Raw genomic sequence first — 56,571 nt, 5'->3', positions numbered from 1 at the left:
AAGAGCGTCGTCGTGCGCTCGATCAGTGCGCGGCAGCGGACAGCATTGAGTTCAAGATTGTAGCCGTTGAACTCGGCAGTTCCGGCGATGCGCAGGCGTTGGCCAAGGCGCGAAAAGACGAGCTTGTGGCCGTCGTCGGTCAGGCTGACGGTCGGCGCGACGCTGTCTTCACCCAGCGGCACGGTCGCCGAGTAGCCCTTGGCCGGATAGACCGGCAGGTGCAGGCCGAGCGGTCGCAGGAGGAGCGGTGTGTAGCTGCCGAGTGCAGCGACATAGGCGTCAGCTTGCAGCAACTCGCCGCCGGCAAGCACGCCGCTCAGGCGGCCGCCGCTTGCCGTCAGGCGCTCGACCGACAGCCCGTAACGGAATTCGACGCCGTTTGCCGCACAGTGGCGGGCGAGTTCCTGCGTGAAACGGTGCGCATCACCCGATTCGTCTTCGTCGAGATAGTCACCGCCGACCAGCAACGGGCGGGCGCTGGCGAGCGCTGGCTCGATCGCGATGCACTCGTCGGCGCTCAGGCAGCGTCGGTTGCAGCCGAACTCGCGCATCACCGCCGCTGCTCTGAGGGCGGCGGCGAACTCTTGATGGTCCGTATAGAGGTGCAGGATGCCGCGCGCCAGGTGATCGTAGGCGAGGGCAAGTTCGGCGCGCAGGCGCTGCAACTGGCGGCGGCTGTAAAGCGCGAGCGCGACGATGCGGCGGATGTTGTCGCGCGTTCGCGCCGGCGTGCATTCGCGCAAGAAGCGCAGACTCCAGTCGAGCAGCGCAGCATCGCGACGAAAGCGGAAGAGGAGTGGCGCATCCTCGCGCGTCATCCAGGTCAGCGCGCGCAGCGGGGCGTGCGGGTTGGCCCAGGGCTCGGCGTGCGAGACCGAGATCTGACCGCCGTTGGCAAAGCTGGTTTCCATTCCGGCGGCCGGCTGGCGTTCGACGACGATCACCCGATGCCCCGCGCGGGCGAGATACCACGCACTGGTGACGCCGATGACGCCAGCGCCGAGAACCATCACCTTCAAGCAGTCAGCCCCTGATCACGCGTGATGCGGACGACCTCCGGGATTCGTCGCAGGCGGCGCATCAGGCGGGCAAGCGAACTGCGGCCAGCGACCTGGACGGTGAAATGGATCGTCGTGTACAGACCAGGATGCTTCTCGTCCATTTTCACGTGCTCGATGTTCGTCCCGGAACTCGATATCTCGGTTGCAATCTTGCCGAGCGCACCGATCGTGTTCTGTACCATGACGCGCAAACGCACGCTGAACAGCTTGCCGGGTTCGGGTTCCCACTCGACCTCGATCCAGTTCGTCGGCCGGCTGCTGCGCATGCGGCTGATCGCCGGACAGTCATGCGTGTGAATGACCACGCCCTTGCCTTTCCAGATCGAGCCGATGATCGGATCGCCCGGAATCGGCTGACAGCAGGGGGCGAACTGCACCGCCAATCCCTCACTGCCACGGATGACCAGCGAGGCCGGTGCCTTCTCATTTGCTGACCGGTTTTCGTCGCGCGCCAACAAGCGCCGGGCGACGACGCCGGCCATGCGGAAGCCCAGGCCGATGTCGGTGTAAACCTCCTTGATCAGCTTGTTGCCCGAGTCGCGCAAGACATTCTTCCAGCTCGACACGGGCACTTCCGAGGCAACGACGCCGAGGGCGCGCAGCTCTTGGTCGAGCATCTTCTCGCCGAGTGCGGTCGACTCGTCGTGCTGCGCCGTTTTCAGATAGTGGCGGATCTTGTTGCGCGCCCGCCCGGTCTTGACGTGACTGAGCCAGGACGCGCTGGGATGCGCCTCGGCTGCGGTGACGATCTCGACGCGGTCGCCGTTGGTCAGTTCGGTCGTCAGCGGTAGCTGAGTGAAGTTGATCTGGGCGGCGATCGAATGATTGCCGATGTCGGTGTGCACCGCGTAGGCGAGGTCGATCGCTGTCGCGCCGCGCGGCAACGGAATGATCTTGCCCTTCGGCGTAAAAACATAAATCTCATGTGGGAAAAGATCGACCTTCACATGTTCGAGGAACTCGGACGAAGTGCCTGCGCTGCTCTGCAGATCGAGCAGCGAATGGAACCACTTGCTGGTCTTCTGCTGAAGGTCGGCGCCGAGCGCCACGCTGTCCTTGTAGAGCCAGTGCGAGGCAATCCCTTCCTGGGCGATGTTGTCCATCGCCTCGGTACGAATCTGCAACTCGAAAGGTGTGCCGTGCGGACCGATCAGTGTCGTGTGCAGCGACTGGTAACCGTTCGGTTTCGGAATCGCGATGTAGTCCTTGAACTTGCCGGGCACTGGTTTATACAGCGCGTGCAGCGCGCCAAGTGCCAGATAGGCCGTCGCGATGTCCTGTACGACAACACGAAAACCATAGACATCAAGCACCTGCGAGAACGACAGGTGCTTGTCAAGCATCTTGCGGTAGATCGAGTAGAGACTCTTCTCACGTCCGAAGACCTGTGCTTCTATCCCCTGCGCGGTGAGCTTCTTCTTGATTCCGGCGAGGATGCGCGAGAGCAATTCACGTCGGTTGCCGCGCGCGGCCTTCAGCGCGCGCGCCAGGACGCGCGCGCGCATCGGGTAGATCAGGTGGAAGGAAAGATCCTGCAGTTCGCCGAACAACTTGTTGAGGCCGAGGCGGTTGGCGATCGGGGCGTAGATCTCGAGCGTCTCGCGAGCAATCCGGCGGCGCTTTTCAGCGCGCAATGCAGCCATCGTCTGCAGGTTGTGGCGCCGATCGGAGAGTTTGATCAGCACGACGCGCAGGTCGCGCGCCATGGCCATCAACATCTTGCGGAAGTTTTCCGCCTGTGCCTCTTCCTGCGACTGGAACTCGATCTTGTCAAGTTTCGACAGCCCGTCGACGAGGTCGGCGACCGGTCGCCCGAACTCCTGCGCGATCTCCGCTTTGCTGACCGCCGTGTCTTCCATCACATCGTGCAGCAGGGCAGCGACCAGGCCTTCGACATCCATCTGCCATTCGGCGAGCGCGCTGGCGACTGCCAGCGGATGGGTGATGTAGGGGTCGCCGGAAAGCCGCATCTGCCCGCGGTGCGCCCGCTCGCTGAAGCGATAGGCGCGGCGTACGGTCTCGATCTCCTCCGGGGGGAGGTAGGTCAGGCTGTCGATGAGCAGCCGGAAAGTGGGCTCGTCTTCCGGATCGCGCAGTTGCTCGGGTTCATCGACTGGCGGCGGCACGACTGCGCCGGCTGGCGTGACCGGGTCCATGCTGGAGCAACCGGGCTTGCCGGCGGTCAGGCGTGACCGCGATTCAGAATTTCGACCCCGACCTTGCCCTGGGCAATTTCGCGCAGGGCAATCACCGTCGGCTTGTCGCGCCCGGATTCGATCAACGGCGATGCGCCGGCGGTGATCTGCCGGGCGCGGTAGGTCGCTGCCAGGGTCATTTGAAAGCGGTTCTGAATGCGCTGCAGACAGTCATCGACAGTTACTCGTGCCATGCGGATCTCCAATAGAAATCAGAGCATTGTTGCGAAAAGGACGGAATGGCGCCGACTTTGCACGGTATAGCGCAGACGCGCGGCGCGGACGATCGCCAGAAGGTCCTGCAGCGCACGCTGCAAGTCGTCGTTGATGATAACATAGTCGAATTCCTCGGCATGTCGCATCTCGTCGCGCGCCGCGTCCAGGCGTCGGGCGATCGTCTGCGCGCTGTCGGTTGCCCGTTCGCGCAGACGCTGCTCGAGCGCGTGAAGCGAGGGCGGCAGGATGAACACGCCGATCGCCGCTGGAAAAACCTTGCGCACCTGACGTGCTCCCTGCCAGTCGATCTCGAGCAGGACGTCCTGGCCGGCGCACAGGGCTGCTTCGATACCGGTACGTGAGGTTCCATAGAAGTTGCCGTGGACTTCCGCCCATTCGAGAAAGTCATCCCGCCGGATTTTTTCACGGAACTCGTCGAGCGCGATGAAGTAATACTCGATGCCTTCGCGTTCCCCGGTGCGTGGCCGGCGTGTTGTATGCGATACCGACACACGCATTGCCGGATCGTTCTCCAGCAGATGGCGCACGAGGGTTGTCTTTCCCGCGCCTGAGGGCGCCGTCAGGATATAGAGGTGGCCGAACATGAGACTGGCTGGGACGATGGTGGAGCACCATTGTACCCGCCGCTGGCCGGATTCCGCCGCCCATGGCGTACAGTGGGGCGGGGGTGGACGGCGCGCGCGGCGACAACGACAATTGCACCATCACTCTGTCACACTGTCGCCCAGCCTTTCTCGAGGAGCACGCTGATGTCCGGCCTCATCAAGTTGATGCACTGCGCTGTTTTGATGTCCACTGCCCTGGCGGCGAACCTGGTTTGTGCTGCAGTGCCGACGAAGATTCTGGGTTTCGAGGACATGTCGTGCCGGGCCTGGGTTGCGAGCCGCAGCGATGCCGAACAGCGTGCGCTCTACGTGGCCTGGCTGCGCGGCGTGCTGACCGGCCACAACTACGCCAACCCGAGCCAACAAGTGGCGACGATTTCGCCAGCAACGGTCGAGCAATACGTCAACCGCTATTGCAGCGAAAAGCCGGCGACTCAATTCAGCGACGCCGCGTTTCGTTTGAGCGACCAGTTTTCCGGACGTAACGCACCAATCACGAAGTGAAACGGCCTCTGGTCTGCACCGCCTCAGTTGGCCCTCAGCGTGGCTTCTCGAGTAGGTCAACGCGCTGCGGGCTGAGCAGCGTAACCCCATTTGGCGTCAGGTGCGCCGAGAATCTCTCCTCCACTTCACGGTACAGTTCGGGTGATAGCGCGTGCTGGCTATGGGTCACGCGGATCATGCGCGCGTCGAACTGCGCAAAATCGGCAAAATGGCTGCGTGTGCTGAAGAAGAGTTCCTCGCGAAGACGCAGGCGCCCACTCTCGACGGCCCGACACACGGCGGCAAATGCTGCTTGGCGCACGAGCTTCTCGTCGTGGAAGAGGCGCATGATCTCGTTCAACTCGCCGGCATACACGGGTTCGGAGATCCACGCCAGTCCGCCCGGTCTCAGCACCCGTGCGATCTCGCCGAGTGCCGCGTCCAGCGCGTCCGGGCGAACGTGGTGCAGCGACTTGAGCATGATGACAATGTCGAAGGATTCGTCCTCGGCCGGAATCGCTTCGGCGCCGCCCTGCGCGAAGCGGACGCTCGGCAGGTCGTCGATCTGCAGGTTCTTCGCGTGCTGGATCTGATCGACCTCGAGCGCCAGAATGTGCTGTGCGCCGCCGGTTTCGGCGAGCGTCCGCGTCTTCTCGGCTCGTCCGCAGCCAAGTTCGAGTATGCGGGCGCCCGCCACGGGCAGCATCGCCAACATCAGCTTGACCTCGTTAACCGGTGGTTTCGGCGCTGCGGGGTCGGCGATCTTCATCGGTGGAGTCAGTTGAACGTTCATGTTCGGTTGTCAACGCGGATTCAACGCGGATTCAAGGCGAATCATGCCTCGGGTTGTTCTTCGGTGGCGCGTCTCGGGTGGCCAGCGGTGGAGCGGCGGTCAGCCGGCTCGGACGCCGCGGGAAGGGACCGTGTGCCCCGCGCGCCTGGCCCGCGCCGGTCGGGCTGTCGTCAGGAGCCTGCTCACCTGACCGGGAAGGTGCGCGCCAGCCAGTAGTCGTAGACGATCTGGGCCGCCTCGATGCAGCGCGCGTTTCCGGTCGCCAGCAGGTCGGCATAGACGAGGGCAGGCGGCACGCAGTCCAGGCGTCCCCAGAGGTTGAGGCTCTCGCCCCAAAAAGGCTTGCGCAGCTCGATCAGTTTCTCGTACGCGAGCGGCCCGGCCGGGGCAAGATGCTCGTGGGCAATGAGGCGAGCCGGCAGTTTGTCGCTGTAGAGCGTCAACACTCCAGGATCGATGTCGCAGCCGAGGAGTGCGGCTGCCGGTTCGCCGCTCCAGCGTAGGTGAGCCGGATTCAGCGCCCAATCTCGCCAGCTATCGAAACTCGCGGTACTGTAGCGCCCGATCAGCGTCTTGCCGCGCAACTCACGGGCGTACGCGTCGGCCCAGTCGTCGAGCAGCCGGCGGCTCCGGTTGAGGCGACGCTGCTTGCCGTTCACCTGCAGCCACCCCTGCTCCTGCAGGTCGGCGACGACCGCGCGCATCGTACCGAGGGCGACATCGGCCGCCGCGGCAATCGTCGGGTAGGGTGCTCCGGCCAACTCACCATCACAGATCAGACGGAAGAGAACCTTCAATCGGCTGCTCGCGAAACTCTGGCTGGCGCGCAGGGCAATCTGCTTTTCACGCAGCTTGCGCCCGGTCACGTAGATGAACACACCGCGGCCTTCAAGATAGGCGTTACCCGCGGCATCGACGAACTGCTGGTCATTGGCGCGCAGCCGGTCAGCCAGCGGCGAGGTCACGTGGTCAGTGATCAACAGGGGAAGAGGGCAGCCGACATCGAGCGGATGATCATGCCGCGCGAGGACGCTGCCGACGGTGCCCGGCGTCAGGCGCCGGGCAACTCTGGCCGAGTAGTCGATGCGGCTATTGTCCTTGCTCACCGACAGCCATGTACCCGCCGTATTGCGGCCGCCGCCGAGTGTCGTTTCGCTCTCCATCGTAACGCTCAGGCCGTGACCGCGTAGAGCCTGTGCAGCCCTTTCAAGCAGGGCTATTTCCCTTTCAGCGCTCATTCCGCTACCGCCATTGGTTTTGTCGACACGAATTGATTATGAACGCTCATCGGGCAATGTACAAGCCCGATTGCTGTCCATTTTCGGCCATCCAGTGGCGTCATGAACCCTTTCTGCCGGTGTTCCGACAGGTCGGTCGGGTCGCGCTGTTCAGTCGGCTGCGGCGCGTTGGAGAGAGGCGAACGAGGTCCGTACGGCATTGTTGCTCGCCAGCCAGCCAACAGCCAGTCGCCGCCAGCGCTCACTCAGCCAGGCTTGCACGCGCGCTGCCGGGGACAATCGGATCCGTTCAACACGTGCCCGTCCGTGGCCGATGGCCTCGACGAGCGCCAGTCCGTCGGCACGGATAAGGTGGCTGTTGCCCGCTCTGAGCAGAACGTCGCCGCTCTCGCCCTCGACGGTTAACCAGAGCACGCCGGCGGTGCAGGTTACCCGCACACCGCGTGGCGCAGGGATGCGCAGCGGCGTATTGTGGGCCAGGCAGAGATCATCGTCATGACGTGGTGGTTTCATTGCGGCCTCCTCGGCTTGTTTTTGCGAGATGCCAGTCTACGGCGCTGCGGGCGTGTGGTACAGTCACAGAAACTTCAAATTGTGATCGATACAGTGCTATTGTTTCCGATCTGTGCTGCTAATCTGAACGGTCATCTGTGCTGCTGGGGGCGAAATGGAAAGTGAATTGTTGCGCTATGAACGGCTGGCCGAGGACCTCAGCGGAATCATCAGCAGCGGCAACCTGCGCCCGGGTGAGCGGCTGCCGTCGATCCGGCGCCTGTCGCGTGATCGTCGGCTTTCTGTGTCGACCGTGGTCCAGGCGTTGCGCCACCTCGAGCAACGCGGCTTGATCGAAGCTCGCCCGCAAGCCGGCTATTTCGTGCGTCATGTGACGCCGCGGCGAGCCTCGCCAGCGGCTCGACCGACGCCGGTGGAACCGGTGCCGGTCGATGTCAGCCAGCGCCTGATACGCGTCCTGCTCGGCGGCGTACAGCCGGGGGTAGCGCCGCTCTCCGCCGCGATGCCGGCGTCCAGCCTGCTGCCGGTTGCCGCCCTGCAGCGTCTCTACAGCAGTGTCGTGCGGCGGCATGCGCGCTTGCTCGAGGGACACAGCCACATCCACATGGACGACCCGCGGCTCGTTCGTCAACTGGTGCTACGCTCGATGGGCTGGGCTGGGCCGCTCGCCGCCAATGAATTCGTCATCACCAATTCGTGTACGGAAGCACTGGGATTGTGTCTGCGTGCGGTCACCCGCCCCGGCGACACGGTTGCTGTCGAGTCGCCCGGCTACTATCTGATGTTGCAGTTACTCGAGGTGCTTGGCCTGCGGGCGCTCGAGATTCCGACCGATCCGCATACCGGCATGTCAGTCGAGGCACTCGATCTCGCCACTCGGCAGGGCAAGGTTGCCGCGTGTCTCCTCGTCCCCAACGCGAGCAATCCGCTCGGCAGCATCATGCCCGACGAGAACAAGCGGCGGCTCGCCCGGCTGACTGCCGAACGCGGCGTCGCAGTGATCGAGGACGACGTCTATGGCGATCTGTATTTCGGCAACGAGCGACCGTGGCCGGTCAAGGCCTTCGACCAGACGGGCAACGTGATGCTCTGTTCGTCGTTCTCGAAGTGCCTCTCGCCAGCGCTGCGCGTCGGCTTCGTCGCGGGCGGCCGCTACCGTGCGCAGCTTGCGTTGCACAAGACGATCACCAGTGGGGCGACTAATCCGATCAGCCAGTTGGTGCTCGCCGAGTATCTCGAGTCGAGCGCCTGTGAGCGGCACTTGCGTGCTCTGCGGCGGACCTACGAACGCCAGGTCGACGCCATGCGTGCGGCGATCGCGCGCCATTTTCCGGCCGCCACGCGTCTGACCGAGCCGCAGGGTGGTTTCGTCCTTTGGATCGAACTGCCCGAGGAGATCGACGCCACCGCACTGTATGAACGAGCGCTCGCAGCGGGCGTCGCCTACGTTCCGGGCGAACTCTTTTCGGCCAGCGGCATGTACCGCAACTGCCTGCGGCTGAATTGTGGCAATCCGCACACGCCGGAGATCGAGGATGCCGTGCGTCGGCTCGGTCGACTGATCGGTGGCTGACGGTCCAGGCTTTGCCGCGCGCTCAGCGATCGCGGTGCGAGATCTCGAGTACGCGTGCCCTTTGTGCGAGCTGGTCGACGAGTTCGCTCGCTGCCAGGCGATTCGCCGCATCGAGATTGGCGTCCCACTCGTCGAGCAGATAGACCCGGTAGTTGGTCTTGGCGACAATTTCGCGCAAGACGCGCAACTGCCGCTCGCCGGATGAGTAGCCTCGCCTCTCTTCGCTTTCCTCCTGCTGGCTGAGCTCGGCTGCATCTTCGGCTTCCTCGCTGCTCTCGCCTTCCAGTTCGGACGAGAACAGCGCGTCCTCTCGGCCATTGCTCGAGTTGAAGGCAAACGACAAGCGGTCGTGAGTCGGCCAGTAGAACGCCGCACCGCGCAGATGGCACTTGAGCGCCGAGAGCAGCGTTGATTTGCCCGTACCATTGCCGCCGCGCACGGCAACCAGGCCGGTGGGGCGCGCCAGCACCTGTTCAACCGCTTGCGCCAGCGACGAGCACGAGCGTTCGTGCGCGCCTTCCTTGAGAGTCAGGCGCTCGAAACCGATGCGATCGACGAACCCTTCGTCGGCTAGCGGGTAAATATGTTCGCAGACGCCCTGAATGCGCGACCACACGGCAACCAGGTCGGTCAGGCCGGAAGTCAATTGGTGCATGTCGAGCGTCATCTCGACCTGCCGCGGCAGCGTTGCGGCGAGTGCGATCAGCAAGGGCAGGTTGCCAGCATCCTGGACGGCGACCCAGGCGGTGGTTGACAGGACAGCAACCAGGGCAATCATGCCGCTGATCGCACTCCATCCCTCGCGCGCCAGGATGGCCCGGATCTGTGCCGCCAGCGCATCGCCCAGGCGTTGCCGAAAGTCGCGGTGCCAGATGGCGAAGTTGTAGCGATTGCCGCTGAAGATGTTGTCCCAGGCGTTGTAGGTGCGCGCCCGCATACGATTGGTCATCCGCTGGTTCTTCAGGTAGGCGGCGGCAAGCGGCCGGCGCAGCAGCCACTGCAGCGTAATGAGGACGACGAAGACGACGGCAAAGGAAAGCGGCAGGCCGGCATCGATCTCGAAACCGAGGACCAGCGAGTTGAACAGGAGCTGGAAAAACAGACGCAGGTAGTACTGCAGGTTGTAGACCAGATCAAAACAGATGTCGAAGGTTTCGCTGGTGAGGAATGGCTCGACCTGCTCGCGCTGCTGGCTGTCGGCGAGGAGCGCCGTCTGGAAGCGGTTGCGCCGCGCGAAGTGCAGCATGTAGCGTCCAAAGCTGCCGAATCCTGCTCGTTCGGCAAAAATCCAGCTCACTGCGCCGGCGAGGTAGGAGACCGTCTGCGCCACGATGATGGCGATGAACCCTGCAGCCGAAACGTGCTCTTCGGTAATGTCGCGGGCAATCTGGATGACCAGCCAGAGGGTTGTTGCCCCGCACGCCTCCTGCGCGATGATCAAGGCAAGCATGCCGAAGGCGGCTGGCCCGAGAAAGAAGCGCAGGAAATCAGGAGGTGTGAAGGACGAAGGAGGCGAAGCGACAGACATCGACCGGTGAGGGGAAAAGTGGAGCGATCGTAGCCGCTGAACAAGCGCGGCCGGCCGCGCGACGGTAAGACCAGACGTTCAACCCGGCGTGTCGAGTCAAGGCCCAAAGCATAAGGCCCAAAGCACGGAAAGCAGACTTGCGCCTGCTTCCCGTGATCTCCGTGCAACAGGTCGAGCCTGTTGGGCGTGCTTACTTCTTCTTACGGTGCTTTCTGGCGGCCATGGTGAAATCCTCTGGTTAGGTTGATCGGATTTTGAAAGGCTCCAGAAGTCCGCGTCTGCGCCGCACGGCCCGTGCCCAGCGCCTGAAAAGCGGGTATGGTTTTCAGGCGGCATATGACGGTTGCTTGTCGCGTCTACCTCTGGAAGCGCGACGAGTATGCTGTACGCAACTTAAGACTTGCTTAACTCGGATCTGTCAAAGTGACACGGTTTTTCCGTCCTGCCAGCCGCCGGCGAGCAGCGGGCAGCCCCCGCGAATCACCCGCCAATCCCCCGCTCTGGACGCCGACCCATCGTATTGCCATCATTTGCCTTGTCACTCGCGATCTTGTCCACAGTTGATCGTCCTCCTGGATCAGTCGATCGGCCGCCGCAGCCGCGTGCGTGCGCTCGGCGGGTCCCCGGGCGGACACTTGCACCCTTGCGGGGACAGCGATGAGCTTGCCCGGCACACCGCAGGCGCTGGCGCCGTCGAGGCAACGCCGATGCGCGTCCGAACTCCGGCCACGCATCAGTTGCGTCATCCCGGCACTCAACGAGCGGGAGAATCTCTGCGTGCTGCTGCCCTGTCTGGAAACCGTTCTGGTTTCCGTCGCTTCGGCCTGGGAGGTCGTCGTCGTCGACGACGGGAGTAGCGATCTGACCTGCGAGCTGATGGAGGCGTGGGCTTGCCGGCAAGGTTTTCGCTATCTTCAACTGTCGCGCAACTTTGGCAAAGAGGCGGCGCTGAGCGCGGGGCTGGCCGCCGCTGCCGGTGACGTCGTCGTTTGTCTGGACGCCGACCTGCAGCATCCGCCGGCGCTGATCCCGCAGATGCTCGACCTCTGGCGGGAGGGGGCCGACATGGTCTGCGCAGTGCGCCGCAACCGTGCCGACGAATCCCCGGTCAAGCGTTGCGGTGCCTGGCTGTTGTACTACATACTGGGCTCGGGACACCGCGTGCGCATCCCGGCCGACGCGGGCGATTTTCGTCTACTTGATCGGGCTGTCGTCACCGCACTTCTTCGTCTGCCCGAGCGAACGCGCTTCATGAAAGGCCTGTTCGCCTGGGTTGGTTTCGTTGTCAGATCGGTCGAGTATGAGCCCGCCGAACGGCTGCAGGGCAGGACTCACTTCAGTTTCTTCCGCCTTGTCGAGTTCGCGCTCGACGGGATCACCGCGTTTTCGACCTGGCCGCTGCGATTTCTGACTCTGTCCGGTTTCAGTATCGCCGCTCTCGCCTTTGCCTACGGTCTTTACCTGGTCGCCGAGTACCTGCTCGTGGGTAATCAGGTGTCCGGGTGGACGACGATCGTGACCGCAATGCTTTTTTTGTCGGGAGTGCACCTCGTTGGCCTGGGCGTGATCGGTGCCTATCTCGCCCAGGTATTCAACGAAGTCAAGCAGCGTCCGGTCTACCTGTTGCGTCGCGACATTGGCAGCGGTCTCCCGCGCCACGACAGCGACACGTCGCCGCCATGAAGCGCGGGCGAGTGTTCGGCACCGGTGCGTCTCTTTTGGCCCGCGCGCCGTGTTCGCTTACCGTCTTCGTTGTGTGCGCCGCCTGGCTCGCGTTGTCGCTCGCCTGGCGGCCGCTGATGCTGCCCGACGAAGGTCGCTACGTCGGCGTCGCGTGGGAAATGCTGGGTAGCGGCAACTGGTTGGTACCGACGCTTGACGGCTTGCCGTTCTTCCACAAGCCACCCCTGTTTTACTGGCTGACCGCAGCTTCGCTCGGCTTGTTCGGCGCAAACGAGTGGAGCGCACGCGTCGCGTCGCTGTTGGCGGCGACCGCTGCCGTCGTCGGGCTCCACCTTTTTCTGCGCCGCCATTCGCCGGACGAGCGTCTGCCCGGGGTGGCTGCCGCGGTGTTGTTGACGCTACCGCTCTTCTTCGGTGGTGCGCAGTTCGCCAATCTTGACATGCTGGTCGCCGCGATGATCTCGCTGACCATTTTGTTTGGCGCGTACGCTGTGCTCAGCCTCGAACGTGCCGTGCCGCATCGTGTGCCGCTCACCTTTGCCTATGTCTTCGCTGCCCTGGGCGTGCTCGCCAAGGGTCTGATCGGCGTCGTTCTACCCGCCGCCGTCGTCCTGGCCTGGCTCATTGTCGGCAAGCGATGGCGCCATTTGCCGGCTCTGCTGCCCTTGCACCTGGTGCTCATGCTGCTGCTCATCGTCGTGCCCTGGTTCTGGGCCATGCAGCAGGCGTACAGCGATTTCCTCGACTACTTTTTCGTTCATCACCATTTTCAGCGCTTCGCCCAGACGGGTTTCAACAACCCTAAACCCTTCTGGTTCTACCTGCCGGTACTACTCGTCGGCGCGTTCCCGTGGTCGCCCTGGATGGTGCGCGCGCTGACTCCGCGCTATCTGCAGGATCCCGCCCGCTTTGACCTGCGGTCGCTGATGGTCGTCTGGTTACTCGTCGTTCTGCTGTTCTTTTCGCTGCCGAGTTCGAAGCTGGTGGGCTATATCCTGCCCGCCCTGCCGCCGCTGGCCTGTCTGCTCGCCGACGTCTTCCTCGCCTGGCTCGGGCAGCGCAGCCCGGCGCGCCAGCGCGTCTATGCGCGAGGCGGGGTGCTCGTCGCAGGCGGCCTGTGTCTCGCGCTCGTTCTGATCGCTGCGCAGCGCTCCGACCCGGTGGCCCGCGAGCAAATTGTCGGCGCCGCGCCGCTGTTCCGCACAGACGATCAGATCGTGATGCTGGATGATTACCGCTACGACCTGCCGGTCTACCTGAAAGCGAGAAAGAGTCCCTGGGTGGTCAGCGACTGGGCGCGCCCCGACCTGCTGGCCAAGGACAACTGGCGCCGCGAACTCTACGAGGCTGGCCGCTTCGACCCGGCCGCGGCACGCGAACGCCTGTTGTTTCCCGCTGACCTGCGCTTGCGCGCCTGCGGTGAGCCACCCTACGCGTTGTGGATCTGGGGCAAGAAGGCAATGGCGTCCGATTACCCTTTCCTGCGCGACGAGTGGCGGGTTCTCACCACGGCTGACGACGACGCGCTCTGGCGGATTGCTCCCGAGGCGTCGCGAGCGCTCAGGGGCTGCGACGAAACGCCCAAAAACGGCTGAGCACGAAGGTCAGACCGGCCACCGCAACGAGGATTGCCGCCAGCAGATGCTGGTAAGGCAGGCTGGTGGCATTGAGCAGCACGACGAAGGCCAGTTCATTGACCGCGAAGCCTCCGGCCGAGAGGAGAAAGAAGCGACCAAGCGCCGGCCACAGCGACTTCGCATGGTGGCGGAAAGTGAGCAGGTAATGCCCGGAAAACGAAACGAGCAGTGCGACCAACCAGCCAAGCAGATTGGCGACGGCAGGTGCCAGCTGCAGTCGGCCGATTCCGGCAACCGCGACCGCCCAGTGCGTCGCCGCTGCCGCGCAGCCGACGCCGACAAACCAACCGATCTGGCGCAGGACCTGCTTCATGCCGAATGCTCAGCCGATGACTAGTCCGCCCGTGGTGGTCGCGCACCAGCAGATCATCCTGTGCGCCGACGACTTCGGATTGTCACGCGAGGTCAACGACGGAATCATCCGTCTCGCCGAGTCCGGGCGGCTTTCTGCCGTCAGTTGCCTGACCACGGCGGAATTCTTCGAGCAGCAGGCGGGCAAGCTGGCAGACCTTCCAATTGATCGGGGGCTGCATCTTAACCTGACCGAGCCGCTGGCGGGCAACGCGTTTTGTCAGCCGCTGACCCGCCTGATCCGCAACGCGTGGACCCGCCGGTTGGCCGTCGGGCTGCTTGCCCGCGAGGTCGATCGCCAGCTCGATGCTTTCGAGGTGGCCTGCGGCGCACCGCCCGACTACATCGATGGCCACCAGCACGTGCACCAGTTTCCGACGATACGCGAGTGCCTGATCGAGCGGCTGCAGCGGCGCTATCCTGGATACCGTCCGTGGCTCAGGTGCACGTGGCCGGCCAGGCTTCACCCGGAGATCGATTGGCCGAGCCAGTTGAAGGCGCACGTCATCGGAAAGCTCGGAGCACGCCGTCTCAAGGTGCTGGCGGATGCTGCTGGATACGCCACGAACACCCGCTTGCTCGGCGTTTATGGTCTGGCCGGCGGCGAGCAACGCTATGCCCGACTACTCGCTGGCTGGCTGGCGTGCGCGGCTGGCGGTGATCTGTTGATGTGCCATCCGGCGGCGGCGGCGACGCCCGGCGATCCGCTCGGTGAGCAGCGCTGGGCGGAGTACCGCGCACTGGCCGATGACCGTCTGCCGAGCATGCTGGCTCGCCATCGTCTCGCCATCGGGCGTCCATTGTGCCCGCGTCAGGTCTGAGCGCTGGCCCGGAACCGTCACCACGAAGCGGCCAGCAAGTCTCGGTTCAGCGCGTTGCCTTGGCCTGGCGCGTGATCTCCAGGATGCGACCGCGACCCTGCTCGGCGAGCAGAAAGCGGCCGGGTTCGAGCGCCAGCAGCGTCTGCGCCGAACGCAGATGACTGAGAACCGTGTGCAGTACGCCGTCTTTGTCAAGCAACAGCAGGCGTGCCCGGTGTGTCGCGTCCTCGGCCACCCACAGTCCGTCCTCGGTGCAGGCAATGAATCCGGGTGCGTTCAGGCCGTCGAGGACGATCTGGTCGTCACCTTGCGGTCGCCAGCGCTTTATCCAGCGGTGCCCTTTTTCGGCGTAGTAAAGCTCGCCGTTCGGGCATAGCGCGACTCCTTCGCCTTCCAGCAAGCCCTCGCGCAAGACCGTCACTTGCTTCGTCAGGGCGTCGTAGCGCAACAAGCGGCCGTCGCCGGGACGGTCTTCGATGGCGTAGAGCGCCTGCCGGTCGCTCGCCAGGCCTTCGACGCTACGGCCGGTAAACAGCGTTTCCGTGTGGCCGTCGCGTAGCCAGAGAACGGGCTGCTCGCCTTCTTCCTGACTGATCGCAACTCCTTCGCGCCAGGCGGCGAGACCGTCCGGTTTGGACAGTTTGCCCACGACCTGTTGCCGTGTTCCGTCGCTTCCCAGTCGGAAAAGCAGTCCGTTGCCGGCCTTCATTTCCTGCGTCACGTACAGGTCTCCGCGCGTATCCCTGGCCAACGCGCTGACCAGCCTGACCTCGTCGAGATAGACGCGGTAAGACCATCCTTGACCGGCGCTGACCGGATACAGATGCTGCCAGGCGAGGAAGGCCAGGCCGCTGACGAGCAGCCCGATCAGGGTCGCCAGCAGAAGCGCTGGCGGTCGCCGTGCGCGGAATGTCATGCCGTCAGTCGGCTGGCCGACGCGTCATTGGACCCGCTCGAACAGCGCGACGTGCAGTGTATGGAGCAGCGGGCTGCGCGCAAAGTCGGCGACCAGTCTGAAACCATGGAACGTGAAGTAAGCGCAGACTTCACTGCACGGCGTGGCGTATTTTTGCGATGGCCGGCCGCCGAGCGCGGCGCGCAGGCGCCTTTTCACCGACGTGGGCGACCACGGGCTGAAGTAGGAGAGCGCGACGTAACGTCGGGCAACGCGCGCCAGCTCGGCAACCGCGCGCTGGCGAATCTCGGGAGTCGGGAAGTGATGGAACAAGCGGAAACAGAGGATCGCATCAAACTGCCGGTCATTATAGGTCAGAGCCTCGATGTCCTGCGGATCGACGGCGCAATCCAGCCCGTTCTGCTCGAGCACGCGGCGGGTGAGCTCGAGCATCGAAGCAGAGTTGTCGGCACAGGTGACGGCGTAGCCGCGCTGTGCCAAGTGCAAGCTTACCCGGCCCGCGCCGCAGGGGAGATCGAGCATCGTCCGGCAAGTCGGCATTGCGCGCAATACGCGGTCGATCAGTGCAATCTCCGCGGCGTGCTGGCGCGGCGGCCGCTCCTGATACGCTTTGGCGGTAGCTTCGTCATACTTGATCTTGCCGCGATAGGCAATTTGCGTGTGCATGGCGTGCTCTCAGAGGGAGTTCAAAGCAAGGTGGCGACCGTCGATCGCGCCGAACGCTGTAGTCTGCTGTTCCTTTCTGAACGGAGCCTTAAGTCGACGGCGACGCTTCCTCGGGCGATGCGCCGTGCACAGCTCGCGGTCGTCGGCAAGGGCTTGCCGCCGGGTGATGCCTCAGCTCGCGAACTGCAGCGCGGCGAGGCGGGCGTACAGCCCCCCTGCGGCGATCAGCTCGGCGTGCGTTCCGACCTCGGCCAGGTGGCCGTGGTCAAGGACAAGGATCAGGTCGGCGCTCTGCACGGTCGCCAGTCGATGTGCGATGACGATCGTCGTCCGGCCGCTCATCGCGGCGGACAGCGCCGCTTGCACGATACGCTCACCCGCGGCATCGAGGTTGCTCGTCGCTTCGTCGAGCAGCAGCAGGGGCGCGTCCTTGAGGATCGCCCGGGCGATTGCGATGCGCTGCCGCTGGCCGCCGGACAGGCGCAAACCGCGTTCGCCGACGAAAGTCTGGTAGCCGTCGGGCAGCCGCTCGACGAACTCGTCGACGAAAGCCGCCGCGGCCGCCGCGCGCAGCTCGCGCTCGCTGGCCGCCGGTTTGCCGTAGCGGATGTTGTCGGCGATGCTGCCGGAAAAGATTACCGCATCCTGCGGCACGACTGCGATGCGCGAGCGCAAGTCGGCCAGAGGAACGCGGCGCAGGTCGATGCCGTCGATCAGGATGGCGCCCCGGTCGACGTCGTAGAAGCGTTGCAGTAACTGAAAGACGGTCGTCTTGCCGGCTCCCGAGGGTCCAACCAGGGCGACGTTGCGGCCGCTCTCGAGTGTGCACGCGAGACCGCGTAACACCGCTTGCTGCGGACGTGACGGGTAGGCGAAATCAACCCCCGCGAAGACGATCTGCAAGCCTCCCGAGCGCTGTGGCAGGGCGAGCGGCTGCGCCGGATCGGCGATCGGCGAGCGTGTGGCAAGCAGCTCCATCAGGCGCTCGGTGGCTCCGGCAGCGCGCAACAGTTCGCCCCAGACCTCGGCCAGCACGGCTACGCTGCCCGCCACGACGAGCACGTAGAGCACCGTCTGGCTGAGTTGGCCAGCGCTCATCCGGCCGGCGAACACTGCCAGCACGCCGCCGTAGAGGCCGTAGAGAAGAGCGCCGAAGACGCCGACGATGAGAAACGCGGTCAGCGCCGAACGCATTTGCGTGCGCCGCAGCGAGGTGGCGAAGGCGCGTTCGTTGGCCGTCGAGAAGCGTGCTGCCTCGGCGGCTTCCTGCAGGTAGCTCTGGATCACCGGAATCGCGTTGAGCATTTCACCGGCGATCCCGCTCGTATCGGCGACGCGGTCCTGGCTCGCGCGCGACAGCCGGCGCACTCGCCGGCCGATGGCCACGGCCGGCAGAACGACGAGAAGAATCATTCCGGCAACCGTCAGCATCAGCCCCGGGGCCGTTGCCATCAGCATGCCCATGCCGCCGATCAGCAGAACGGCGTTACGCACGCCCATGCTGATGCTCGAGCCGACTGCGCTGTGGATCACCGCCGTGTCGGCGGCCAAGCGTGAGAGTACCTCGCCGGTCTTCAGCGTTTCGAAGAAGTGCGGGCTCTGTTTCAGCACGTGCGCATAGACCGCCTGGCGCAGGTCGGTCGTCACCCGTTCGCCGATCCAGCTTACCGTGTAGAAACGGGCCGCGGTGCTCACGCCAAGCAACACTGCGACGGCGAACAACTGTATGAAGTGGCGGCGAACATCGTGCAACCGATGCTCATTGTCAACGCCCGGTGGCAGGGCCAGACCGCCGTCGACGAGCAGGTGAACGGCATAGGGCAGGGCGAGCAGCGCTCCGGCCGCGATTGCCAGAAAGAGCAGCGCAAGCGCAATCTGCCTGCGGTACGGCGCAAGGTAAGGCAGCAGTGCGCGCAGCGGTCGCAGTTTGCCGCTCGCCGCGCCGGTATCGGGAGTCGGCGGAGTGGTCTCTGGCTGCTGGTCGATCAGGGGAATAACCCGCGCCAGAGGCCCCAGGCGCTGCCCAGGGCGAGCGCTCCGAAGCTCAGCATGGCGAGCAGGAAGCCGGGGCCGCGCGTGCGCGGCTCGCGTGCGTAGGCGAGCGCGTACCAGACGCGCCCGGCCAGCCACGCACAGCCGAGCAGCGTCGCCCACCAGGGGGAGAGCGACAGGGCGAAAATCCACAGCACCGGAAGAACGAGGACGACATTCTCGAGCGTGTTCATCTGGATACGATAAGCAATCTCGAACTGTTGGTGGCCCGTCGTCGCCGGTGCCTGGATGCCGAACTTGACCCGGCAGCGGCCAACGTAAGCGGCGCAGAGGAAAAGCAGCAGCGAGGTGGCCAGGGTCACCAACGCAGGTCCGTGGTAGGCAGTCATCGCTTCACTCCAAAAGAACGAGTCGCATCTCCGGTTTTCGGCGCAGGCTGCGCCGAGGCAGCGCTCGGCGCGCGGCGATAGCGGGGCCAACGCTGCATACGGCGAACAGCCCGCGTCCGCGCGCAGGCCTGCCGATCAGCGTCCGCCGAGCAGCCCGCCGAGCATTCCGAGCAGATCGCCGGCGTTCCCCAGCCCACCCTGGGGCGCCTGTCCGCCTGGTGTGAGGTGGTCGATCAGTCCGGGCAGGATGCTGGCAAGCTGGCCGGCCGCGTCGCTTTCACTGACGCCGAGCTGCTGCGCCAGACCGGAAAGCGTATCCTGGCCGAGAACCTCGCCGATCTGTGCACCGGAAACGGGCTGATTCTCCCCGGTGCCGATCCACGACGCCATCACGTCACCCAGACCGGCCTGCTGGAACCGGCCGGCCAGGCCGCCCAGCCCGCCGTGCTGGCCATCGTTGCCCAGGAGGCTGGCGGCGACCTGCAGCAACTGCGGGTTGTTCAGCAGCATCGCGAGCAGGCCGCCCAAACCGCCGCTCTGGCCAGCCTGTGCAGTTTGTTGGCCGCCGAGGACGGAACCCAAGACCGAGTCGAGTAATCCCATTGCGTAAGTCTCCAGTCGATTGACGTTGAGGTGTGTTGCAGGTGAAAGAAGCCTGGCTGTTGAAGCGTAGCGTAGTATAGGTCACCTGCGGGCGGTGGTGAGCTCGCGAAGCTGTCGTTTCGTTCACAACTGGAAATTGAGGAGTAGAAAGATGGATTCAGCAGTCAACCCGGTCGGCTGGTTCGAAATCTACGTTGCCGACATGCCGCGTGCGCGCGCCTTCTACACTGCGGTATTCGGTCGCCCGTTGGTGCAACTGTCGGAAGTCGGCGAAGGCGGCGAAATGTTTGCTTTTCAGTGGGTCGAGGGCGGGCCTGGCGCGGCGGGCGCGCTCGTTCGCCATCCGATGGGCGGACCAGCGAAGGGCGGGACGATGGTCTACTTCTCCTGCCAGGATGTTACCAACGAAGCCAACCGCGCGGCTCAGGCAGGCGGCCGAATCATCCAGCCGAAGATGGCCATCGGCCAGTACGGGCATATCGCGCTGATCGAGGACAGCGAAGGCAACCTGATCGGCCTGCATTCGATGCAGTAGCCGGCTGGGCATCACTCGCCGCGGATCAAGGCGACGAGGTCCTCGGTCGAGGGCAGGGCAGTGGCCTCACCCTCGGCCAGGATGCTGTCGGCGAGGGCCCTTTTTTCGTGGTGCAGGTCGACGATGCGTTCTTCCACTGTGCCTTTGCTGACTAGGCGGTAGACGATCACCGGACGCAGTTGGCCGATACGGTGCGCGCGGCCCATGGCCTGGTCTTCTGCCGCCGGGTTCCACCACGGGTCGGTGATCACGACGTAATCGGCGGCGGTCAGATTGAGGCCGAAACCGCCGGCCTTCAGGCTGATCAGGAAGAGATCGCCCTGACCGGCCTGGAAGGCGGCGACGCGGCGACTGCGCTCGCCAGCCGGCGTGGCGCCGTCGAGGTACTGGTAGCTGATTCCGGCGGCGTCGAGCGGTTCGCGCAGCAGATTCAGGAAGTCGACGAACTGGCTGAAGACCAGGGTCTTGTGACCATTGGCGATCAGTTCGGCGGCGAGTTCGCCGAAAGCCTGTACCTTGGCGCCGGCAGTCGCTACCTCGGGGCTGACCAGGCGCGGGTCACAGGCGGCGCGGCGCAGGCGGGTGAGCTGCGCCAGGATGTTGAAGCGCCGTTGCGTCTCCGGGGCGCTGTCGGGCGTCTGCTCGATTTCCTGCGTCGCCAGTCGGCGCAGCGCTTCGTAGTGGCTGGCTTCAGCCGCTTCCGGGGTGACGGCAATGATCAGCTCGGTGCGCGCCGGCAATTCCTGCAGCACCTCGGCTTTCGTTCGGCGGAGGACGAAAGGCCCGACCAGTCGTTTGAGAACGTGTTGCGCCTCGCGGTCACGGTTGCGCTCGATCGGCCCGGCAAAGCGCTGGTTGAAACGATTGATGTTGCCGAGCAGGCCTGGGTTGGCGAAGCGCATGATCGACCAGAGGTCGGTCAGGCGATTCTCCACCGGCGTTCCGGTCAGCGCCAGGCGAAAATCAGCCGCCAGATCGAAGACGGCCTGCGAACGCTTGGCGGCGGCGTTCTTGATCGCTTGCGCTTCGTCACAGATCAGCGTATGCCAGGTGCGCTCGGCAAAGCGCTCCTGGGCAAGCAGCAACAGGGTGTAGGAGACGATCACGACATCCTGCGCTGCCGCTTGCTGGAGCACCTGCTCGCGCTCGGCTTCGCTTGCCTCGCCGTAGATGCGCGCATTCAGACTGGGCGCAAAACGCGCGATCTCGGCTTGCCAGTTGCCGCATACCGACGTTGGCGCAACGACCAGAGCGGGGCCGCCAGCGGCGCGCTCGATAAGCACGGCAAGCGCCTGTAACGTCTTGCCGAGGCCCATGTCGTCAGCCAGGCAGGCGCCCATGCCGGCGCTCGCCAGGCGCATCGCCCACTGGTAGCCGTCTTCCTGGTAGGGGCGCAGTGTCGCCTGCAAGAGACGCGGAACTTGTGGCTGACTGGCTTGCGCCTGGCGCAGCCTTTCGAGCGCCTGGTGGAACTCGTCGCTGGCTTGCGTCTGACTGCCGTCGAGCACCTCGTCGAGCCAGGCGGCGGCGATCAATGGGATCTTGCCGCCCGCCTTGTCGCTTTCGAGGACTGCCGCAAGGTCGCTCAGTTTCTGTTTCAGCGAGCGGGTTAACGCCGCATAGACGCCATCACCGATGGGGACGAAGCGGCTTTTCTGCTGCGCTGCCTCGAGCAGCGCGGTAAGCTGAATGACCAGTCCTTCGTCAAGCGTCGCCTGCCCGTCGAGGCGAAACCAGTCACGCTCGCGGCTGACGCGTACGCCGAGACGCTGTGCGTCTACCGTTACGACGCGTACGCTCTTGCCTTTCGGCCAGTCGATGGCTGCCACTGCCGGCAAGGTGGGCAGCGTTTCGACGGCGCTCAGCGCCAGTTCAGCGTCCTCGATGACCCAGCCCTCGGCGGCGTCGCCGTCTTCGAGAAAGGGCAGCGCGTCGATGACCGCTTCCAGATTCTGCTGTTCGGCGGCGAAATCGCGTTCAGTCCCGACCGTCTCGCCGTCGAGCACCGCCATCAGCCGTCGGCGCCCGGCGCCCGGCGCCATGCGCGGCCCGGCGCTGCCCAGCGGCACGACGACGAGGCGCAAGCCGAGATGTTCGCCGAGCGGCGAGAGCTCCGCATGCAGCCGCGAATCGCTGTCAACCCGGCGAGCCGCCTGCTCGGCGTCAGCGTGGACCTGGAAATGTCCGGCCAAGGCCCGCAGGGCCTTGTCGAGTTCGCTTTGCGCGGCTGGCTCGTTGACCGGCACGGCGAAGCGGCCGGAAATGAGTTGTGCCGCCTGCTGTTGCGCCTCGGTAAAGCGGACCAGGCGCAAGCGCTGTGCGCCATCGCGGACGAGTGTGATCAGGCGCAGCGCTTCCTGCTCGCGCCTTTCCTCAGGCGCCAACGGGTAGCCGTAGAACATCTCCTCGCCGCCTGGACGCAAGGGTGGCTCGATGCGCATCGCGTAGTGGTCGCCCTGGCGGAGCAGCTCAAGTTCGGGCACGCCCTCGGTGAGCTCGACGAGTTGTTGCGGCGATTCCGCCAGCGCCAGGTAGGGATGGCCGACGAGCGCTACGATGGCGGCTGCGAGGTCGAGACGGTAGCGTCCGCTGTAACCGCGTAGCGGACGAATGGCCTGGGCGACACGCGCATCGCGCGGCGCCAGCGATGGCGCATCGCCGACGAGCCTGGCCAGACTGATGTCGCGTCCCTTGCTCCAGCCGCGAACGCCGCTTTTCTGTTCCTGCGGTCTGATTGCGGTAAGACGGCCGCTCGCGTCGACCTCGATCAACCACCACAGGCGCGTCCCTTCGCGACCCGTTTCGGAGGGCTCCGTTGCGTCGGCGGCAAGCGCTTGCAGGCTGGTGAGAACCTGTCGCCATTGCTGGCGGGGTGCGGCGATAAAGTAGTTTTCCGGTGGATCGCGGCCATCGAGGACGGCTTCTGCGCCGTCAAGCATGCGCAGCAGCGTCTGCAGGTGGCAGGCAGTCAGGCGTTGCCGCAGACTGTCGAAAGTCGCCCGCCAACTTCTGGTCGGCTCTTGTTCGCCGCCTTGCGCCAGCTTGTCGCTACCCAGCCAGGCAGCGGCCAGCACGGCCCAGAGGTCGTCGACCGTCGCCGGGCGCGGTGGGGTGTGGCTTGGCGCGAAGGAACTGCGGCTGGCCGCGCCAGCGCCGAGACGGACGTCGATCGCTTGCATCCAACGGGTCCAGCTTGTGCTGTATGGCCCACGTTGCGGGTAGCTTTCGCCGCGACAGAACTTGCGGGCGAGCTGCAGATGCTTCGGCGTCGCCTGCGCGAGCAGGGCGATGACATAGAACCAGGAGTAGGTTTCCGGCAGGAGGCGCCGGGTTCCGCCAACGTCGCTGCGGCGTAGCTTGAAGGCGGCTTCAAAGGCCGCCTGGCCGGCCGCCCATTGGCCATCCGCGACAAGCTGCGCGGCGCGCACGCCCGCCGCAAGACCGCCGTCGATGCCGGCGAGGGCCAGATCGAACAGACTGCGCTCGCCGCGCAGCAGGGCGAGGTCGGCGAGCAGCAGGCGCAGCTCGACCGGCAGCGGCTCAGCCTGACGCGACACCTGGTCGAACGCCCATTCGACCACCGGCGCGAACTCGGTCCACCAGAAGAGGCTGGTGCTGGCCACCGCGTCGGCCGTCAGATGCGCGCGCCAGGTCGGGTCGATGCGGCTGAAGCTCAGGCCATCGAAGCCTTCGTAGATCGCCGCCTGAACTATCCCGCTCCAGTCGGACGAACGTGTGACGGCCTGACGCAGTTCGATCATCTCGTTGTGCGACGCGCCGGTCATGAACTTCGCCCGAATGTACGCGATGGTCGTCGATCCTGCCCCGGTTGGCCAGAGCTGGCCTTGCCCGGGCAGCCATTCCGGCAGCCTGTTGTGCTCGGTGATCAGGCGCGGCAGTATGTCGCCCGGATTGGTCTCCAGCAAGTCGCGGTAGAGTGGGATGCGTAGCGCGTCGACCAGGCGAAAGGCGGCGATCCGGCTCGGATCGACGACCAACAGTTCGCGACGACGTAGTTCGGCGATGGCCTCACGCGCAGCGGCGTGGTCGAACACCCGTCCGTCGACCGTGCGCAGGTCAAGGTCACGCAACATCGCCAACAGCTCGGTCTGCGAGTAATACGTCCACAACAGCGCGCTGATCAGCGCGACTCGGCGTGCATCGGGCGCCAGATCGTACTTGTTCAGGCGGTTCAGGACATTGGTGTTCAGGCGCAGTTGGGTCATGGCAGGCAGGGTCGAGCGGATCGGATTGGCGTGGTGGTGGACTCAGGCGCGGCTGAGCAGCATGGCGTCGCCGTAGCTGAAGAAACGATAGTTGCGGCGGACGGCATGGTGATAGGCCCGGCGAATCGTCGCCGTTCCGGCAAAGGCCGAAACGAGCATGAGCAGCGTCGAGCGTGGCAGGTGGAAGTTGGTGATCAGCCGGTCGACGACCCGGAAGGTGTAGCCGGGGGTGATGAACAGCGCGGTCTCGCCCGTCCCCGCCTGCAGCGCACCGCTCTGTCCGGCCGCTTCGAGCGCGCGCAGGCTGGTCGTGCCGACGGCAATCACCTTTCCCTGGCGCGCGCGCGCGGCGTCGACCGCGGCGACCGTCGCCGGCGGGATCGCGTAGCGCTCGGCGTGCATCCGGTGTTCGCTCAGGTTGTGTACGCGGACTGGCTGAAAAGTGCCGGCGCCGACATGCAGCGTCAGCCACGTCAGTTCGACGCCCATCCTCCGCAACTCGTCGAGCAGGGCTTCGTCGAAATGCAGGCCGGCGGTGGGCGCAGCGACCGCACCCGGGTGCCGGGCAAATACCGTCTGGTAGCGTGCCTCGTCGTCTGCCCCGGCGGCGTGCGCGATATAGGGTGGCAGCGGCAGGCGGCCGTGGCGTTCAATGAGGCTCCACACGTCACCGGCGCCGCAAAGTTCAAGCTCGAAGAACTCGCCGCGATCGCCGCTTCGCCCAAGCACGCTGAAGGTGATTGCCTCCTCGAGGCAAATCCGGCTGCCCGGTTTCGGCGCGTGGCTGGCGCGGATTTGGGCGGTCGCGTGTCGCGTATCGACGACGCGCTCGATCAGTACTTCGACCCGGCCACCGCTTTCCTTCTGGCCGAGCAGGCGTGCCCTGATCACCCGCGTGTCGTTGAAGACGAGCACGTCGCCCGGGTCGACCAGCCGCGGCAGATCGCTGAAGAGGAGGTCGCCGAAGCGCTCGTCGCCGACCGTCAACAGCCGGCTGGTCGAGCGCGCGGCAGCGGGCTGCTGCGCGATCAGCTCGGCGGGCAGGTCAAAGTCAAAATCGTCGATGGTCAGCATGGGCGGCGCGGGCATTCAGTTTGGGTATTCGGCAGCGTCTGGTGAGGACCAGCGCGTGCAGCGAGCGACTGTTCGTCGCGCTTGTCGACAGCATTGCAATCGGCGATAATCGAAGCCTCTTCCAGCCCGCTGCTCGCGGGCGAAAGCCGAGATGGCGGAATCGGTAGACGCAGCGGACTCAAAATCCGCCGATGGGAACATCGTGGGGGTTCGATTCCCCCTCTCGGCACCAACAAGACAACAACAGCAGAACAAGATTCGGACGGCACTACCGGTACGCCGGCAGTGACGGTTCCCCCGTGCCGTCGGTGGCCGAGCCGTTCAGGCGCTGCGCGCAGGGCGAGCATTCTAGCACGCGCGCCGCACGCGTCGGAGGCCGGCCATCCGGCCATCCGGCCGACAGCGAACGGTTTGCCGCGTCCGACGCGGCGACTCTGGTGACACGCTTCAACGGGCTAGGCGCGGGCTGCGCGCCAGATGATCCGGGTTTGGCGCGGTTGGCCAAGTCTGGCGCCCCGTCTCACGGCGCGTCGGCAAAAGCGTCGCCCAGCCTAGGTGGGGTGAAACCAGGCAAGTTTTGCCTGCAGGCGGACGACGGTGCCGACGATGATCAGCGCCGGGGCCGTGATCCCGGCGATTTCAACCCGCGCTGCTAGCGTCGCCAGGTCAGCGGTGACGACGCGCTGGCGCACCGTCGTGCCGCTGTGCACGACGGCTGCCGGGTGGTTTGCCGGCAGACCGTGCGCAATCAGTTGCCGACAGATTTCGGCCAGGCCACCGACGCCCATGTAGAAGACGACTGTCTGCCGCGGACGGGCGAGCGATGGCCAGTCGAGATTGACCGTCCCGTCCTTCAGATGGCCGGTGGCAAAGGCAACCGACTGCGCGTGCTCGCGGTGGGTCAGGGGGATGCCGGCGTAGGCGGCACAACCAGCGGCGGCCGTAACCCCAGGGACGACTTCGAAGCGAATTCCCGAATCGACCAGCGTCTCGATCTCTTCACCGCCGCGCCCGAAAATGAAGGGGTCGCCGCCCTTCAGGCGGACGACCTGTTTGCCGGCGCGCGCCAGGCGAACGAGCAGCAGGTTCAGTTCGTTCTGTGGCAAGCTGTGGTTCGAGCTTTCCTTGCCGACGTAGATCTGCTCGGCGTCGGAACGTGCCAAGTCGAGGACTCCGTCGGCGACCAGATGATCGTAGACGATGGCGTCCGCCTCGCCAATCAAGCGAGCTGCTCGCAGGGTAAGCAATTCGAGGTTACCTGGGCCGCTGCCGACGAGATAGACGATACCGCTGCGCGCCGCTGCTGGCGTTTCTTCCATTGCCTGTTTTCCGTCCTGGGGTCGATCAGGTTGCAAGCATAAGCGCCTCGCGCCGATGATTTCAACCCGAATTGACAAATAGCCATACAGATTGACAGGATAAGCGCGGCAGTTGTTGCCGAGCAGGCGCATTCTTGATCCAGGTCCATGGCTTGTTTGATCCAAGTCAAGGAACGATCCTTTCCGGCCGTGCCATCCTTGCGGGGTTCTCGGGCGGACCCGACCGCGGGCAGCGGCTGAGCAATTTCATAAGGAGAGGGAAGAAAGCATGCGGAAAGGAATGGGTAAGGTATTGATGCTGGCTGCGTTGCCGTTCGCCATCAACATGGCGTTTGCCGCACCGGCTGAGAAGGCCACAGCGCCTGCGCCGACGGCTGCAGCGCCAGCGGCTGCAGCAACGCCAACGCTTTCGGCCGAGGAGAAGGCCGCGGCGGGTAAGACCTACTTCGAGCGCTGCGCCGGTTGCCACGGCATGCTGCGTAAGGGCGCGACGGGCAAGAACCTTGAGCCGGCGAATACGTCCAAGCTGGGCAGCGCGCGTCTCGAAAAGATCATGTCCTACGGTACCGAGGGCGGCATGCCGAACTTCGACGATATCCTCTCGAAGAAGGAAATTGCCAACATGGCCGCGTATATTCAGATGCCGGCTGAGGCGCCGCCCGAGTGGGGCATGAAGGATCTGAAGGCGAGCTGGAAGCTGCATGTGCCGGTCGACCAGCGCCCGACGAAGAAGATGAACAACATCAACCTGAACAACGTCTTCTCGGTGACCCTGCGTGACTCCGGCGAGGTGGCGCTGATCGATGGCGATACGAAACAGATCTGGGGGATCGTCAAGACCGGTTATGCGGTTCATATCTCGCGTCTGTCGGCCTCCGGGCGGTATGTCCACGTGATTGGGCGCGACGGCCGTTACGATCTGATCGACATGTGGTACGAAAAGCCGACCATCGTCGCGACGATGAAGGCCGGCTACGAGGCACGTTCGATCGACACCTCGAAGTACAAGGGTTACGAGGACAAGTACGCTGTCGTTGGGTCGTACTGGCCGCCGCAGTACGCGATTCTCAACGGCGAAACGCTTGAACCGCTGAAGCTGATCTCGACGCGCGGCGTCACGGTCGATGGCGAGTACCATCCTGAACCGCGTGTGGCCTCGATCGTGTCGTCGATCATCAAGCCGGAATGGGTGATCAATATCAAGGAGACCGGCATGATCAAGCTGGTCGACTATTCGGACATCGCCAATCTGAAGGAAGTGACGGTCAACTCGGCCAAGTTCCTGCACGACGGTGGCTGGGATGCTTCGAAGCGCTACTTCCTGGTCGCCGCCAACGCCTCGAACAAGGTCGCCGTCGTCGACACCAAGGAAGGCAAGCTCGCGGCGCTGGTCGATACGGCCAAGATCCCGCACCCCGGTCGAGGCGCAAACTTCGTCCATCCGAAGTTCGGTCCGGTCTGGGCAACCTCGCACCTGGGTGCTGACGTGATCAGCATCATCGGCACCGATCCTGGGCGCAATCCACAGCACGCCTGGAAGGTCGTTCAGGAAATCAAGAATCATGGCGCGAACTCGCTGTTCGTCAAGACGCATCCAAAGTCGAAGAACCTTTGGGCGGATGCTCCGCTCAACCCGGACCCGAAGATGGCCGGCTCAGTCACCGTGTATAACATCGATGAACTGGGCAGCGCCGATCCCAAGCCGCAGGTGATCGATCTGGCGGCGGCGGCGGATCTGGGCAAGACGAAAGGCATTCAGCGCGTGGTGCACGGCGAATACAGCGAAAAGGGCGACGAAATCTGGTTCTCGGTGTGGACCGGCAACAAGACCGAGCCATCAGCGATTGTCGTGGTCGATGACAAGACGCGCACGGTGAAGGCAGTGATCAAGGATCCCCGCCTCGTTACACCGACCGGCAAGTTCAACGTTTACAATACTCAGCACGACATTTACTGATTCCTCAGCAGTAAGGTCGTCGATCGGCGGGGGGCTGCGGCCCCCCGCTTCGTGTCCGCCGCTTGCCGGCCGCTCGGCGACCCGTGGAGAGTGTGCAGCCGGCGACCAGGCGAAAGGAGAACGTGTTGAGAGCGCACATTTTGCTGTCGGTGCTGGTCCTGCTGTCGCGCGGCGCGCTCGCCGCGCCGCCGGCAGTAGACCCAGCGATGCTCGAGTTGGCCGACCGAAGCCGCTGTCTCACCTGTCATGACCTCGACGAAACCGTGCGCGGTCCGGCGTGGCGCGACGTTGCCCGGCGCTATCGGGGAAAACCTGAGGTTGAGGACGCTTTGGTCAGCAAGGTCCACGAGGGTGGTGGTGGCGCCTGGGGGAACGACTACATGTCGGCCAACAAGCGCGTCGGACTCGAAAATATCCGGGTGCTGGTGCGCTGGATACTCGCGCTGCCCTGAGCAACGCGCCACCTGCGGCAAGCGCCTGGCGCAGTGCTGGCGGCAGGCGGTGGGGTCAGACGCGAATGATGCGCACGCTGTCGGTGCTGCCAGCGCGCGGGCCGGCCGATCCGAAGACGACTGCGACGAGTTCGCCCTCGCGGACCATTCCTGCGGCGCGGGCAGCGGCGATCGAGATGCGCAGGGGGTCGGCCTCGAGATTTTCGGCCACGACCAGCGGCCGTACGCCCCAGACCAGGCTGAGGCTACCGAGGACCTGGTTGCCCATTGAGATGCCGGCGATCGGCATCTTCGGCCGAAAGGCGGCGACCCGGCGCGCCGTTTGCCCGCTGCGTGTCGGACAAAGAATTGCTGCGACACTCAGGTACTCGGCGGCTTGCACGGCGGCGTGAGCGACCGCCCAGGCGACGCGATCGGCGTCGGCAACGGTGATCTCGCCCGGATCGACGCGGTCGTGCGCCCAGGCCTCGGCCGACTCGGCGACTTCGCTCATCATGTTCACCGTTTGTGTCGGAAAGAGGCCGACCGCCGTTTCCTCGGAAAGCATCAGTGCGTCAGTACCATCGAGTACGGCGTTCGCAACATCATTCACTTCAGCACGCGTGGGCAGTGGCGAGCGGGTCATCGACTCGAGCATCTGGGTCGCCGTGATGACGGGTTTTCCGGCGCGATTGCACATCCGGATGATTTCCTTCTGGAGCAAGGGGACGCGGCGCGCCGGCATTTGCAGCCCGAGATCACCGCGGGCAACCATGACCGCGTCCGAGGCACTGATGATTCCAGGCAGATTGTCGACCGCCGCGGCGGTTTCAATCTTGGGCACCAGGGCCGGGCGCGGTCCGCGTTTGGGGAGCTGGGCGCGTACGCGTTCGACATCCTCGGCCCGGCGGACAAAGGAAAGTCCGAGGAAGTCAACCTTCGCCGAAATGGCCATCTCCAGTGCCAGCGCATCACGTTCGGTGAAAGGCTCGACGTAGGCCTCGGCGCGCGCAAGGTTCATACCCTTGCGCGAACGCAGCGTCCCGCCCCGCACGACCTCGGTGCGGACATCGTTGCCGATCGGCTGCAGCACGCGCAGAACGATCGCCCCGTCGGCGATGTACACGTCGTCACCGGGCTGCACCCAACTGGCGAGGTCAGGCAGGGTGGTGCCCACATGCTGCGCATCGCCGTGCCCGTCGTCGCTGCCGCTCAGGATGAACTCCTGGCCGGTGGCCAGCTCGGCGGCGTCGCCAGCAACCAGACCGGTCCGAATCTTCGGCCCCGGCAGGTCGACCAGTACGCCAACGCTGCGCCCGAGGACCGCCGACAGTTCGCGCACCAGGCGCACGTTGTTGGCGTGCGTCGTCATGTCCGAATGTGCCGCGTTGAGCCGGACGACGTCGACACCGGCGGTCAGCAGTTCCTGCAGCACCGCTCGGGCCGACGTGGCGGGGCCAATGGTGGCGACAATCTTCGTGCGGCGCATACGGTACTCCTCGATCCCTCGACCTGGCGGCGTCACCTTCCGCAATTCGAGCTTGTTCGTCGTGAGCCTCGGCGGAAATGGGCGACGGGTTTTTCGGCAAGGGCGGGAGTATAGGCAGCGCGTAGCGCAGCCGTCAATCCAGCTCCTGCCGCTCGGCTGGCGCTGCCTGGGTGGGTGTCGGCACAGGTGACCGCCGACCGGCGAACGCTTGTTGCCCGCCGCATACCGGTGTCTCGCCGGCTGCCGAAGGCGCGCGCCCTGGGGCGAGCACAGTCCTGGCTGGTGGTAGTCGCGGCCATCGGAGATCTTCACCGACGCTCCTCAGGCAAACCAACAGAGCAGGCGACTGAGTTCCGGGTTGCTGCTAAGATGGCTAATATTTGTCAAACAGGCCGGCTCGGGCCTCCCTGCCACCAGCGACCAGGCGATGCGTATTTCAGTTATTCGATTTCGAGGCGAGGCTCCCGCCCAGTCGATCAACTTTCATTTCGATGCACGTGGCGGCGCGTTGGGCCGGCACTCGGCCAATGAAATCGTCCTGCCCGATCCCGAACTGCGGATCTCGCGCGTGCAAGCCCGCGTCGAGTGGCGCGACGGGAGGTTCCTTCTGGTCGATGCGGGCACGAATCCCTCGCGGTTCAATGGCCAGCCCTTGGCTAAGGGGGTAGAAGTTCCGTTGGCAGAAGGTGACGAGATCTCGATCGGTGACTACGACCTGCGCGTCGATTTGGCTCAGCAGGCTTCGGTTCCAGGCGATCGGCCAATGGGACCGGCACCTGCTGGGCTGACTCGGTTCGCCCGTCGTGCGGCGCGCTGGGGGGTCGCGGTTCGCTCGTGGGACGATGCGCGCCCGAGCGACCGACCGTTGCCACCTGTCGTCGATCATCGACCGGCGCGCGCAGCAGGGTCGCCGGCCGCACCGCGTTGGCAAGGAGCTAGCCAGGTGCCGGTAATGCAGACGGTGCCGGAGGTCGCCGCCGAGCCAAGTGGCGAGGCAAGTGAGTTGCTCGCGGCGTTTCTGCAAGGGCTCGGCGTTTCGCTGAGCCTGCCAGCGCTCACGCCGGAGTTGATGGAGCGGATTGGCCACTTGCTGCGCGAAGCGACGCTGGGGGCGGTGAAGTTGTCGAAAGCGCGCAGCGAGACGGCGCGTGAGCTGCACTCGCCAGTCGCGATGGCAGCCGTCAAAGACAGCAATCCGCTCATGCTCGCGCCGGATATCGGCGTTGCCTTGGCGCAGCTCCTGCTCCCCCAGGTAGGTGCGTCCATACGGCCCGAGGAAGCACTGCGTGCGACCTTCGAGGATTTGCGGGCGCACCAGTGCGCGCTGATGGCCGGGATGCGTGCCATCTTGCCCGGCGTGCTGGGCCGGCTCGAGCCATCGGCTATCGAGCAGCGTCTGGCCGGCAGGTGCTTGCTTGACCGCTGCTTGCCAGGCAGCCGCAAGGCTCGACTTTGGGATCTGTTCGAGCAAACTCATCGCGAAGTAGCGCGCCAGGCGAGCGCGGATTTCGCGGCGGCTTGTGACGGTGAATTCGCCAAGGCCCACGCCGAGCAGTTGGCGCGCCTGCCGGTCAGCCCGGACGCGCGCTAAGCCGGCGGCTTGGCGCACGGTGGAACAAACGAGGTGAGGGACACATGCTTGAAGTGCAGACGTATTTTCTGTCCGAGCGAGGTGGGCGGAGCCGAAACGAAGACGCTTGCGGTTACTGGACCTCGGACACGGCTTGCTGCTGGACCGTCTCGGATGGTGCCGGCGGGCATGGCAGCGGCGACATCGCAGCACGTCTGGTCGTCGACACGATCCTGACGCGCTTCTCAACGACGCAGAGTGCCGGGCTGCACGACGCGGCGGCCTTGCTGCAAGCGGCCAACGAAGCCGTCGTCAGCGAGAAGGGCAGCGGCAATACCGCCGACGACATGCACGCCACGGCGGTACTTCTGCTGATCGACCGCTCCGGCGGAACGGCGGTTTGGGGACACGTCGGCGACACACGAATCTATCTTTTTCGTCACGGCCAGGTCGTCTACCAGACGCGCGATCATAGCGTCGTCCAAAACCTGATCGATGCCGGCTACGGCACTGCCGACATGATCCGGACGCATCCGCAACGCGGCTTGCTGACCTCAGCGATCGGTTCAAGCGAGGCGATCACGCTGTCCGTCGCGCACGAAGCTATCCCGCTGTTTTCGGGCGATGTTTTCCTGCTCTGTACGGACGGTTGGTGGGAGCACGTGGCGGAAGCCGAAATGGAAGAGCTGCTCGTTGATGCTTCGGGTGCGGCCGAGTGGCTAGGACTGATGCGCAGGCTGATACGGCGGCGTGCGCCGGGTGACAACGACAATTACACGGCGCTCTGTGTCACCGTTTCGGATCAAGTGCCGGACGAAACCACGATCATCCTCTAGGTAAACGAGCCTTCGGGTGGGCGAGCCTCTGGCATCGCCCCCGCACGCCGTGACAAATCCGCCGCAGCGCGTTGGCGGAACAAGTGCTCGCCAGACGTGCAGGTCTACCTGGCCTTGAGCATTGCGTCTAGCTGTTGGCCGAGGTCGGGTGCTGTTGTCCGGCGCACGCTCGTCTCGTCGGCGTCCTGCTTGGTCTTGCCCGTGGCGGTGACGCGTGCGGCACTTGCCTGGCGCCGGCTGTCGGCGGCGGCTTCTTCGACGCTGAAGCGCACGGCCGCATAGCTCGACGAGCAGGCCTCACCCGCGGTGCACTCGGGCGCTCCGAGCAGTGCTGCCCCGCCGGCGCCCGCTTGCTTCAGGCGCGTTTCGATCAGCGCCGCTGGCGTGCTGGCGACGCCGTCCAGGATCTCGGCGTGCAGCAGCGGAAAGCTGCGCGGTGCGGCGGACACGATGGCGAGCAATTGCCAGTTGCCTGCCGGCGGATCCGCCTGATACGCCCACGCTGGCCGCGGAAAGACGATCGGTTGGTCGGCGATGACGCGATTGTCCGCGTCGAGCGCATTGGGAAAGAGCAGGCTCAACCGAGCGGTCGCGGTATCGAGGAGCAGGAGATAGAGATAGCCGTGGCGCCTGCTGCGCAAGCTGAACGAGAGCGCGTCCCGGCCTATGGTCAGCGGCGTCTGCAGGTTGTCGATGCTGAGTTCGAAACTGCTGTCAGAGCTGGTGGCGATCGCCGACAGCGCCTGCTCGAGCGTGCTTGCCGGCGGGCGCGTGCTGCCTGGCGCTGCGGCATCGGCGGTGGCGGGTGCGTGCACCGGGGTTGCCGGCTGATCGCTCGCGGTCGGTGTTCTTGGCGGGCTGCCGAGGGTCAGCACCCACCCGGCGACGAGCAATCCTGCGCCGAGCGCTGCGCCGATGTAGTGCGCTCCGCCAAACTGCAGCGCGCGGCGGGACGCCAGCGCCGGAGCGGGGTGCAGCGGTTCTGGCAGGTGCGCTGCCGATGGCAATGGCGGCAGTGCGGCGGACGAGGAAACGAGCGTCGGCACGACGGCGGCGGTCGCTAGCGGCTGCGGGTCAGGCTTCGTCGCATCATCCGGTGGAGGGGATTCCGCCGGTCCGATGACCCGTGTTTCCAGCGGAATCTCCATCCACGTCGGCGCAAGTTCAGAACCGAAACCGAGCAGCTCGCGCATCTCACCGATCGATTGCGGGCGGTCTGCCGCGCGCACTGCGAGGCATTGGTCGATTCCACGCAGCAGTCGGTCGGAGTACGCGCCGGCAGCGACGACGGTCAGCGGTTCGTAGGAATCCTGCATGATGCGGTTGACGGATGCTGGCGGCGAACGGCCGACGACGATGAAGTAGACGACGGCCGCCAAGGCGTAGATGTCCGTCCACGGTCCCTGTTTGATGCCGGGCATGTCGGCGTACTGCTCGATTGGCGCAAAACCCGGTTTGAGGATGACGGTCAACGCCTGGGTCATGTCGCTGATGACGCGCCGCGCGGCGCCGAAGTCGAGCAGGACTGGCCGCTCGTCGCGCTGGATCATGATGTTGTCGGGCGCGACATCGCGGTGAAAACAGTTCTCGGCGTGGATGAGTTCAAGCGCTTCCATGATTGGGAGCAGCAGTTTGCGTATCCACTGCTCGTCCGGTCGCGTAAGCCGTTCCTTGAGTACCTCGCGCAGCGTCTTGCCGGCATAGAAAGGCATGGCCATGTAGGCCGTGCCGTTGGCTTCCCAGAATCGGAAAACCTTGACCAGAGCCTGATGGTCGAACTGGGCGAGCAGCAGTGCTTCGTTGACGAAGCTGCGACGGCCGACGTCGAACGTATCCTGGTGTCGCTCGGAGCGCACGACCACCGAAGAATCGACGCCGCGCTCGGCGAGCGATGAAGGCATGTACTCCTTGATCGCGACACGCCTCTTCAGCGAGTGATCTTCGGCCAGGTAGACGATTCCGAAACCGCCCTCGCCGACCAGATCGACGATCTCGAACTCGCAGAGGCGGGTGCCGAGCGGAAGCGCATTGTGCGAGCAGACGCGGGCCTTGCCGGGCGATCGAGTGACCGATCGCGGCTTCTCCGCGCCATCGAGCGCTATCGTCTTCTCGTCGTCGGAATCGGGCACGTCATCAACCTCGGGTACTTTTGGCGTCGCTGCCGGCAGAAAAACAAGTCAACATCTTCATCATAAACGGCTCAGCCGGCAAGTGCTCACCGATAAAACCGTCATTTTGTCGGCGCCCTGGAGTTCGACGACGGTGGGCAACACTCGCGCCAAGCGTTCAGATGGAAGCTGCCCCGGCCGACCCTGGTCCGCCCGCTAGTGAACGAGCGTCGGGTCCGACTTCGGCTTCGGCGGGTCTGCTGGCGGCTTCGGATCGAGGTCGGCGAGCGGCTTACTCAAGTCGGAAAACAACCGGCAGCAGCAGCTCGCGGGTCTCGCTCCAGGTCAAGCGGCCGAGCGTGCGGGCGGCACGTATGGCAGCCTGGTCGAGGATGGCATGGCCACTGCTGGCAGCGATGCCAACCTCGGTGATGCGGCCGCTCTCGTCAAGCGTCAGGAGCAGGCGAGTCTCGCCCTCCAGGCCGCGCGCGATGGCTTCCGGCGGATAGAACAGGTGTTGCGCCAGCTTACGCTGTGCACTCTCGACCGTGCGCCGGCTAGCGCGCGGGTCTACCGCCCGCGACGTTCGGTCAGGTGCGGCACGCGTGCGGCGCTGCTCGCTGTTCAAGGTGTTCTTCAGCAGCCGTTCGTCGGGTACCGCGGGATCGAGCGACGCTGACGGCGGTTGCGGCAGGCGCAAGGAGGCGTGCAGCCAAGTGCGCGGCGCTGCCGTGTTGGGCTGAACGATATCCGGCAGCAGCAGGCTGAGGTGTAGCGCTAGCGAGGCCGCGCAACAGGAGAGCAGGCGGGAGGACATGAACACCGCATTGTGAACGAAAAGGCGTGGGCAAGGGGATACTCAGGCGGCGGGTGGGGCTCAGCGGTTGCCATAGAGTGCTCTGGGCAAACGTGGCGCAAGGCGGAGTCGCCGTTGGCGCAGACCTATTGGCGGGACGAAGTGGCGCGATGTCCGCCCAGCAGAAAGTTGCCAATGCGGCGCAAGCGTTGCTCGGCGGCGGCACCGTCCAGGCCAGCGGTCAGCGGGCCGGCGGCGGCGGCAACTTCCGCTGTCCGTTCGCGCGTCAGGGTGCCAGCCCGCCGGGTAAACTCGATGATCGCGATCTGCTCGTCGCGGGTCAGGGCGAAAGGCGGCGCTTCGCTGCCCAGGCCATCGTCCGTGCTGAGATCGCGCGACACCCGCGTTTCCACATAGACGACCAGCGTTCCGGCGGCCAGGTCGCCGAGCCGTTTTCCGTAGGGATTGAGCAGGCTGGCAACGAAGCCCAGGGCGTAGCCGAGCGGGAGAAAATCGACCGCGCGCAGCGTGTTCCGCAGGAAGGCGCCGCGCCAACCCAGCGGGCGGCCGTCGTCATGCACCACGGTCAAACCGCAGGCCTGCTTGCCGGGCGTCTGCCCATGCCGGTAGACCTCGAAGATGATCGGGTAGAACCATTCGAGGGCGAACGCGCCAAGCAGCATCAGTCCGACCCCGAGGTCGCCGACCGAGTTTGCGGCGACCACCAGTGCCAGCCAGACGGCGAAGCGGATGAAGAAATCGATGAACCAGGCGCGTGCACGCGAGACGGGCCCGGCAACCCGCAGGTCGATCTGGCACGCCTCGGGTGTGGCGATCGTGCACAGCGTGTCCAGTCGTTCTTGATGGGCGTTCATCGTTCGAGCCGGATGCGCATGCCGCCGGCGGCGTGTAGCGAGGCGCCGGATGACGGCCGGGTCGCCGGGTCGCCAGCGCGCAAGAGCGGCGTATTGCATCGATGGTCGCTGTCAGTCATCGCGTTAGCCACACGGTGTCCATCGTCGCCTGGTGGAGTCGGGACGCGCCGCCGCGCTTTGGTTCGGCGTGCAGCGCACACTATAACTCGCCGGCACGCTTTCTGGCCCAGTAATGGTTGATCAGGGCAACCGGCAGTTCGCGCGGACTGACATCGAGAATGTGCAGGCCGTTGCGGCGGAGCAGCGCCAACTGACGCTGCCGCGCCTGCAGATACTCGAGGCCGGCGCCGCGCAGCAGGGCGGCGTCGAAATCGGTCACCGGTGCCTCGACAACCTCGTCGAGCACGGGCTCGCGCAAGCTGGCCAGCGTGAGCGCATGACGTTGTCGCAGGTAGTGGACGGCGGGCAGCAGCGTATCGTCGTCTTCATCGCGCAGGTTGGTAAGCAGGACGACGAGCGCACGCTTGCGCAGATGGCGCGTGAGGATTTCGCCGGCGGCCAGATAGTCGGGGACCTGCAGCGTCGGCTCGAGGTCGTACACCGCGTTCAGCAGCTTTTTCAGCGTCGCCAGCGACTTGCTCGGCAGCAATACGCGCGGCTGCGCGTGGCCGAAGGTCGCCAGACCGACGGCGTCACCCTGGCGCAGCGCGACGTAAGCGAGCAGCAGCAAGGCATTCAGCGTGTGGTCGAAGTGCGACAGATCGCCGTCGTGCGCGCGCATGCGCGCACCGCAGTCGAGCAGGAAGACGATCTGTTGATCGCGTTCGTCCTGGTACTCGCGCGCGATCAGGCGGCCGCAACGCGCACTTGCAGGCCAGTCGATGCGGCGTGGCGAGTCGTCCTGCCGGTAGTCGCGCAACTGATGGAACTCCATGCCCTCGCCGCGTCGGCGGCGCTGCAGGATGCCGATTTGCGATAGGCGGTGGTCGGTCGCCAGCAAGCTGTAGTGGGCGATGCGGGCGAAATTGGGATAGACGCGCAGTTCGTCAACAAGCGGGACGGTTTCCTGGACCAACCAGAAACCCAAGGGCGAGGTGGCGCGTAGCGTAAGCCCGGAAAAGGCGTGCCGGCCGCGCTGACTGACGGCGATCCGGTATGCCACGCGCAGATTTCGGCTTGCCTCGAGGGAGAACGACAGCGGCAGGCCGGCGCTGGCGAAAGCCGGCGGATGGCCGTCCTCCAGCCAGCCGGTGAGGCGGCCGGTGCTCAGCCGCAGGTGGAGTTCAACCGTCTGCCAGGTGCCAACCGGCATCGCGCGTGCGAACTCGCGCTGCGCGCTGAGCCGCCCGCGCTGACGGCGGGCGAGCACGGCGTCCACCGTGGCGATGGTTACCGCGGCCGCCGCGGTCGCCTGCCAGATCTCGGCGAGACGGGTGCTCGCCGCTGCAGCGACGCCGATCAGCAGACAGACAAGGGCGGCGAAGAGCAGCCGGCGCGCAGGCAGCAGCATCTACAGGCGCGGTGCCGGCACACGTTCGAGCAGGGCGCGCAGCAGATCGTCGGCCGCGAGCCCTTCGATTTCGGCTTCCGCCGCCGGTGTCACGCGGTGGCGCAGGGCAGGCAGGGCCACCGCCTTGACATCGTCGGGAGTGGCAAAGCCGCGTCCGGCCATCAGCGCGCGCGCGCGCGCCCCGCGAACGAGCGCGAGCGGGCCGCGCGAACCGGCGCCGCTGGCGAATCCGGGGGCTGCGCGGCTGGCGCGCACGATGGCCACGGCATAAGCGATCACGCGTTCGTCGAGCACGACGTGCGCGGCCCATTGCTGGAGGGCGAGCACGGTCGCCGGCTGGAGCAAGCTTGCCACCGGCTCAACGTCGAGATCGGCCCCGGTGCGGGCGCTGGTCACTTGTCGAGTCAGCGCGATCTCTTCGCTTTCACTCGGGTAATCGATGCGGATCTTGAACAGAAAGCGGTCGAGCTGGGCGTCTGGCAGCGGGTACGTCCCCTCCTGTTCGATCGGGTTCTGCGTGGCAAGCACCATGAACGGGCGTGGCAAAGGCGAGGTATTGCCTTCCAGCGTCACTTGCTTTTCCTGCATGGCCTCGAGCAAGGCCGACTGCGTCTTGGCTGGCGCGCGGTTGATTTCATCGGCGAGGAGCAGGTTGGTGAAGACCGGTCCCTGGCGCGTCACGAAACGGCCGCTCGCCGCATCGAACACGGTGTGTCCGACGACGTCCGAGGGCATCAGGTCGGGAGTAAACTGAATGCGTCGCGTCTGGCCGTTGAAGGTTCGTGCCAGCGCCTTGACCAGCAGTGTCTTGCCGAGGCCGGGGACGCCCTCGATCAGTACGTGCGCATCGGCCAGCAGCCCGATCAGGACCTCGTCGACAACCGCTTGCTGGCCGATGATCGCCTTGCCGATCTCGCTGCGCAGCGCATCGGCGATTTGCCTAGCCTGGCGCAGTTTCTCGTCCGGAAGGGTGGGGAGGATGGCGTCGTTCATTTCGGCTCTCACAGGTCGCGTTCAAGATTGCGCAGCAGGCGCAGCGCCGCAGTGAAGGTGCGTGGGTTGTCGGCCTGGCCGGCGAGCGCGGCGGCGATCGCGGCGGCTGGGCGGTGGCTGAGCGCGCCGAGGGCGACCGCGCGCGCCTCGGGTGGCAAGGCAGCAATTGCCGGCTGGCGCACCTGCAAACGGCGCTGAAAACGCTCGCGGGCCGGCGCTAGCAGCGCGCTGAGGCCACCTGAGCGCCACAGATAGCGGCCAATCGCGGCCAGATGCTCGCGCAGTTCGCGCCGCCCGGGCGGTGCATCCGGCCGGATGTTGCCGAAGCGCGGGACTACACGCCACACCCAGAGCCCGAGCAGCGCGCCGGCCGACAGGCATGCCGCCCAGGCGACCTCCCACAGCCAGGCAAAGAGCGTCGGCATGCGCAGGCGGGAGAGCAGGAGGACCTGCGGCTGCGGCGAACGGTCGTATCGTTCGAGCAGTGACCAGTAGAGTTCGGCGTGGTCGTTGTCACCGATTCGCGCGTTGCTCAACTGCTGGTCGAGGTCCACGGCCACCGTGAGATGCCCGCGACCGACGCTGAAATGGAGGATCTGCGCGGCGCTCGCGCGCCGTCCGGCGGCCCAGTCGGGCTGCCGCACGCCTGGTCGGAGCATGGTTTCGGCAAGATCGACGCGCAACGTTCGGTCGGCGCCGGGCAGGGCCACCTCGAGCACACCTGCTGGCTTACGTGAGCGCGCTAGGCGTGCGGACCGGCTGATGCCGAGGCTGTCGAGCAAGGGGTCGGCAACCCCGGGCAGCTCGGCGACGGCGATCAGATAGCCGCCGTTCGCCACCCAGTCGAGCAGTTCTTGCAGGCGCGCGGTCGACAGGAATTGCGGCCGCTGGCGGTCAAGGAACAGCGTGCCTGCGGGCGGCAGACGTGCGAGCACGCGGGCGTCGGAAGAACGCGCCAAGCGGCCACCCTGGCGCTCGGTGAAGCGCTCGAGCGCCAGGTAGGGGTTTCGCCTGGCTTCGTCTTGCGGGGGCTCGCGCTGTACGACCGGCACGCGCTCCAGGTGGCTGAGCAGCCAGAAGCCGGCGAGGCCGAGCACAGCGCAAAGTAGAAGCCCGGCATAAAGCGCGCGCTGCTTCATGGCGATCCACTGTGCCTGCCGAATGACGCTTGCCAGCCGCCGATCAGACGTTCGACCTGGTCGGCCGAGGGCAACTGCTGAGCATACGCGATGCGTCGCCAAGCCTCGACGATCTCGCCGAAGAAGTGTTCGCCATTGCCGTCAAGACGTCCGGCGATCCGCCGCAAGCAGTCGTCCTCGGTATCGGCGGCAAGAAAGCTTACGCCGTGTCGCTGGCTCAGGGCGACGATGGCGCCCCGGTAAAGCAGGCTGAGCGCCAGGCTGGGCTTGCCGGCGGCGAGAGCGCTGCGCGCGGCGGCTGCCGGATCAGCCGGGAGCGTCGCCGGGTCGAGGTCGAAACCGAGCGGAGCTGCCGGACCTGCCGCACGCGCGGTCGATGGCCGTTGCGGTCGATAGCGAACGAGGACGTAGATCAGGACGGCGAGCGCTACCCCGGCAGCGAACGGCAGGAGACTACGCACCAGTTGGGCGATCTGCTCGAGCACCGCGACCAGCGCGCGCAGGCCGGGCGACCCGGCGTCGCTCGGCGCTGCCGGGTCGGCGCGCCAACGCCACCTCCAGTCCTCGCGGACTTGGCCGAAGACTGGATCGGCGAGAACCGCGTCGATCGACTGCCGGGCTGCCGTTTGCTTTTCTGGCGCCGCGTGCCCGCTCGCCGGAAGGCGGTCGACCGCTGCGTCGGTATCGTCGTCGGCGGCGGAGTCGTCATCGGGCGCCGGACACTGGACGACAGTTTCCCCGGCGGTCGGCCTGGCGTCTTCGGCTGCCAGCCCCGGCGTCGGCCAGGCGGCTGCCGAGCAGAGCACGAGCAGGGCGAGCAAGGCTCCCACCTGGCCGCTCAGCGGCTTCTCCGCTTTCGGCGGCGCGGTGCGCTCGGCCAGTCGGCGCAGGCCGAGCTCGATATCCCAGGCCTCCAGCTCGCTGCGCCGGTTCAGATAGAGCGAGAAGCCGGAGGCGACGTAGAGCGGTTCGACGATGCTTTCGGCGAGCATATAGACCAGGTTGCCGATCAGATACTGCGAACGACTCAGGTCGTTGCCGAACCACTGCTCGATGGCAAGCGCCGACGAGTCTCCCGGGGCCAGGGCAGCGAGCACGATGAGCAGCGAAAAGGTGAGCAGCGAAGACATGTTGGCGCAGAAGAACGTCAGCCACGCAGCGTAACCGCGATAGTGGCGCGAAAGCAATCGAAAGCGCGCGCGGGCCGCGCTGCCTTGCTGCTCCTCGAGTTGCCAGACGGGCAGCAGGAAGGAACGCGCCAGGCTCAAACGGCGCAAGCTGAGGCCGGAAAGGACACCAGGACCGCGCAGCAGGCGCGGCAGTTCACCGGGCAGATCGCGCAGGTGGTCGTCGGCGGCAAACAGCGAGCGGCTGAAAACGTGCAGCAGCACGCGATCGAAGAGCGGTTTCAGCCACCAGAGGACGAGCCCTGCGTACTGCGGCCAGGGCCAGAGCAGCGCCAGGATACAGAGGCCAGCCAGCCAGTAGGTGAGCAGCCAGGCGCGATAGGCCGGCCAGCTCCAGGTGCGGAACATGGCGTGGCCAAGGTCGAGCGCTTCCCAGGGTGTTCGCCGACGCAGGTGGAGCGCGATCTGCTCAAGGCGCATCGGAGCGCCGCCCGGCGAGCAGCAGATAGGCCCAGGTGAGCAGCCAGCCGACGGTACCGACGACCAGCTTGACGGTCAGGTTGATGCCCGTCCGCGGTGACCAGAAGGCCTCGATGAAGGCTGCCAGAAACGTCAAGGCGGCAGCGCCGCAGAGCAACTCGGCGGCGATCTGAGCACTTTCCTTCAAGGCGGTCAGGCGGCTACGGCGGCCGGGTGCAACGAGCGCCATACCGAGTTTCAGGCCGGCAGCGCCGGCGAGCGTGGCGCCGGTCAGCTCGCTGGCGCTATGCCCGGCAACGAAGCCCCAGAACGTTTCGACGAAGCCGATCTGGGTCAGGTGCCCGGCCACCGCGCCGATGTACAAGCCATTGAAGACCATGTAGAAGATCGTCCCCAGGCCAAATGCGATGCCGCCGGCAAAGGCCTGGAAATCGATGCGCACGTTGTTGGCGATGTAGAAGGCCCACATCGCCCACTCGCTGGCGGCTGCGCGCGGCCGGCCCAGATGGGCTGCGCCAGGCGAATACATTTCCTCTATTTCGCCCACCGTTTCCGCCGAGAGGAGCAGGAAGGCAGCGTCCGGCCAAATCTGAACCGCTATCAGCATGCCGAGCAGAGGAACGAAGAGGAGCAGCGCGGCGGCGAGCACGACGCGCCACTCGCGGCGGACCAGGGCGGGAAATCCGTGCGCGATGAAGCGGAGAACGACGCTTCCTCCGGGCCGCGCGCTACCGTAGATGCGCTGATGCGCCGCCAGGACACGCCGGTGGAGATCGTCGGCAACTGCCGCCGAATAGTTGCGCGCACGGACCAGCGAGAGGTCGTGGCACAGGCGGCGAAAGCGGTGCGGCAGGTCGGCTGCAGCGAGCGTCTCAGCCGGCGCGCTGTTCGTCGGCTTCCATTTGCCACGGCTGGCCAGCCAATCGTCCCAGGCTTGCCATTCGGCCTGTCGGCAGGCGATGTACTGGCGCTCCTTCACGCGGCGGCGGGGCGATGTCGGGCGCGATCAGTCGGTTCGCCGGTTTTCCAGCTTGCGGCTGTGCGCTGAGCGCTTTTCGAAGAAGCGCAGCCCGAAGAAGGTGAGCGCACCGACACCAATCATCGCGATGGTGAACGCGGCATAGGCGAGCGGCCATGGAATCCCTTGCGTCATCATCGAGAACTCGGACATTCCACCCATACCGGCGAGAACGTTGATCGGCATGAAGATGACGCTGAGTACGGTCAGCCGCTTGATGTCCTTGTTCTGGTTGATGTTGATCGCGCTGTCGGTGGCGTCCATCAGGAAGTTGATCTTGTTGAACAGGAACGCGGTGTGCCCGTCGAGCGACTCGATGTCGCGCAGGATCTCGCGTACGTCGGCATGCTGCGCCTCGGAGAGTACCTTGCCGCGCATCAGAAAGGACAGCGCACGCCGCGTATCGAGGACGCTGCGGCGGGTGCGGCCGTTCAAATCCTCGGCTTCGGATATCGCGGTCAGGATGGCCGACGCCTCCTGGTCGCTGGTGTGCGAGCGCAGCACCTGGCGGCCGACGCGGTCGAGCTCGGCGTAGACGTCCTCGAGCGCGTTCGCCGAGTACTCGACATCGGCGGCATACAGGTCGAGGAGGACATCGCCGCCGCTGCTCACATACCCGGGGCGCGTCCGCGCGCGGGCGCGCTGCAGACGGAAGACCGGCAGCTCTTCGCTGCGCACGGTGAACAGCACGTCGTTTTGCAGAATCAGTGCAACCGGTACGTTGCGCGATTCATCGCGCGTGTCGAGCAGAAAGTCGGAGTGCAGATGAGTATGGCCTTCTTCGTCGACATAGAAGCGCGCGCTCGCCTCGAGGTCGGTGAGGCCGCCGGGATCGGGCAGATCGACTTCGAACTGGTTGCCGATCCAGGCACGAATCTTCTTGGTCGGGGCGATCAGGTCGACCCAGATCGGCTTGACGCCTTCCAGATCCTCGGGCTTTTCGACCGAAATCTGGCGCAGGCGGCCATCGCGCAGCTCGAAGGCGGTGATCGCGGTTCTCTCGTTGCGATAGTGGCTATCGTCGATCAGTTCCTCGAGCACATCGTCGGGCAGCAGGGCAAGGATCGGGTCGGCGCCTTCCTTGACTTCGTTCCAGACGACCAGGCGCTCGTTCGGTTCGAGCGATTCGATGATGTAGGCGATTTCTCGCGGCGGCATCATCTTCAGCTTCTGGCGCAGTTCCTTGCGATACTGCTGCTGCAGCTCGACATCGACTTCGTCCTGGTCGGGCGTCGTCTGTTCGCGCACCAGATCTTCGACCAGCTTCTGCAGCGACAGCAGCGAGCGCACCTCGGTCAGATGAACGTCGGCGATCCGCTTCTCGAGCATTCCTGGAACAAGCTGCCTATTCTCTTCGCCCATGATTGCGACCTCCCGACGCCAAGTGTAAAAACAGACAATTATAGCACTCGGTCATTTGCCGAAACGGGTGCTGCCGGGCGCTGCAGAATAGCCTGAAACAATTCGCAATGACTCGCTGCAGTCGAGCCGAAAGATGCGTTTGTCGATTCCGACCGGGCATTACGCAGTGTAGAATGCCGCGGTTTCGTGTTGCGCTGCAATAGGGAATCTGGCGAGAGCAGGCAGACGGCGCGGCCTTTGGCGACGGCGCTGCACAGCGAGGGGGGCGGTCGCGCCGTCGTTTGTCCGCCCAGCGCGACGGGAGACTGGTCATCCACTAAGGGGGAGAGGAAAATGACTGCAGAAAATGCGCCGCACGGCGGGCAATCCGGCTTGGCGGCGACCGCGCTGGCGGCGATGGGGGTCGTCTTCGGCGATATCGGAACCAGCCCGTTATACACCGTGCGCGAGGTCTTCGGCGGCCATCATCCGGTGGCCGTCACGCCCGACAACGTTCTCGGGATTCTCTCGCTGGTTTTCTGGGCGATGACGATCACCGTGTCGATGAAGTACGTGCTGGTGATCACGCGCGCCGACAACAAAGGCGAGGGCGGCATCATGGCCCTGACTGCACTCGCGCTGCGTACGGCGAACGCCTCGCCGCGCGTCCTCTGGCTGCTCTCATTGCTGGGGATTTTCGGCGCCGCCCTGTTCTACGGCGATGCCGTGATCACGCCGGCGATGTCGGTGCTCAGCGCGGTCGAGGGTCTCGAAGTGATCACGCCGCTGCTCAAGGCGTACATCCTGCCGATTACCGTCACCATTCTGGTACTCCTCTTCTTTTTCCAACGCAACGGAACGGCCGCCGTCGGTGCCTTGTTCGGACCGGTGATGATGCTCTGGTTCGCCACGCTGGGCGTCCTCGGCCTGTGGAATGTGTTGCAATATCCGGAGGTGCTGGCGGCGATCAATCCGTGGTATGCGATCAGGTTTTTTGTCGATAATCAGGGTCTGGCCTTCCTGGCGCTGGGTTCGGTCGTACTCGCGATCACCGGTGGCGAAGCGCTCTACGCGGACATGGGCCATTTCGGCCGTCGGGCGATCAAATGGGCCTGGTTCGCCTTCGTCTTTCCCTTGCTCTATCTCAACTACCTCGGGCAGGGCGCCTTGCTGCTGCACGATCCGAAAGCGATCGAGAATCCCTTCTTCCTGCTGGCGCCCAGCGAACTGCTGCTCGTTCCGCTCGTCGTCCTGGCCACCGCCGCCACCGTGATCGCCTCGCAGGCGGTCATTTCCGGTGCGTTCTCGCTCACCAGCCAGGCCATGCAGCTCGGCTATTGCCCACGCATCCAGGTGAAATTCACCTCGGAGCGCGAGAAGGGGCAGATCTACGTGCCGAACATCAACTGGCTGCTCCTCCTCTCGGTGATCGTCGTCGTCGTCGGTTTCCGCTCGTCGTCGAATCTGGCAGCGGCCTACGGCATCGCCGTCACCTTGACCATGATGATCGATACCATCCTCGCTTTCGTCGTCGTGCGCGCGCTATGGAAGTGGAACTGGACGTACGCTGCGCTGTTCCTTCTCTTCTTCGTGATCGTCGACTTTGCGTTCTTTTCCGCCAACGTGACCAAGATCCTTGACGGCGGCTGGTTTCCCCTGGTGCTTGGCCTGTCGGTCTTTGCCCTCCTGTCGACCTGGAAACTTGGTCGCAAACTCCTTTACGAAAAATTGCAGTCGGAGTCGATACCGCTGGATGCGTTCATCGAAAGCCTGGCTACTGGCGGACCGCAGCGTGTCGAGGGAACGGGCATCTTCATGACCGCCGAGCCGCAAGGCGTGCCGCGTGCGCTGCTGCATAATCTTTACCACAACAAGATCCTGCATAAACGGGTCGTGCTGATCAACGTCGTTACCGAGGATGTGCCGCACGTCCCGGACGACGAGCGGGTGCGCGTCGAGACCTTGTCGGCCGGCTTCTTCCGCGTCTTCGTCCGTTACGGCTTCAAGGACGATCCGGACGTGCCGCGCGTCATGGATCTGTGTGCGACGCAGCACGGTCTGCGTTTCGAGATGATGGAGACATCGTTCTTCCTGGGCCGCGAAACGGTGGTCACGATGCCGATTTCCCGGCGCTCGCGCATGGCCTACTGGCGCCAGATCCTGTTTACCTGGATGTTCCGTAATGCCGATACGGCGACCGCCTTTTTCAAGATTCCGCCCAACCGGGTCGTCGAACTGGGAGCACAGGTCGAGTTGTCGTAAGGCGACTGCCCATTGCCGCGTGCGCAATCGCGTGCGCGGCATGAAGTAGAATTGTCAATCCTCTTTGCTGCGGCTTTCACATTGCCATGCCCACTTTTCAGGAAGTCATTCTGCGTCTCGAGAACTTCTGGGACAAACAAGGTTGCGCGTTGCTTCAGCCGTACGATGTGGAAGTCGGCGCCGGTACCTTCCACACCGCCACCTTCCTGCGTGCGATCGGGCCGGAACCCTGGAACGCGGCCTACGTGCAGCCCTCGCGCCGACCGAAGGATGGCCGCTATGGGGAAAACCCCAATCGCTTGCAGCATTACTATCAATATCAGGTGGTGCTCAAGCCTTCGCCGGACAACATCCAGGAACTCTACCTGGATTCGCTGCGCGCGCTCGGCATTGCCACCGCTGAGCATGACATACGGTTTGTCGAGGACGACTGGGAAAGTCCGACGCTGGGCGCTTGGGGGCTGGGTTGGGAGGTCTGGCTCGACGGCATGGAAGTAACTCAATTCACCTACTTCCAGGAGGTCGGTTCGCTGGCGTGCAAACCTGTGCTTGGCGAGATCACCTACGGTATCGAACGGTTGGCGATGTACCTGCAGGGCGTCGAGAACGTCTTCGACCTGGTGTGGGCCGCGGGACCGGGTTATCGCGTGACCTATGGCGATGTTTACCACCAGAATGAGGTCGAGCAGTCGAAGTACAATTTCGAGCATTCGAATGTCGAGCTGCTCTTTCGCCATTTCAGCGAATATGAGTCGGAAGCGAAGCGCCTGATTGGCGCCGGTCTCGCCTTGCCGGCTTACGAGATGGTCATGAAGTGTTCGCATACGTTCAACCTGCTTGATGCGCGCGGCGCCATTTCGGTCACCGAGCGCGCCGCGTACATCGGCCGCGTGCGCGCTTTGGCGCGCGAGGTGGCGCAGGCCTATCATGATTCGCGCCAGGCGCTCGGTTTTCCGATGTGCCGTGCGCAGACGATCAGCGGTGGGGAGGCCTGAGATGAGCGAAACGCTGTTGATCGAGCTGCGCACTGAAGAGCTGCCGCCAAAGTCGCTCAAGACCCTGTCCGAGGCTTTTGCCGAGGCGATTTTTTCAGCCTTGCGGGCGCAACAGTTCCTGCATCCGGATAGCGTCTGCACGCCGTACGCCACTCCGCGCCGCCTCGCCGTTGCGATCACCCGGGTCAGCGAGCGCCAGCCCGAGCGAGTGATCGAAAAGAAGGGACCGGCGGTCGCCGGGGCGGTCGATGGCGAAGGGCGGCCCACCCGGGCACTCGAGGGTTTCATGCGGGCGGCCGGGGTTTCGTTTGCCGAGCTGCAGCGGACGCGCGAAGCGAAAGGCGAGTACTTCCTCGCACGGTGGACGCAGAAGGGTGAGGATGTAGACGCCTGTCTTGGCGAAATCGTCGCGCAGGCGGTGCGCAAGCTGCCGATTGCCAAGCTGATGCGCTGGGGTGATTCCGATCATCAGTTCGTCCGCCCGGTGCACAGCCTGATCTGCCTGCATGGCGAGCGCGTCGTTCCGGCTGAAGTGCTTGGCCTGCGCAGCGGGCGGGTCACCTTGGGTCATCGTTTCCTGTCGCAGGGCGAGATCAGCCTGGCCGACGCCGAAGACTATGTCGGCAGTCTGGAGGCCGGCAAGGTCATCGTGTCGTTTGCCGAGCGGCGCGCCACGATCGCCGACCAACTGGCGAGCGCGGCGAGCCGGCTGGCGGCGCGCATCAACCCGGCTGATGGGCTGCTCGATGAGGTTACCTCGCTGGTCGAGTGGCCGGTGATCCAGGTTGGCGAGTTCGAGGCCGAGTATCTTGCCGTTCCGCAGGAGTGCCTGATCCTGACCATGCAGCAGAACCAGAAGTATTTCCCGCTGCTCGACGCCCAGGGCAAGCTGCTCAACAAGTTTCTCATCGTCTCGAACATGGAAGTCGCCGATCCTGGGCCGATCATTCGTGGTAACGAACGCGTCGTCCGCCCGCGCCTGTCCGACGCCCGCTTCTTTTTCGATCAGGACCGCAAGAACGGCTTTGCCAACCGGGTCACGCGGCTGGCGTCGGTGGTCTACCATCACAAGCTCGGCACCCTCGGCGATCGCGCACAGCGGCTTGGCCGGCTGGCGCGCAGCATTGCGGGCAGACTGCACGCCGACGGCAATCTGGCCGAGCGCGCGGCGCTTTACTCGAAGATCGACCTGCTCACCGACATGGTCGGCGAATTCCCTGAACTGCAAGGGATCATGGGGCGTTACTACCTGCTGCACGAAGGCGGGCTGCCGGTCGTCGCCGATGCGATCGAACAGCACTACCGGCCGCGTTTTGCCGGTGATGTCCTGCCCGTGGGGAACATCGCCTGCGCTGCCGCGCTGGCCGACAAGCTTGACGCACTGGTCGGCTTCTTCGCCATCGGCCAGGTGCCGACCGGCGACAAGGATCCCTTTGGTCTGCGCCGGGCGGCGCTCGGCGTCCTGCGCATCCTGATGGAGACACCGCTGCCGCTCGATCTGGCCGAATTGATCGGCGAGGCCAAGGACGCCTTGCGCCAACAGGGGATTCAACTACAGGAAGTCGATGAACCCTTGCTGGGCTTCATGCTCGACCGGCTGCGCGGAACGCTGCGCGAGGCCGGCCACGCGGGCGATGTGATCGAATCGGTGCTCGCCCAGCGACCGACGCGGATCGATCTCGTTCCGGCGCGCCTGGACGCGGTTCGCGAGTTTCTCGGCTTGCCGGAAGCGCAGGCGCTGGCTGCGGCAAACAAGCGGATCGGCAATATTCTGCGCAAGGCGAGCGGTCCGCTGCCTGAGCCGGACATTGCCCTGCTCGAGGAAGATGCCGAGAAGGCTCTGTTTCAGCGCGTCGTCCTGATCGCTCCGCAGGTCCGTTCGCATGTACAGAATGAGGACTACGCCGATGCGCTGAGGGTTCTCGCCGGGGTGCGCAGCGAGGTCGATCGCTTTTTCGAAGAGGTCATGGTCAACGTTGAGGAACCGCTGCTGCGCAACAATCGTCTGGGCCTGCTGAAAGCCCTGTACGACGAGTTGAACGCGGTAGCCGATATGGCGAAACTGACGGTATGAAACTGGTCATTCTCGATCGCGACGGCGTGATCAACTACGATTCGAAGCAGTTCATCAAGTCGCCGGCAGAATGGCGGCCGATTCCCGGTAGCCTGGACGCCATCGCGCGCTTGCACGAGGCGGGCTATCTGGTCATCGTCGCGACCAACCAGTCGGGCATTGGACGTGGGCTATTCGACATGGACACGCTCAACGCGATCCACGACAAGATGCATCGTGCGGTGCTGGGGGCCGGCGGGCGGATCGACGCGATCTTCTACTGTCCGCATCCGATCGAGGCCAACTGCAACTGCCGCAAGCCGAAAACCGGCATGCTGGAGCGCATCGCCAGCTGCTTCAACGTCGATCTGGCGGGTGTGCCGGCGGTGGGCGATTCCTTGCGCGACCTGCAGGCAGCGGTCGCGGTGGGCGCCAAGCCGCTGCTCGTGTTGACCGGCAAGGGAACGGAAACCCAGGCCGGCGGTGGTCTGCCGAGCGGGACGACGGTCTTCCCTGATCTAGCCCTGGCTGCCAACTTCATCCTGGGCGCCTGATGCCAGCGTTGCGGACAGCGCTGTTCATGCTGCTCGTCGGCCTGTGGACAGTCCCCTTCGGGATTCTCGTCACGCTTGCCCTCGTCTGCCCATTGCCGTTCCGCTACCGCATCATCGCCATCTGGCGGGCTGGTTTCATGGCCTTCTGCCGCTACCTGCTCGGCCTGCGCTACCGGGTGATCGGGCGCGAGAACATGCCGTCGGAACCGGCCATCGTGCTTAGCAAGCACCAGTCAGCGTGGGAAACCGTCGGCCTGCAGGAGGTCTTTCCGCCGCTGGTATTCGTGATGAAACGCGAGTTGCTGCGCGTGCCTTTCTTTGGCTGGGGGCTGGCGGCGCTAAAGATGATCTCGATTGATCGTGGCGAGGCCAAGGAGGCGCTGAAACAGGTCTTCGACCAGGGGAGCGAGCGTCTGGCGGCGGGCTACTGGGTGGTCATCTTCCCCGAAGGCACGCGCGTCGAACCCGGGCTCACCAGCCGGTATAAGCCGGGTGGCGCACACCTCGCTGTACGCAGTGGGCACAAGGTCGTGCCGGTTGCGCACGATGCCGGGGAGTTCTGGCGCAAGAGCAGCTTTGCCATCACGCCTGGATTGATCACCGTAAGCATTGGGCCGGCGATCGATCCCGCTGGCAAGACGGCGGCTCGCATCAATGCTCTCGCGTCGGCCTGGATCGAGGCGGAGATGCGCCGCATCTCGCCGCACCGCTATGGTGGTCCGGCGGATGCGGTCCCCGATTGAGCGATCTGCGCGGCGCGGGGAAGCCGCGCCCGGCCGCGATTCTGAGCACGCGATCGTCATCGGCGGGCAGACGATTGGCTACTCGCTGCGCCGATCGACGAGACGCAGCATAGGCATCGTCGTCGACCGTCAGGGCTTGCGCGTCATCGCACCCATGCCAGCATCGCCGGGTGACATCGAGTCAGCGCTCCTGCGCCACGGCGAGTGGATCACGCGCAAAGTGCGCGAGTGGCAGCCGCCGACGGCAGTTCGGTTATCGATTGACGACGGTCAACGCGTTCCGCTGCTCGGCGAGTGGCTCACGCTGCGCCTGGCGAGTGGCGCCAACCGCGCCGCCTGGGCGCCGGGCAGCGGTGAACCGACGCTGACCTTGCATCTGCGCTGCCCTGAGGATGCGCCGCGCGTGCTGGAAAAAGCGCTGCGCGAGCGCGCCCGTGCGCTGTTTGCCGCGCGCCTTGCCCACTATGTGCCGCTGCTCGGCGTTCGTCAGCCGGCATTGTCGCTCTCCTCGGCGCGTACCCGTTGGGGCAGTTGCAGCCGGCGGGGTGCCGTTCGGCTGAACTGGCGACTGGTTCATTTTCCGATCGCCGTGATCGATTATGTGGTCGTTCATGAGTTGGCGCACTTGCACGAAATGAACCATGGTCCCCGCTTCTGGTCGCTGGTCGCGCAACATTGTCCTGATTTCCGGGCGCTGCGCGCGCGCCTGCAGCAACTGGCGGTCGCCTGCCCGCGGTGGTGAGCCGCCGCAGACGGGCGAAATGCTCCAGCCATCTGCGCAGTTCCCGCGCCAGCCCGGGTTGCGGGGGGCTGTCGGTCGTGGCTGCTCACGCACTGTTACGTTGGGCTCGCACGCTTGCGCTATACTGCCCTGACAAATTCTTACTGCGGGTGATGGGAAAAGCACAAGGCATGAGCGAACGCGAAGTTGACCAAGCTTTGGTTGAGCGAGCGCAGGCCGGTGACGGCCAGGCCTTCGAGGTTCTGTTTGCCAAGTACCAGCGTAAGGTTGCGCGTCTACTATCGCGCTACATTCGTGACCAGGCAGAGGTCGAGGATGTATCGCAGGAGGCTTTCATCAAGGCCTATCGTGCACTGCCGTCGTTTCGCGGCGAGAGTGCCTTCTACACTTGGCTTTACCGGATCAGCATCAATACCGCGAAGAACTATCTCGTCGCCCAGGGACGGCGCGCGCCAACCTCTACCGAGGTCGATGCGGACGACGCCGAGAGCTTTGACGATGCCGGACAACTGCGCGATATCAATACGCCCGAAAGCCTGTTGCAGTCGCGGCAGATCGGCGAGACGATCGACGCAGCGATGGCCGGGCTGCCGGAAGACCTGCGCAGCGCGATCATGCTGCGCGAGATCGAAGGCTTGAGTTACGAGGAAATCGCCGAGGCGATGAACTGTCCGATCGGCACTGTGCGCTCGCGGATTTTCCGCGCGCGCGAGGTGGTTGCCGAGAAGCTGCGACCACTCCTGGACACAGCGGCCGACCGCCGATGGTAGATGTGAACGAGCGGCCGGCGGCGGACGCCGCAGACGAAGCCTACGATGGCGAGCAGAGCGAAGTCTGGGCTGTAGTCGTCGCTGTCGACGGTGACCTGGCCACGGTGCGCGTCGAGGACAGTGGCTGTGGTCACTGTAGTGCGCCTGGCGGCTGCGGCGGCCGGCTTCTCGCCCGACCCGCGTGTGATGCGCGGCGCACGTATCGTGTGGTGAATGGGACCGGTCGTGTCGCCGGCGAGCGCGTACGTGTGCTGTTGCCGGCCCGCTCGGTGCGGCGCAGCGCCTTCGCCGCCTACGCCTATCCTTTGCTGGCGCTGCTTGGCGGGGCGCTAGCAGGTTCGGAGCTGGGCGGCGAAACAGGAGCGCTGGCTGGAGCACTGCTGGGTCTCGGACTCGGCTGGCTGCACTTGTGGTGCGCCGAATGGCGCTGGCGCGGCGATGCAAGCTTGCGGCCATCAATTCGTCGCTGATCGCTTGAATCTGCTTGCGCTGCCCCCAGTTGCTAACTTGCTCTATTTTCTTGGCTGACACTCAGGAGGCATTCTCTGCCATGAAACAGTTGTTCGTCGGTTTCTTTCTCCTTTTCTCGTCCTTCTTTGCGCAGGCGCAGAACCGTGGGCTGCCCGATTTTACCGAGCTTGTCGAGAAGCAGGGCGGGGCAGTGGTGAATATCAGCACGATTCAGTCGGCACGCAACAGCGGACGCGGCGCGCAGCCTTTTCCGTTCGACGAGAACGACCCGATGTTCGAATTCTTTCGCCGTTTCATCCCGCGCCAGCCAGGAATACCGGGCACACCGCGCGACTTCGAGAGCCGTTCGCTCGGCTCGGGGTTCATCGTCAGCGCCGATGGCTACATTCTGACCAATGCGCACGTGGTTGACGCGGCCGACGAGATTCTCGTCCGCCTGACCGACAAACGTGAATTCAAGGCGCGCGTCGTCGGCGCCGACAAGCGCACCGACATTGCCCTGCTCAAGATCGACGCAACTGCGCTGCCCGCGGTGCGCTTTGGCGACCCGGCGCAGCTCAAGGTGGGCGAATGGGTGGTTGCGATCGGTTCGCCTTTCGGTTTCGACAATAGTGTGACGGCGGGGATCGTCAGCGCCAAGGGGCGCTCTTTGCCGCAAGAGAACTACGTGCCGTTCATCCAGACCGATGTCGCGGTCAACCCCGGCAACTCGGGCGGGCCGCTGTTCAACATGAAGGGCGAGGTGGTTGGGATCAATTCGCAGATTTATAGCCGGTCGGGCGGATTCATGGGGATCTCTTTCGCGATTCCGATCGACATGGCAATGGAGGTGGAAGCTCAGTTGCGCAGCCATGGGCGCGTCAGCCGTGGTCGCATCGGTGTCGTCATTCAGGAGGTGACCAAGGATCTGGCTGATTCCTTCGGTCTCGGCAAGGCGCAGGGGGCGGCGGTAAACTCGGTGGAAAAAGGCGGCCCGGCCGACAAGGCGGGGATCGAGCCGGGGGATGTGATCCTCAAGTTCGACGGCAAGACGATCAACGGTTCGAACGACCTGCCGCGCATCGTCGGGGCGAGCAAGCCGGGAGGCCGGGTCAGTGTCCAGTTGTGGCGCAAGGGAGCGAGCAAGGATATCACGCTGGTGGTCGGCGAAATGCCGGACGAGAAGATCGCCGCGCGCAGCGGGCGCAGTGTGAAGCCGAGCGAGCGCACGGCAAATCGACTGGGTCTGGTCTTGTCCGAGCTGACGGCCGAGCAGCGGCGCGAACTGAGGATTAATGGGGGTTTGCTGATCGAGGAAATCCGTAGTGCCACCGGCCGCGCGGATTTGCGCCCGGGTGACGTGATCCTCGCACTCATCGCGCGCGGCGAGAGTGTCGAGCTGAGAACGGTTGAGCAGTTGAACAAGTTGTTGGCACAGGTGGACAAGTCTGCCAACGTCACTTTACTGGTGCGACGCGGTGATCAACAGACCTTCGTCACCCTCAAGGGGGGTGTCAGCGAGAAGCGCGGCGAGTGAGTGGGCGGCCGCAGCTGACGCTCGTCTCGCGCAGCTACTGCCATCTCTGCGCAGAGATGGAGGTGGCGCTTGGCGCGCTCGCCGAGGAGTTGCAGTTCGCAGTCGAGGTGGTCGATGTGGACGCCGACCCCCGGCTGCTCGCCCACTACGACGAATGGGTGCCGGTGCTCCTGCACGGGCAGACCGAACTCTGCCATTACCGCCTCGAGGTGAGCAAAGTCCGTGATTATCTGAGCCGAATCGGCTAGAATCCGCGCCTTCAGGCTGTTCGACCAAGGGTGCCCGCCGGCACCCTTTTTTTCAGTGGGCGAACGCCGGCGACAGGACGACGAAGATGTTCATGCAGCACATCCGGAATTTCTCGATCATTGCGCACATCGACCACGGGAAGTCGACGCTGGCCGATCGCATCATTCACTTGTGCGGTGGACTTTCGGATCGCGAAATGGAAGCGCAGGTGCTCGACTCGATGGATATCGAACGTGAGCGCGGCATCACGATCAAGGCGCAAACCGCGGCGCTGCAATACCGGGCGCGCAACGGCCAAGTGTATAACCTGAATCTGATCGATACCCCGGGACACGTCGATTTTTCCTACGAAGTATCGCGCTCGCTGTCTGCCTGCGAGGGCGCTTTGCTGGTCGTCGACGCATCGCAGGGTGTGGAGGCGCAGACCGTAGCCAATTGCTATACGGCGATCGAACTGGGCGTCGATGTTCTACCGGTACTGAACAAGATCGATCTGCCTTCGGCCATGCCTGACAAGGCGCAACAGGAGATCGAGGACGTGATCGGCATTGATGCTTCGCACGCGGTTCTCGCCTCGGCAAAGACCGGTCTTGGCGTCGAGGATATTCTCGAAGCGATCATCGAGCGAATTCCAGCTCCGCAGGGCGATACGGAAGCGCCCCTCAAGGCGTTGCTGGTGGACGCTTGGTTCGACAATTACGTCGGTGTCGTCATGCTCGTGCGCGTCTTCGATGGCAGCTTGCGACCGAAGGACCGCATCCGTCTGATGGCGACCGGATCTACGCATCTGTGCGAGCAGGTTGGCGTCTTCACCCCGAAGGCGCTCGTCCGCGACGTACTGCGTGCCGGGGAGGTGGGCTACGTCATCTCGGGAATCAAGGAACTGCAGGCGGCCAAGGTGGGCGACACGGTGACTCTCGTCGAGCGCCCGGCAGGCGCTGCGCTGCCTGGTTTCAAGGAGATCAAATCGCAGGTGTTCGCCGGCCTGTATCCGGTCGAGTCGAACCAGTACGATGCGCTGCGCGAATCGCTCGAAAAACTGAAGCTGAACGATGCCTCGCTGCGTTTCGAACCCGAGGTGTCGCAGGCTCTCGGCTTCGGTTTTCGCTGCGGCTTCCTCGGTCTACTACACATGGAGATCGTTCAGGAACGCCTCGAACGCGAGTTTGACCAGGATCTGATCACCACCGCGCCAACCGTCGTGTATGAAGTCCTGATGCGCGACGGCAGCCTGCTGCAAGTGGAAAATCCGGCCAAGTTGCCCGATCTCGCCAAGATCGAGGAGATCCGTGAACCCATCATCACGATCACGGTGTTTGTTCCGCAGGACTATCTCGGCAACGTGATCACACTCTGCAACCAGAAGCGCGGCAATCAGGTGGACATGAGCTATCACGGACGGCAAGTACAACTGGTCTACGAAATGCCGATGGCCGAGGTCGTGATGGATTTCTTTGACCGCTTGAAATCGGTATCGCGTGGCTACGCTTCTCTGGACTACGAGTTCAAGGCGTATCGTGCAGCCGATGTCGTCAAGCTGGACGTTCTGATCAACGGTGAACGCGTCGATGCGCTTTCAGTCATCCTGCATCGGGCGAACTCGGTGTTTCGCGGCCGCGAGCTGGCGAGCAAGATGCGTGAGTTGATTCCCCGCCAGATGTATGACGTAGCGATTCAGGCGGCGATCGGTGCAAACATCATCGCGCGCGAGAACGTCAAGGCGATGCGCAAGGATGTTCTCGCCAAGTGCTACGGCGGCGACATTACGCGCAAGAAGAAGTTGCTCGAGAAACAGAAGGCGGGTAAGAAGCGAATGAAGCAGGTCGGTTCGGTCGAGATTCCGCAAGAGGCTTTCCTGGCCGTCCTGCGGGTCGGCAAGTAGAGGAGAAGACGCGTGAATTTTGCTCTGATCCTGCTGATCCTGGTGCTGATCAGCGGTGCCATCTGGGTGGCAGATGCCTGTATTCTGCGCCGGCGCCGTCCGGCGGGCGCGCCGGATCCCTGGTGGGTCGAATATGGGGCCAGCTTTTTTCCGGTCATTCTGGTCGTTTTCCTTTTGCGCTCGTTCCTGGTCGAGCCATTCAAGATCCCTTCCGGCTCGATGATAC

50 protein-coding genes and 1 tRNA gene (2 of these 51 only partly in view) are annotated in these 56,571 nt (G+C 64.7%); 23 read left to right on the top strand and 28 right to left on the bottom strand.

What is annotated here, in order from left to right:
- The 4 genes in view from Q1L59_RS06390 to gmk are tightly spaced (at most 26 nt apart) and all read right to left on the bottom strand, a layout consistent with a single transcriptional unit that may run on beyond the window.
- Window positions 1-1,019, bottom strand: the 5' portion of a protein-coding gene (locus Q1L59_RS06390) for a D-amino acid dehydrogenase (protein ID WP_300329649.1). 232 nt of this gene lie to the left of the window's left edge; the window shows 1,019 of its 1,251 coding nt (coding positions 1-1,019); its start codon is at window positions 1,017-1,019; its stop codon lies off the left edge, out of view.
- Window positions 1,016-3,217 carry a bifunctional (p)ppGpp synthetase/guanosine-3',5'-bis(diphosphate) 3'-pyrophosphohydrolase gene (locus tag Q1L59_RS06385; RefSeq protein ID WP_300329647.1) on the bottom strand — a complete coding sequence of 734 codons (2,202 nt, stop codon included), beginning with the start codon at window positions 3,215-3,217 and terminating at the stop codon, window positions 1,016-1,018. Before Q1L59_RS06385 ends, Q1L59_RS06390 begins: the two co-directional genes overlap by 4 nt.
- 26 nt (window positions 3,218-3,243) lie before the next feature.
- A complete protein-coding gene (gene rpoZ / locus Q1L59_RS06380) occupies window positions 3,244-3,450 on the bottom strand; it encodes a DNA-directed RNA polymerase subunit omega (protein ID WP_300329644.1) in 207 nt (68 codons plus the stop codon).
- A gap of 18 nt (window positions 3,451-3,468) precedes the next feature.
- Window positions 3,469-4,077, bottom strand: a complete 609-nt coding sequence (gene gmk / locus Q1L59_RS06375; RefSeq protein WP_300329641.1) for a guanylate kinase — start codon at window positions 4,075-4,077, stop codon at window positions 3,469-3,471.
- A gap of 165 nt (window positions 4,078-4,242) precedes the next feature.
- On the opposite strand from gmk, the gene Q1L59_RS06370 reads away from it, so the two are divergent.
- Entirely contained in the window at window positions 4,243-4,602 is a 360-nt protein-coding gene (locus Q1L59_RS06370) for a hypothetical protein (RefSeq protein WP_300329638.1), read from the top strand.
- A 34-nt stretch (window positions 4,603-4,636) separates the two neighbouring features.
- On the opposite strand, the gene Q1L59_RS06365 is transcribed toward Q1L59_RS06370, so the two are convergent.
- The 3 genes from Q1L59_RS06365 to Q1L59_RS06355 form a co-directional block, all read right to left on the bottom strand.
- Window positions 4,637-5,374 (bottom strand): class I SAM-dependent methyltransferase, encoded by a 738-nt coding sequence (locus Q1L59_RS06365; RefSeq protein ID WP_300329635.1) that lies wholly within the window; start codon window positions 5,372-5,374, stop codon window positions 4,637-4,639.
- Window positions 5,375-5,556: 182 nt separating this feature from the next.
- Complete coding sequence (locus Q1L59_RS06360) at window positions 5,557-6,612, bottom strand: type IV toxin-antitoxin system AbiEi family antitoxin (RefSeq protein ID WP_300329633.1); 1,056 nt, start codon at window positions 6,610-6,612, stop codon at window positions 5,557-5,559.
- Between the two features lie 150 nt (window positions 6,613-6,762).
- On the bottom strand, window positions 6,763-7,125 hold the full coding sequence (locus Q1L59_RS06355) for a DUF2917 domain-containing protein (protein ID WP_300329630.1): 363 nt from the start codon (window positions 7,123-7,125) through the stop codon (window positions 6,763-6,765).
- 154 nt (window positions 7,126-7,279) lie between these two features.
- Here Q1L59_RS06355 and Q1L59_RS06350 point away from each other — a divergent pair, with 154 nt between their 5' ends.
- Window positions 7,280-8,698: a PLP-dependent aminotransferase family protein gene (locus Q1L59_RS06350; protein ID WP_300329627.1), complete on the top strand. Its 1,419-nt coding sequence runs from the start codon at window positions 7,280-7,282 to the stop codon at window positions 8,696-8,698.
- A gap of 22 nt (window positions 8,699-8,720) precedes the next feature.
- Here the strand turns inward: Q1L59_RS06350 and Q1L59_RS06345 are convergent, their stop codons facing one another.
- On the bottom strand, window positions 8,721-10,226 hold the full coding sequence (locus Q1L59_RS06345; protein ID WP_300329624.1) for an AAA family ATPase: 1,506 nt from the start codon (window positions 10,224-10,226) through the stop codon (window positions 8,721-8,723).
- Window positions 10,227-10,883: 657 nt separating this feature from the next.
- Between Q1L59_RS06345 and Q1L59_RS06340 the strand changes: the two genes are divergently transcribed.
- Window positions 10,884-11,909, top strand: coding sequence for a glycosyltransferase family 2 protein (locus tag Q1L59_RS06340; protein WP_300329621.1), 1,026 nt, complete (start codon window positions 10,884-10,886; stop codon window positions 11,907-11,909).
- A 116-nt stretch (window positions 11,910-12,025) separates the two neighbouring features.
- On the top strand, window positions 12,026-13,504 hold the full coding sequence (locus tag Q1L59_RS06335; RefSeq protein ID WP_300329619.1) for a glycosyltransferase family 39 protein: 1,479 nt from the start codon (window positions 12,026-12,028) through the stop codon (window positions 13,502-13,504).
- Here Q1L59_RS06335 and Q1L59_RS06330 read toward each other — a convergent pair.
- On the bottom strand, window positions 13,470-13,859 hold the full coding sequence (locus Q1L59_RS06330; protein WP_300329616.1) for a GtrA family protein: 390 nt from the start codon (window positions 13,857-13,859) through the stop codon (window positions 13,470-13,472). The genes Q1L59_RS06335 and Q1L59_RS06330 overlap by 35 nt on opposite strands.
- Window positions 13,860-13,875: 16 nt before the next feature.
- Here Q1L59_RS06330 and Q1L59_RS06325 point away from each other — a divergent pair, with 16 nt between their 5' ends.
- A complete protein-coding gene (locus Q1L59_RS06325; RefSeq protein WP_300329614.1) occupies window positions 13,876-14,718 on the top strand; it encodes a ChbG/HpnK family deacetylase in 843 nt (280 codons plus the stop codon).
- A 46-nt stretch (window positions 14,719-14,764) separates the two neighbouring features.
- On the opposite strand, the gene Q1L59_RS06320 is transcribed toward Q1L59_RS06325, so the two are convergent.
- The 5 genes from Q1L59_RS06320 to Q1L59_RS06300 form a co-directional block, all read right to left on the bottom strand.
- Window positions 14,765-15,634: a hypothetical protein gene (locus Q1L59_RS06320; RefSeq protein WP_300329611.1), complete on the bottom strand. Its 870-nt coding sequence runs from the start codon at window positions 15,632-15,634 to the stop codon at window positions 14,765-14,767.
- 24 nt (window positions 15,635-15,658) lie between these two features.
- Window positions 15,659-16,300: a class I SAM-dependent methyltransferase gene (locus tag Q1L59_RS06315; protein WP_300329608.1), complete on the bottom strand. Its 642-nt coding sequence runs from the start codon at window positions 16,298-16,300 to the stop codon at window positions 15,659-15,661.
- 171 nt (window positions 16,301-16,471) lie between these two features.
- Window positions 16,472-18,226 (bottom strand): ABC transporter transmembrane domain-containing protein, encoded by a 1,755-nt coding sequence (locus Q1L59_RS06310; protein WP_300329896.1) that lies wholly within the window; start codon window positions 18,224-18,226, stop codon window positions 16,472-16,474.
- Window positions 18,227-18,285: 59 nt separating this feature from the next.
- Window positions 18,286-18,681: an MAPEG family protein gene (locus Q1L59_RS06305; protein WP_300329605.1), complete on the bottom strand. Its 396-nt coding sequence runs from the start codon at window positions 18,679-18,681 to the stop codon at window positions 18,286-18,288.
- Window positions 18,682-18,816: 135 nt separating this feature from the next.
- Window positions 18,817-19,284, bottom strand: a complete 468-nt coding sequence (locus Q1L59_RS06300; protein WP_300329601.1) for a YidB family protein — start codon at window positions 19,282-19,284, stop codon at window positions 18,817-18,819.
- 151 nt (window positions 19,285-19,435) lie between these two features.
- Between Q1L59_RS06300 and Q1L59_RS06295 the strand changes: the two genes are divergently transcribed.
- Window positions 19,436-19,819: a VOC family protein gene (locus tag Q1L59_RS06295; protein WP_300329597.1), complete on the top strand. Its 384-nt coding sequence runs from the start codon at window positions 19,436-19,438 to the stop codon at window positions 19,817-19,819.
- Window positions 19,820-19,830: 11 nt separating this feature from the next.
- On the opposite strand, the gene Q1L59_RS06290 is transcribed toward Q1L59_RS06295, so the two are convergent.
- Both Q1L59_RS06290 and queA read right to left on the bottom strand, forming a co-directional pair.
- The gene (locus Q1L59_RS06290) at window positions 19,831-24,045 is read right to left on the bottom strand and encodes an SNF2-related protein (RefSeq protein WP_300329594.1); all 4,215 of its coding nucleotides are present in this window, start codon (window positions 24,043-24,045) and stop codon (window positions 19,831-19,833) included.
- Between the two features lie 42 nt (window positions 24,046-24,087).
- Window positions 24,088-25,134, bottom strand: coding sequence for a tRNA preQ1(34) S-adenosylmethionine ribosyltransferase-isomerase QueA (gene queA / locus Q1L59_RS06285; protein WP_300329591.1), 1,047 nt, complete (start codon window positions 25,132-25,134; stop codon window positions 24,088-24,090).
- A gap of 130 nt (window positions 25,135-25,264) precedes the next feature.
- Between queA and Q1L59_RS06280 the strand changes: the two genes are divergently transcribed.
- Window positions 25,265-25,351 (top strand) — tRNA-Leu (locus tag Q1L59_RS06280).
- Between the two features lie 319 nt (window positions 25,352-25,670).
- On the opposite strand, the gene cobA is transcribed toward Q1L59_RS06280, so the two are convergent.
- Window positions 25,671-26,438, bottom strand: a complete 768-nt coding sequence (gene cobA, locus Q1L59_RS06275) for a uroporphyrinogen-III C-methyltransferase (RefSeq protein WP_300329588.1) — start codon at window positions 26,436-26,438, stop codon at window positions 25,671-25,673.
- Between the two features lie 268 nt (window positions 26,439-26,706).
- Here cobA and Q1L59_RS06270 point away from each other — a divergent pair, with 268 nt between their 5' ends.
- Together Q1L59_RS06270 and Q1L59_RS06265 are read left to right on the top strand one after the other, a co-directional pair.
- Window positions 26,707-28,395 (top strand): nitrite reductase, encoded by a 1,689-nt coding sequence (locus Q1L59_RS06270; protein WP_300329586.1) that lies wholly within the window; start codon window positions 26,707-26,709, stop codon window positions 28,393-28,395.
- 125 nt (window positions 28,396-28,520) lie between these two features.
- The gene (locus Q1L59_RS06265; protein WP_300329583.1) at window positions 28,521-28,847 is read left to right on the top strand and encodes a cytochrome C; all 327 of its coding nucleotides are present in this window, start codon (window positions 28,521-28,523) and stop codon (window positions 28,845-28,847) included.
- Window positions 28,848-28,902: 55 nt separating this feature from the next.
- Here Q1L59_RS06265 and pyk read toward each other — a convergent pair whose 3' ends face one another.
- Window positions 28,903-30,315, bottom strand: a complete 1,413-nt coding sequence (gene pyk, locus Q1L59_RS06260) for a pyruvate kinase (protein WP_300329580.1) — start codon at window positions 30,313-30,315, stop codon at window positions 28,903-28,905.
- A 427-nt stretch (window positions 30,316-30,742) separates the two neighbouring features.
- Between pyk and tagH the strand changes: the two genes are divergently transcribed.
- Window positions 30,743-31,906: a type VI secretion system-associated FHA domain protein TagH gene (gene tagH / locus Q1L59_RS06255; protein WP_300329577.1), complete on the top strand. Its 1,164-nt coding sequence runs from the start codon at window positions 30,743-30,745 to the stop codon at window positions 31,904-31,906.
- Between the two features lie 44 nt (window positions 31,907-31,950).
- Window positions 31,951-32,721, top strand: coding sequence for a protein phosphatase 2C domain-containing protein (locus Q1L59_RS06250; protein ID WP_300329574.1), 771 nt, complete (start codon window positions 31,951-31,953; stop codon window positions 32,719-32,721).
- Window positions 32,722-32,825: 104 nt separating this feature from the next.
- Here Q1L59_RS06250 and Q1L59_RS06245 read toward each other — a convergent pair whose 3' ends face one another.
- From Q1L59_RS06245 to Q1L59_RS06200, 10 genes are all read right to left on the bottom strand, one after another.
- Window positions 32,826-34,850, bottom strand: coding sequence for a serine/threonine-protein kinase (locus Q1L59_RS06245; RefSeq protein ID WP_300329571.1), 2,025 nt, complete (start codon window positions 34,848-34,850; stop codon window positions 32,826-32,828).
- Window positions 34,851-35,121: 271 nt separating this feature from the next.
- Complete coding sequence (locus Q1L59_RS06240; protein ID WP_300329568.1) at window positions 35,122-35,646, bottom strand: energy transducer TonB; 525 nt, start codon at window positions 35,644-35,646, stop codon at window positions 35,122-35,124.
- A gap of 125 nt (window positions 35,647-35,771) precedes the next feature.
- Complete coding sequence (locus Q1L59_RS06235) at window positions 35,772-36,500, bottom strand: RDD family protein (RefSeq protein WP_300329565.1); 729 nt, start codon at window positions 36,498-36,500, stop codon at window positions 35,772-35,774.
- On the bottom strand, window positions 36,497-36,619 hold the full coding sequence (locus Q1L59_RS06230) for a hypothetical protein (protein ID WP_300329562.1): 123 nt from the start codon (window positions 36,617-36,619) through the stop codon (window positions 36,497-36,499). The genes Q1L59_RS06235 and Q1L59_RS06230 overlap by 4 nt, the downstream gene beginning before the upstream one ends.
- Before the next feature lie 80 nt (window positions 36,620-36,699).
- On the bottom strand, window positions 36,700-38,010 hold the full coding sequence (locus Q1L59_RS06225) for a DUF58 domain-containing protein (RefSeq protein WP_300329559.1): 1,311 nt from the start codon (window positions 38,008-38,010) through the stop codon (window positions 36,700-36,702).
- The gene (locus Q1L59_RS06220; protein ID WP_300329556.1) at window positions 38,011-39,003 is read right to left on the bottom strand and encodes a MoxR family ATPase; all 993 of its coding nucleotides are present in this window, start codon (window positions 39,001-39,003) and stop codon (window positions 38,011-38,013) included.
- Window positions 39,004-39,011: 8 nt separating this feature from the next.
- The gene (locus tag Q1L59_RS06215; protein WP_300329553.1) at window positions 39,012-40,142 is read right to left on the bottom strand and encodes a DUF4350 domain-containing protein; all 1,131 of its coding nucleotides are present in this window, start codon (window positions 40,140-40,142) and stop codon (window positions 39,012-39,014) included.
- On the bottom strand, window positions 40,139-41,749 hold the full coding sequence (locus tag Q1L59_RS06210; RefSeq protein ID WP_300329550.1) for a DUF4129 domain-containing protein: 1,611 nt from the start codon (window positions 41,747-41,749) through the stop codon (window positions 40,139-40,141). Before Q1L59_RS06210 ends, Q1L59_RS06215 begins: the two co-directional genes overlap by 4 nt.
- The gene (locus tag Q1L59_RS06205; protein WP_300329548.1) at window positions 41,739-42,728 is read right to left on the bottom strand and encodes a stage II sporulation protein M; all 990 of its coding nucleotides are present in this window, start codon (window positions 42,726-42,728) and stop codon (window positions 41,739-41,741) included. Before Q1L59_RS06205 ends, Q1L59_RS06210 begins: the two co-directional genes overlap by 11 nt.
- 27 nt (window positions 42,729-42,755) lie before the next feature.
- Window positions 42,756-44,129 (bottom strand): CorA family divalent cation transporter, encoded by a 1,374-nt coding sequence (locus Q1L59_RS06200; protein WP_300329544.1) that lies wholly within the window; start codon window positions 44,127-44,129, stop codon window positions 42,756-42,758.
- Between the two features lie 333 nt (window positions 44,130-44,462).
- On the opposite strand from Q1L59_RS06200, the gene Q1L59_RS06195 reads away from it, so the two are divergent.
- From Q1L59_RS06195 to lepB, 12 genes are all read left to right on the top strand, one after another.
- Window positions 44,463-46,370 (top strand): potassium transporter Kup, encoded by a 1,908-nt coding sequence (locus tag Q1L59_RS06195; RefSeq protein WP_300329541.1) that lies wholly within the window; start codon window positions 44,463-44,465, stop codon window positions 46,368-46,370.
- Between the two features lie 86 nt (window positions 46,371-46,456).
- A complete protein-coding gene (gene glyQ / locus Q1L59_RS06190; RefSeq protein WP_300329538.1) occupies window positions 46,457-47,365 on the top strand; it encodes a glycine--tRNA ligase subunit alpha in 909 nt (302 codons plus the stop codon).
- A gap of 1 nt (window position 47,366) precedes the next feature.
- Entirely contained in the window at window positions 47,367-49,439 is a 2,073-nt protein-coding gene (gene glyS, locus Q1L59_RS06185; protein WP_300329535.1) for a glycine--tRNA ligase subunit beta, read from the top strand.
- A complete protein-coding gene (gmhB, locus tag Q1L59_RS06180; RefSeq protein WP_300329532.1) occupies window positions 49,436-49,972 on the top strand; it encodes a D-glycero-beta-D-manno-heptose 1,7-bisphosphate 7-phosphatase in 537 nt (178 codons plus the stop codon). Before glyS ends, gmhB begins: the two co-directional genes overlap by 4 nt.
- Window positions 49,972-50,715 (top strand): lysophospholipid acyltransferase family protein, encoded by a 744-nt coding sequence (locus Q1L59_RS06175; RefSeq protein WP_300329529.1) that lies wholly within the window; start codon window positions 49,972-49,974, stop codon window positions 50,713-50,715. The genes gmhB and Q1L59_RS06175 overlap by 1 nt, the downstream gene beginning before the upstream one ends.
- A complete protein-coding gene (locus tag Q1L59_RS06170) occupies window positions 50,699-51,457 on the top strand; it encodes a SprT family zinc-dependent metalloprotease (protein ID WP_300329526.1) in 759 nt (252 codons plus the stop codon). The genes Q1L59_RS06175 and Q1L59_RS06170 overlap by 17 nt, the downstream gene beginning before the upstream one ends.
- A gap of 170 nt (window positions 51,458-51,627) precedes the next feature.
- Window positions 51,628-52,227, top strand: a complete 600-nt coding sequence (rpoE, locus tag Q1L59_RS06165) for an RNA polymerase sigma factor RpoE (RefSeq protein ID WP_300329524.1) — start codon at window positions 51,628-51,630, stop codon at window positions 52,225-52,227.
- Complete coding sequence (locus tag Q1L59_RS06160) at window positions 52,221-52,697, top strand: SoxR reducing system RseC family protein (RefSeq protein ID WP_300329521.1); 477 nt, start codon at window positions 52,221-52,223, stop codon at window positions 52,695-52,697. The genes rpoE and Q1L59_RS06160 overlap by 7 nt, the downstream gene beginning before the upstream one ends.
- Window positions 52,698-52,777: 80 nt before the next feature.
- On the top strand, window positions 52,778-54,214 hold the full coding sequence (locus Q1L59_RS06155; protein ID WP_300329518.1) for a DegQ family serine endoprotease: 1,437 nt from the start codon (window positions 52,778-52,780) through the stop codon (window positions 54,212-54,214).
- Entirely contained in the window at window positions 54,211-54,462 is a 252-nt protein-coding gene (locus Q1L59_RS06150; RefSeq protein WP_300329515.1) for a glutaredoxin family protein, read from the top strand. The genes Q1L59_RS06155 and Q1L59_RS06150 overlap by 4 nt, the downstream gene beginning before the upstream one ends.
- 92 nt (window positions 54,463-54,554) lie before the next feature.
- Complete coding sequence (lepA, locus tag Q1L59_RS06145; RefSeq protein WP_300329893.1) at window positions 54,555-56,345, top strand: translation elongation factor 4; 1,791 nt, start codon at window positions 54,555-54,557, stop codon at window positions 56,343-56,345.
- Between the two features lie 12 nt (window positions 56,346-56,357).
- Window positions 56,358-56,571 carry the 5' portion of a signal peptidase I gene (lepB, locus tag Q1L59_RS06140; RefSeq protein ID WP_300329513.1) on the top strand. 575 nt of this gene lie beyond the right edge of the window, so only the first 214 of its 789 coding nucleotides appear in the window; it begins with the start codon at window positions 56,358-56,360; its stop codon lies off the right edge, out of view.

The sequence above is a fragment of the Accumulibacter sp. genome (genome assembly GCF_029255125.1).
Classification (GTDB): domain Bacteria; phylum Pseudomonadota; class Gammaproteobacteria; order Burkholderiales; family Rhodocyclaceae; genus Accumulibacter.
The sequence above is the reverse complement of the archived record's forward strand: the minus strand, read 5'-3'. Positions and strand labels throughout refer to the sequence as shown.

Bases quoted from the DNA above. Each gene is read 5' to 3' on its own strand.
- Q1L59_RS06385 (WP_300329647.1), bottom strand. From the start codon at position 3,217: ATGGACCCGGTCACGCCAGCCGGCGCAGTCGTGCCGCCGCCAGTCGAT.
- rpoZ (WP_300329644.1), bottom strand. From the start codon at position 3,450: ATGGCACGAGTAACTGTCGATGACTGTCTGCAGCGCATTCAGAACCGC.
- gmk (WP_300329641.1), bottom strand. From the start codon at position 4,077: ATGTTCGGCCACCTCTATATCCTGACGGCGCCCTCAGGCGCGGGAAAG.
- Q1L59_RS06370 (WP_300329638.1), top strand. From the start codon at position 4,243: ATGTCCGGCCTCATCAAGTTGATGCACTGCGCTGTTTTGATGTCCACT.
- Q1L59_RS06365 (WP_300329635.1), bottom strand. From the start codon at position 5,374: ATGAACGTTCAACTGACTCCACCGATGAAGATCGCCGACCCCGCAGCG.
- Q1L59_RS06360 (WP_300329633.1), bottom strand. From the start codon at position 6,612: ATGAGCGCTGAAAGGGAAATAGCCCTGCTTGAAAGGGCTGCACAGGCT.
- Q1L59_RS06355 (WP_300329630.1), bottom strand. From the start codon at position 7,125: ATGAAACCACCACGTCATGACGATGATCTCTGCCTGGCCCACAATACG.
- Q1L59_RS06350 (WP_300329627.1), top strand. From the start codon at position 7,280: ATGGAAAGTGAATTGTTGCGCTATGAACGGCTGGCCGAGGACCTCAGC.
- Q1L59_RS06345 (WP_300329624.1), bottom strand. From the start codon at position 10,226: ATGTCTGTCGCTTCGCCTCCTTCGTCCTTCACACCTCCTGATTTCCTG.
- Q1L59_RS06340 (WP_300329621.1), top strand. From the start codon at position 10,884: ATGAGCTTGCCCGGCACACCGCAGGCGCTGGCGCCGTCGAGGCAACGC.
- Q1L59_RS06335 (WP_300329619.1), top strand. From the start codon at position 12,026: ATGCTGCCCGACGAAGGTCGCTACGTCGGCGTCGCGTGGGAAATGCTG.
- Q1L59_RS06330 (WP_300329616.1), bottom strand. From the start codon at position 13,859: ATGAAGCAGGTCCTGCGCCAGATCGGTTGGTTTGTCGGCGTCGGCTGC.
- Q1L59_RS06325 (WP_300329614.1), top strand. From the start codon at position 13,876: ATGACTAGTCCGCCCGTGGTGGTCGCGCACCAGCAGATCATCCTGTGC.
- Q1L59_RS06320 (WP_300329611.1), bottom strand. From the start codon at position 15,634: ATGACATTCCGCGCACGGCGACCGCCAGCGCTTCTGCTGGCGACCCTG.
- Q1L59_RS06315 (WP_300329608.1), bottom strand. From the start codon at position 16,300: ATGCACACGCAAATTGCCTATCGCGGCAAGATCAAGTATGACGAAGCT.
- Q1L59_RS06305 (WP_300329605.1), bottom strand. From the start codon at position 18,681: ATGACTGCCTACCACGGACCTGCGTTGGTGACCCTGGCCACCTCGCTG.
- Q1L59_RS06300 (WP_300329601.1), bottom strand. From the start codon at position 19,284: ATGGGATTACTCGACTCGGTCTTGGGTTCCGTCCTCGGCGGCCAACAA.
- Q1L59_RS06295 (WP_300329597.1), top strand. From the start codon at position 19,436: ATGGATTCAGCAGTCAACCCGGTCGGCTGGTTCGAAATCTACGTTGCC.
- Q1L59_RS06290 (WP_300329594.1), bottom strand. From the start codon at position 24,045: ATGACCCAACTGCGCCTGAACACCAATGTCCTGAACCGCCTGAACAAG.
- queA (WP_300329591.1), bottom strand. From the start codon at position 25,134: ATGCCCGCGCCGCCCATGCTGACCATCGACGATTTTGACTTTGACCTG.
- cobA (WP_300329588.1), bottom strand. From the start codon at position 26,438: ATGGAAGAAACGCCAGCAGCGGCGCGCAGCGGTATCGTCTATCTCGTC.
- Q1L59_RS06270 (WP_300329586.1), top strand. From the start codon at position 26,707: ATGCGGAAAGGAATGGGTAAGGTATTGATGCTGGCTGCGTTGCCGTTC.
- pyk (WP_300329580.1), bottom strand. From the start codon at position 30,315: ATGCGCCGCACGAAGATTGTCGCCACCATTGGCCCCGCCACGTCGGCC.
- tagH (WP_300329577.1), top strand. From the start codon at position 30,743: ATGCGTATTTCAGTTATTCGATTTCGAGGCGAGGCTCCCGCCCAGTCG.
- Q1L59_RS06250 (WP_300329574.1), top strand. From the start codon at position 31,951: ATGCTTGAAGTGCAGACGTATTTTCTGTCCGAGCGAGGTGGGCGGAGC.
- Q1L59_RS06240 (WP_300329568.1), bottom strand. From the start codon at position 35,646: ATGTCCTCCCGCCTGCTCTCCTGTTGCGCGGCCTCGCTAGCGCTACAC.
- Q1L59_RS06235 (WP_300329565.1), bottom strand. From the start codon at position 36,500: ATGAACGCCCATCAAGAACGACTGGACACGCTGTGCACGATCGCCACA.
- Q1L59_RS06230 (WP_300329562.1), bottom strand. From the start codon at position 36,619: ATGACTGACAGCGACCATCGATGCAATACGCCGCTCTTGCGCGCTGGC.
- Q1L59_RS06225 (WP_300329559.1), bottom strand. From the start codon at position 38,010: ATGCTGCTGCCTGCGCGCCGGCTGCTCTTCGCCGCCCTTGTCTGTCTG.
- Q1L59_RS06220 (WP_300329556.1), bottom strand. From the start codon at position 39,003: ATGAACGACGCCATCCTCCCCACCCTTCCGGACGAGAAACTGCGCCAG.
- Q1L59_RS06215 (WP_300329553.1), bottom strand. From the start codon at position 40,142: ATGAAGCAGCGCGCGCTTTATGCCGGGCTTCTACTTTGCGCTGTGCTC.
- Q1L59_RS06210 (WP_300329550.1), bottom strand. From the start codon at position 41,749: ATGCGCCTTGAGCAGATCGCGCTCCACCTGCGTCGGCGAACACCCTGG.
- Q1L59_RS06200 (WP_300329544.1), bottom strand. From the start codon at position 44,129: ATGGGCGAAGAGAATAGGCAGCTTGTTCCAGGAATGCTCGAGAAGCGG.
- Q1L59_RS06195 (WP_300329541.1), top strand. From the start codon at position 44,463: ATGACTGCAGAAAATGCGCCGCACGGCGGGCAATCCGGCTTGGCGGCG.
- glyQ (WP_300329538.1), top strand. From the start codon at position 46,457: ATGCCCACTTTTCAGGAAGTCATTCTGCGTCTCGAGAACTTCTGGGAC.
- glyS (WP_300329535.1), top strand. From the start codon at position 47,367: ATGAGCGAAACGCTGTTGATCGAGCTGCGCACTGAAGAGCTGCCGCCA.
- gmhB (WP_300329532.1), top strand. From the start codon at position 49,436: ATGAAACTGGTCATTCTCGATCGCGACGGCGTGATCAACTACGATTCG.
- Q1L59_RS06175 (WP_300329529.1), top strand. From the start codon at position 49,972: ATGCCAGCGTTGCGGACAGCGCTGTTCATGCTGCTCGTCGGCCTGTGG.
- Q1L59_RS06170 (WP_300329526.1), top strand. From the start codon at position 50,699: ATGCGGTCCCCGATTGAGCGATCTGCGCGGCGCGGGGAAGCCGCGCCC.
- rpoE (WP_300329524.1), top strand. From the start codon at position 51,628: ATGAGCGAACGCGAAGTTGACCAAGCTTTGGTTGAGCGAGCGCAGGCC.
- Q1L59_RS06160 (WP_300329521.1), top strand. From the start codon at position 52,221: ATGGTAGATGTGAACGAGCGGCCGGCGGCGGACGCCGCAGACGAAGCC.
- Q1L59_RS06155 (WP_300329518.1), top strand. From the start codon at position 52,778: ATGAAACAGTTGTTCGTCGGTTTCTTTCTCCTTTTCTCGTCCTTCTTT.
- lepA (WP_300329893.1), top strand. From the start codon at position 54,555: ATGCAGCACATCCGGAATTTCTCGATCATTGCGCACATCGACCACGGG.